Source organism: Bradyrhizobium sp. HKCCYLS2038, assembly GCF_051167655.1.
Taxonomy (GTDB): domain Bacteria; phylum Pseudomonadota; class Alphaproteobacteria; order Rhizobiales; family Xanthobacteraceae; genus Bradyrhizobium.
Window position 1 is genome coordinate 57,672 of record NZ_JBNPTM010000003.1, and the last position, 56,558, is coordinate 114,229.

Sequence of the window (56,558 nt, forward strand, 5' to 3'; positions counted from 1 at the left end):
GAGAGGCCGGCCGGCAGCGCCGGCGCGACGCTATAGCTCAGCGTCGGGGTGCCGTTCGCTCCGGTGACCGGCGTGAACGACGTCGCCGCCACATTCTGCGTCAGCGTCTTCGAGGCCACCGCCTGGGTCGCGGTCACGGCCGCGTTGATGGCGAGGCTGAACGTGTTCGAGGCGGTCGCGCTGTTGGCGTCCGTCACGGTCACCGTATAGGTCGTCGATCCGATGGTGCCGGTCGGCGTGCCGGTGATCGCGCCGGTCGAGGTATTGAGCGAGAGACCGGCGGGCAGGGAGGGCGATACGCCATAAGTATAGGAGGGCGTGCCGCCGCCGCCGGTGACCGGCGTGAAGTTCGCGGACGGCTGGTTCTGCGTCAGCGTCTTCGAGGCGACGGACTGCGTCGCCGTCACGGCGCCGTTGATCGTGAGACTGAAGGTGTTGCTTGCGGTCGCGCTATTGGTGTCGGTGACCGTGACAGTATAGGTCGTCGGGCCGCCCGTCACCGTCGGGGTGCCGGTGATCGCGCCGGTCGAGGTGTTGAAGGAGAGGCCGGTCGGAAGCGACGGTGCAATGCCATAGCTGAGCGTCCCCGTGCCGCCGGATCCGGTGACCGGCGTGAACGAGGTCGCCGCCGTGTTGACGGTGAGCGCTTTCGACGCGACGGACTGCGTCGCGGTCGGGCCAGGCAGGTTGACCGTAATGGGCCATGACGCGTTGGCCGGCGCCGGATTGGACGTGCATGACAAAGTCGCGTCGCTACAGTTGGCCGCGTAGTATAAATTGATCGTATCCTGACCACTGCCCGTCAAGCTGTTCAGCGTGATGGTGATCTGCGCGTTGCCCGCATTTGCGTTCTGGGTACCGTTAGCGCTGCTCGGAACCAGTGTGTAGCTGGCCTTGGAGGTCGTCGGACTATAGTTGCTGAATCCGAGCGTGCTGGAGCCCGCGATGGGAAAGAACGTCAACGCATCCGTGCCGAACGTGCCGTAAAGGCCGTAGATGACTGCATCGTTTCCCCCAGTGCTGCCGGAGACGTTCAGACAGAGGGTAAAGGTTTGGGGCAGCGCCGCGGACGTGATGGTGATCGTGGTGCCATTGGTGGAACTGGTAAGCTGATCGCAGGCCGCCTGCGCCGACGAGATCGACGCGGCCATGGCGCCAACTGCCACGAAGGTCGCGGCAGCCAACACCCTCCAATTGCGAACACGCATCGAGGTGCGCATCGGCACTTGACGTAGTGCCGCAATCAACGCGCAAATGATGACCGAGAAAAGCTGCACCGTGCCCCTGCGCTTCCCTGAGATCACGGCCAATCGGACCGCCACTCCAAATGACCTTGATCGCAATAAAGATTCTTCGAAAACTTATGGTTGATTAAGCTCTGTTTATCGCGTCCCGCAAGCAAGGGATGCATGGAACCGTTGCATCGCAGGACCTTTCTCGAAGCGAGTTGCAACACCGCAACACCTCCGGCTGTTCCGCGCATCTGTGTCGCAGGGAGCCGCGATTTTGAAGAGTCGGTCCCCACATCCTCCGCGCGTTCATGCTTGACTGTTCCCGTTGGATGCATGACACTTTCGAATTGCATACGATGGGCACCAAACGTCCGGTTGTTGGTCGCGCGTCGTGAGAATCTTTGTTATTTCGCATTGCTCAAAGTCATTTGGAGGCAACGCATGCCGTTAACGCCTGTTATCGGGCAGATCATGCCATTTGCTGGCAGCCAACCACCGAGGGGGTGGGCATTCTGCAATGGTGCGCTGCTGGCGATCCAGACGAACCAGGCGTTGTTCTCCCTGCTCGGCACCTATTACGGCGGCAACGGTGTCACGACCTTCGCGCTTCCGGATCTCCGCGGACGTGCGATTCTCGGCTCGACCGGGGGCAGCGGCCAGTATCCGGCGGGGATGGTCAGCGGCGAGACCTCCGTCACGCTCACGACGGCGCAGATGCCGACGCACAATCACCAGATCCAGGCGTCCAGCAACAACGGGGCGGGACGCGGTGCATCGGCGACCAACAATCTGTTCGCGACCAATACGCTGCCGCCGGACAATCCGACGCAGATCTTCACGACCGCGGGGACGAATCAGGTGCCGCTGTCGCTCAGCACCAACATCGTCGACACCGGCGGCGGGCAGCCGCACAACAACATGCAGCCCTATCTCGTGATCAATTACCTGATCGCACTCAATGGGGTGTACCCCTCGCGCAACTGACACCGCCCGGCGAGCCCGGCGCTCTCGCTGCCCCACCATAACTGGAATTTTCTGCGTCGCGCCTGCTGTCGCGGCGCCCCATTGCACCTGAAAGGATGTCGGGATGTCAGACCCTTTTCTCGGCGAGATCAGACTATTTGGCTTCCCGCGCATCCCTGACGGCTGGCTGGCCTGCGACGGAAGCGCGCTGTCGATCTCCAACAATGACGCGCTCTACGCGGTCATCGGAACGACCTTCGGCGGCGATGGCGTGCAGACCTTCAATCTGCCCGATCTGCGCGGCCGCGTTCCGGTCGGGCAGGGCACGCCGCCCGGCGGCGCGAGCTATGTGCTCGGTCAGCTCGCCGGCGAGGACGAGCACACCCTGATCTCGACCGAGATGCCCACGCACAGCCATGCCCTGCTGGCGTCGACCACCGTTGCCAATACGCCGACGCCGGGTCCGTCCGCTCTCCTCGGGACCGCCACGACCGGCAATCTGTACGCGCCGAGCGTCGACGCCGGAACCTACGAGGTGATGGCGCCCTGCCTCATGACGGCGGGGCAGAGCGTGCCGCACAACAACATCATGCCGACCGTGGTCGGCAACTACTGCATCTGCGTCGCCGGAATCTTCCCCTCGCCGGGCTGAAGCTTCGTGGCTCGATCGGCATCATCGCGCATTCTCGAGGAGAGACGATTTGTCAAACCCCTTCGTTGGTGAGATCCAGGCTTTTCCCTTCACGTTCGCGGCGGACGGCTTCAACAATTCCTGGCTGCCGTGCTTCGGCCAATTGCTTTCGATTCAGCGATATTCGCCGCTGTTCGCGCTGATCGGGACCTATTTCGGCGGCAATGGCACGACCAATTTCGCGCTGCCCAATCTGAGCGGGGCGATCACCAACGGGCAGGGCAACGGACCTGGCCTGCAGCCCCGGATCATCGGCGAGGCGATGGGCACCAGCACGGCCTTTCTCACGTCCGCCGAGATGCCTGCGCATACCCACACGCTGCAGCTTGGTAGCAAGGCGGCCACGAATGCCACGCCCGGGCCGGGCACGGGAGTCGGCATCGTGGCGGTCGACCCGATCTTCAACGGTTTCGTGGCGCCGCCGGCCAACGTCACGCTCGCCGTCAATGCCGTGACGCCGAACGGCCAGAGTCTTCCGCATGACAACATGCAGCCGACCCAGGCGCTGATCTGGTGCATCTGCTATGCGGGCGTGTTCCCATCGTTCAACAATTCCTGAAACGGGATGCGGCGGCAGTGACGACGATCGAGACGGAGATCGTCTCACGTGACGTACGCTTGCGGCTGCGGCCGTCCGAGAGCGCGGACGAGCCGTTCCTGAGCGACCTGTTCAAATCCATCAAAGGTGCGCAGCTCGGTCTGGCCGGCCTGCCGCCCGCGATGCTCGACCTCGTGCTTGCGCAGCAATATCGCGCGCAGGTCGCGGGCTATGCGGTGCAGTGCCCGGAGGCGCAGTCGCTAATCATTCTGCGGGATGGCGGGCCCGTGGGGCGACTGCTGCTCGACCGCGCGGCCTCGCGGTGGCACGTGGTCGATCTCGCGCTGCTGCTAGGCGCGCGCAACGCGGGTGTCGGACGCGAGATCATGCAGGCCGTCGCCGGCGCAGCACGGGAGCAGGGGGCCGAGATGCTCTCGCTTGCAGTTGCCACGACGAATGAGGACGCGATGCGCTTCTATGCCCGGCTCGGCTTCCACGACGTTGCCGATGCGGCGACGGCGTCGCATCGCAGGATGGAGCTTCTGCTCGCGCGCTAACGATCTGGGGCGACTTCGCGCAGGAACGCGATCAGCGCCGCGTTCACCTCGTCGGCGCATTCCTGCTGGATCCAGTGGCCGGCACCGTCGATGATGAGCTTGCGCCGGAGATCCGGCAGCACGCGCTCCATGTCCTGGACGCGCTTGGCGCCGATGATACCCTTGATGACGGCGTCGTCACTGCCGGCGATGAACAGCGACGGCTGGCGGATCTGCGCATCCTGCCACGGCGCGGTGAGCTCCCAGTTGCGATCGATGTTGCGGTACCAGTTGAGGCCGCCGCGGAAACCCGAAGCGCGGTAGGCCGTGACGAACTCGGCGAGGTCGGCCTCACTCAGCCAGTCGGGCAGCGAGCGGTCGGGCGCGGCATCCCCAAGAAAGCCACGGCCCATCGTGACGAACAGCGAGGCCGGATCGGAGAAGCCACGCGCCAGCATCGTGCGCATGGTCAGCGCGACGTCGCGCTCGAGCTCCGCTTCAGCGACTCCCGGCGTCTGGAAATACTGCCAATAGAAATTCGCGATGCCGCCGGCGCGGAGCGTGTCGAGCGGCCGCCCGCGGCCGCGGAACGGCGGCGGGACACTCAAGCCCGCGACGGCGGTGAACATGTCGGGCCGGAACATCGCAGCGTGCCAGGCCACCGGCGCGCCCCAATCATGGCCGATGATCACGGCCTTATCCGCGCCGAGTGCGTTTACCAGTCCCACCATGTCGCCAACCGTATCAAAGATCGTGTAGGCGCCGATGTCGGCTGGCGCCTGCGAGCGGCCAAAGCCGCGCATGTCAGGCGCCACGACGTGATAGCCCGCGGCGGCCAGGGCAGGGATCTGGTGCCGCCACGAATAGGACAGCTCGGGCCAGCCATGGCACAGCAGCACGAGCGGGCCTTCGCCCTGTTCACGCAGAAACAGCTCGATCCCGTTGGCTTTCACGATCCGCGTCGATGACACCGCGCCCTCCTCCGTCGATTTTCGTTCTTGGTCCAACGGTATCGCACCACGCGCGGAGCAGCGCAAACCACGGGACAGCGCCACCACCGCACCACTGTCGAGTTGTTTGCGCTGCAGCCAGCTGGTAAAACGATTGCGCGCTCCAGGGCTTGGCCGATGGATTTCATGACTTCACTGTTCCGTCGCTCCGGTTTCATCACCGGACGGACGACGCGCGCGCTCCTTGCATTGACGGCGGTCGTGGCGATCGGCTGGAGCGGGGTGCTCTATGCTGCCAACCAGAGCGTTCAGGGCGCGAAGAAGGAGGACGGCGGCTTCGACGGCGATGCGCCGACGGCCATCCTGGTCGAAGCAAGCAGCGGCAGTGTGCTGTTCGAAAAGAATGCCGACGAGTTGCGCGCACCCTCGAGCATGATGAAGCTGATGACGGCCGAGGTCGTCTTCAATGCTGTCAAAGAAGGCACGATCAAGCTCACCGACGAATACCGCATCAGCGAGAACGCCTGGCGACGGGGCGGGGCGCCCTCGGGCGGCTCGACGATGTTCGCGGCACTCAACAGCAAGGTCTCGGTCAACGACCTTCTGCACGGCGCGATCATCCAGAGCGGCAACGACGCCTGCATCGCGTTGGCCGAAGGCATGGCCGGCAACGAGAAGATCTTTGCCGCCGACTACATGACCAAGCGGGCGCGCGAGCTCGGCCTCAACAAGTCGACCTTCGGCAATTCCAACGGCCTGCCGGACCCCGGCAACAAGATGACGGTGCGCGAGTTGTCGATGCTCGCCCGGCACATCATCCTCGACTTCCCGGAGTTCTATAAGATCTTCGGCGAGAAGGAATTCACCTGGAACAAGATCCGCCAGCAGAACCGTAATCCGCTGCTCAACGCGATGGAAGGCGCCGACGGGCTCAAGACCGGCTTCACCAAGGAGGGCGGCTACGGCATGGTCGGCTCGGCTGTGCAGAACGGCACGCGGCTGATCGTCGTCGTCAACGGCCTGGAGGATCCCGAGGACCGCGCCACCGAAGCCAAGAAGATGCTGGAATGGGGTTTTCGCAATTTCGAGACTCGCACCCTGTTCGCCGCCGACCAGACGCTTGGCTACGCCAAAGTATTCGGCGGCGAGAGCCGTTCGGTGAAGCTGTCGAGCCCGGTCCCGGTCAAGGTGATGGTGCAGAAGAACGGCGGCGAGAAGCTGATCGCGCGCATCGTCTATAGCGGACCGGTCAGGGCTCCGATCGAGCCGGGCCAGAAGGTTGGGGTTGTCAGGGTCTGGCGCGGCCCCAATATCGCCATGGAGGCTCCCGTCTATGCTGCGGAGGCGGTGGGAAGGGGGTCCACGATGCGGCGCGCGATCGACGGGGCCAGCGAGCTGGTGATCGGGATGTTCCGCGCCGGGGCCGAGAAGCTCTAGAGACATGGCGGATGCAGCTTTGAAACGTGGTCCGGGCCGCGGCCGATTCGTCACCTTCGAGGGCGGCGAGGGCGCCGGAAAATCCACGCAGATCAAGATGTTGGCAGACCATCTGGAGAAAGAGGGTGTGCGCGTCGTCCTGACCCGGGAGCCCGGCGGCTCGCCGGGCGCGGAGATCATGCGCCACCTCGTGCTATCGGGCATGGGCAAGCTGCTCGGCCCTGAGGCCGAGACGCTGCTGTTCGCCGCCGCGCGCGACGACCATGTGCGCAACGTGATTCTTCCGGCGCTGAACCAGGGCAGCTGGGTGCTGTGCGACCGCTTCTTCGATTCGACCCGGGCCTATCAGGGCAGCCAGGGCAAGGTCGCGCCCGACGTGCTCAATGCGATGCAGCGGGTGACGATCGGCGACCTCAGGCCGGACCTCACCGTGATCCTGGACGTGCCGGCGGAGGTCGGGATCAAGCGTGCCGCCGAGCGCCGTGGCAGCGGCGCTCCGGACCGCTTCGAGGGCGAGGATGTCAAGTTCCACCAGGGCCTGCGCGAGGCGTTCCGCAAGATCGCGGCCGATGATCCCAAGCGCTGCGTCCTGATCGACGCGACCGCAAGCGCCGACCATGTCTCGCACGTCGTGTGGGACACCGTGCGCGAGCGGCTGCTTGCCGCAACTGTCGCGGCCGTCTCATGAGTGCGCGCAAGGTCGAGCCGGAGATCGCGGTCCGTCATCCGCGCGAGACCTCCGCGCTGTTCGGTCATCGCGAGGCGGAGGCGGCGCTGCTGTCGGCCTACCGCAGCGGCCGGATGGCGCACGCCTGGCTGATCGGCGGGCCGCAGGGCATCGGCAAGGCGACGCTGGCCTATCGCATGGCGCGCTTCGTGCTGACCCATCGCGATCCCCTGGCGCCCGAGGTGCGTGCAGCCGAATCGCTCCATGTCGATGCGGACGACCACGTCGCGCGCCTGATTGCCTCGGAGGCCCATGGCGGGCTGCTGACGCTGGAGCGCTCGGCCAACGACAAGGGCGTGCTGCGCACCGTCATCACCGTTGACGAGACCCGCGAGACGATCTCGTTCTTCGGCTCGACGGCGGCCGTCGAGGGCTGGCGCGTTTGCATCGTCGACACCGTGGACGAGCTCAATCCGAACGCGGCGAACGCGCTGTTGAAGATCCTCGAGGAGCCGCCGCAGCAATCGCTGTTCCTGCTGGTCAGCCACGCGCCGGCCCGCGTGCTCGCGACCATCAAGTCGCGCTGCCGAAGGCTTTCGCTGCGGGCGCTCTCGACCGAGGACGTCATCAGCGCCGCGGCCGAAGCCACCGGCATCGAGGCCGGCGAACCGGCGCTCCGGGAGGCCGCCAGGGCGTCCGAGGGCAGCGTCGCGCGCACCCTGATGCTGATGGGCGGCGACGGGCTGCAGTTGCAGACCCGGACCGCGGCGCTGCTCGCGGGTCTGCCGAAGATCGACCCGGGCGAGTTGCATGCTCTGGGCGACGCGCTCGGCACCAGCGACCGCGTCGCACTGGCGAGCTTTCTCGACAGCATCGAGCGCTGGGTGGCGGAGCGGCTGCGGGCCGCCGATCCGAACGCGGAACTGCCGCGCCTTGCACGGCTGGCGGAGGTATGGGAAAAGATCGTCCGCGCCGCGCGCGACACCGAATCCTATAATCTGGAGCGAAAACCGCTGGTTTTCTCGGTGTTCGGGATGCTCGCCGAAGCCACACGGTAACGCGCCGACCATCATCCCGGGGATCATCAGGATCAATCCGTCGACCGACGTCGTCAAAGAGGAATCTGCCGTGGCCAAGGCCAGCAAGACAACCGCGAAGAAGGGCAAGCCCGTGGCCAAGAGCGCCGCGAAGAAGGCTGCCGCCAAGGCACCGGCCAAGGGCAAGGCCGCCAAGAAGGCAAAGACTGCAAAGGACGACGCTGCGAAGAAGGCCAAGGCGAAGGCTGCCGGGGCTTCTTCTGCAAAAGCATCGGCTGCGAAGGCGAAGAGCAAGGCTCCGAAGTCCAAGGCGGCCAAAAGCGCTCAGAACAAGAGCGCCCCGAAGAAGGCCGCGAAGGCGCCCGCGAAGAAGGTAGCAGCCAAGCCTGCGGCGCCGCCGGCCAAGAAGGCGGCCAGCAAGCCCGCCGCGACGAAGAAACCCGCAGCCGCGAAGCCGTCGGCTGCGCCGAAAAAATCCGCCGCACCTGTTGTTGTCGAACCGGCGAAGCCGCCGCGTGCCGCGAAGCCCAGGACGGCGCGCAAGCCGAAGGTCGAGGCGGCCGCAGCTCCAGAGGTCGAGATTGCCGAGGTCGACATTGCGGAGGTCGACATTGTCGAGATCGAGATTGTCGAAGTCGAAGTGACAGACGACGAGGTGATCGAGAGCGCGGAAGCCGCAGCGCCCGTCGCGGCCGTGCCGGCCGATACCAACACCTTCTACGTGACGACCGCGATCGCCTATCCCAACGGCAACCCGCATATCGGCCACGCCTATGAGGCGATCGCGACCGATGCCATCGCCCGTTTCGCGCGGCTCGACGGCAAGGACGTGTTCTTTCTCACCGGCACCGACGAGCACGGCTTGAAGATGGTGCAGACCGCCCAGAACGAGGGCCTGACGCCGTCGGAACTTGCGACCCGCAACGCCGGCCGTTTCCGCGAGATGGACGAGCGGCTGAACGTGTCGTTCGACCGCTTCATCCGCACCACCGAGCCCGCGCACCACAAGTCGGTGCAGGCGGTGTGGACGCGCATGCTCGCCAATGACGACATCTACGCTGACACCTATGCCGGCTGGTACTCGGTTCGCGACGAAGCCTATTACGCCGAGGACGAGACCGTCGTCGGCGACGACAACGTCCGCCGTGGGCCGCAGGGCACGCCGGTCGAGTGGGTCGAGGAGAAGAGCTACTTCTTCCGGCTGTCGGCCTATCAGGACCGGCTGCTGGCGCTGTACGAGAGCCAGCCCGACTTCATCGGGCCGGATGCGCGGCGCAACGAGATCACGAGCTTCGTCAGGGGTGGACTGAAGGACCTCTCGATCTCGCGCACGACGTTCGACTGGGGCGTTCGCGTGCCGCACGACGACGAGCACGTGATGTATGTCTGGGTCGACGCGCTGACCAACTACATCACCGGCGTCGGCTTCCCCGACGAGCGCGATCCAAACTGGAAGTATTGGCCTGCCGACGTGCACATCATCGGCAAGGACATCATCCGCTTCCACGCGGTGTACTGGCCGGCGTTCCTGATGTCGGCCGGCGTGCCCGTGCCCAAGCGGGTCTACGCGCACGGCTTCCTGTTCAACAGGGGCGAGAAGATGTCGAAGTCGGTCGGCAACGTCGTCGATCCGTTCAATCTCGCCGATCAGTACGGCGTCGACCAGCTGCGCTATTTCTTCCTGCGCGAGGTGCCGTTCGGCCAGGACGGCAACTACAATCACGAGGCGATCGTCGCGCGCATCAACGCCGACCTCGCCAACGACCTCGGCAATCTCGCGCAGCGCTCGCTGTCGATGATCGCGAAACAATTGGGCGGCGTGCTGCCGGAGCCCGGCGAGTTCTCGGCCAACGACCAGGCGATCCTGGCCGAGGCCGACGCGATGATCGGCGCGGCGCGCAAGGCGATGGCGACGCAGCAGATCCACCAATGGCTCAATGCCGTCTGGTCGGTCGTGGCCGAGGCCAATCGCTACTTCGCCGGTGAGGCGCCATGGGCGCTGGCCAAGACCGATCCGAAGCGCCAGCATACCGTGCTCTACGTCACCGCCGAGGTGATCCGGCAGGTTGCGATCCTGACCCAGCCGGTGATGCCCGCGGCATCCGCGAAGCTGCTCGACAGCTTGGGGATCCCCGAGGACGAGCGGACGTTTGCGCGGCTCGGCGGCGAGGTGCGCATCGCGGCCGGGACGCAGCTGCCGCCGCCGCAGGCGGTGTTCCCGCGCTACATCGAGCCGACGGCGGCGTGATGCTGGTCGACAGTCACTGCCATCTGGATTTTCCGGATTTTACTGAGGATCTGGATGGCATCGTCGCACGCGCCGCCGCGGCCGGCGTCGGCCGCATGGTGACGATCTCGACGCGGGTGCGCAGGCTGCCCGAGCTGCTCGCGATCGCCGAGCGGTTCGACAACGTCTACTGCTCGGTCGGCACCCATCCTCACAATGCGGACGAGGAGGATGGCATCCCGGCCGAGGAGCTGATCGCGCTGACGAAGCATCCCAAGGTGGTCGCGCTCGGCGAGGCCGGGCTCGACAACTTCTACGACCACGGCTCCAAGGACGCCCAGGAGCGCGGGTTCCGTGCGCATATCGCGGCCGCCCGCGAGACCGGCCTGCCGCTGGTGATCCACACCCGCGAGGCCGACGCGCAGTGCGGCCGCATCCTCGAGGAGGAGATGGCGCGCGGACCTTTCAAGGCGGTGCTGCATTGCTACACCGGCGGACGCGAGCTGGCGATGAAGGCAATCGATCTCGGACTGCACATCTCGTTCACGGGCATCGTGACGTTCAAGAAGTCGGAGAGCTTGCGCGCGCTCGCTGCCGAGGTGCCGGCCGACCGCATCATGGTCGAGACCGACGCGCCGTATCTGGCGCCCGGCAAGTTCCGCGGCAAGCGCAACGAGCCGGCCTATGTGGTCGAGACCGCGAAGGTGCTGGCGGAGACACGCGGCGTCTCGTTCGAGGAATTCTCGCGCCAGACCACCGCGACCTTCTTCAAGCTGTTCTCGAAGGTGCCGCGACCCGAGGTGCTGGCATGACCCTGACGCTCACCATCCTCGGCTGTGGCTCCTCGGCCGGCGTGCCGCGTCCGGCGCTGGGGTGGGGCGCCTGCGATCCGAACAACCCGAGGAATCGCCGCCGCCGCTGCTCGCTGCTCGTCGAGCGCCGCGGCGTCCACGGCGTCACGCGCGTTGTGATCGACACCTCGCCCGATCTGCGCGAGCAGCTGATCGACACCCAGGTCGACCACATCGACGCGGTTTTTCTCACGCATGAGCATGCCGACCAGACCCACGGCATCGACGACCTCCGCTCGGTGGTGATGCACCAGCGCCGGCGAATTCCGGTCTACCTGAACCAGTCCACCGCCAAGGACATTATGCACCGGTTCTCGTACTGCTTCATCTCGCCACCGGGCAGCGACTATCCGCCGATTCTGACGCAGCATTCCATCGAAGCCGGCGAGACCCAGGCGGTGGAGGGCAAGGGCGGCGAGCTGAAGATGACCGCCTTCCTGGTCCAGCACGGCAACATCCCCGCCCTCGGCTACCGCATCGGGAACGCCGCCTACACGCCGGACCTCAACGACATTCCCGAGGAGAGCTGGGGCGCGCTGGAGGACCTGGACCTCTGGATCGTCGACGGCTTGCGCCCCGCCTCGCATCCGAGCCATTTCTCGGTCAACGACGCACTCGCCTGGATCGAGCGCTTCAAGCCGAGGCGCGCCGTGATCACCAACATGACCGCCGATCTCGACTACGAGGTGCTGCGCCAGAGCCTGCCGGCCGGCGTGGTGCCGGCCTATGACGGCATGCGGCTGGAATTGACTGCGTAGGGTGGGCAAAGGCGCGGTCGTGCTCTCGCAATGCGCGAGATCGCAGTGGCGCCGTGCCCACCATCTTGCCGATGAGTACGCCGCCCGACGGTGGGCACGCTGCCGCCTTCGGCGGCTGCTTTGCCCACCCTACGCAGTAATAGTCATCTGCGCGAACTAACAAGGAGCGGCTTGCCATGCTGTCGCTGTTCTTCGAAGTCGAGGTCAAGCCGGGCCGGCTCGACCAGTATCTGCAGCTCGCCGCCGCGCTGCGGCCCGAGCTCGACGCGGTCGGCGGCTGTCTGTTCCTCGATCGCTTCAAGAGCTTGTCGCGCGACAACCTGATCCTGTCCTACCAGATCTGGCAGGACGAGGGCGCCATGACCGCCTGGCGCGTCCACGCCCATCACCACGACATCCAGACCCTCGGCCGCGACAAGGTGTTCTCGGACTATCGCCTGCGCGTGGCCGAGCTGGTCCACGAGGTGAGACCGGGGCAGGCGGCATGGCAACCAGAGCAGCGCAGCACCTACAATGATCCGAAGCGGCGTGCGCCGACATACGTCCTGGCGCTCGAAAGCGCGGCGCCACAGCTGAGCGTCGCGACCGACCTGCCGGTGGCGAGCTTCTCCAGCGTCTATCGCGAGGGCCGCTTCGCGCATCTGATCCAATTGCCGGACGAAGCGGCAGGCGTGGTGTTGAGCACGCAGCTCCTCGCCGAACCCGGCGCCGACAACATCCGCATCGTCGAGGTCAGCAGAGACTACGGCATGTACGACCGCCGCGAAGCGCCGCAGTATTATGCGGAGAAGAGCAGGGGCGACGCGGCAGGAGATTGATTCCAAAGGTTACGAGCCTTTGGCAGTCCAGGCTGAAGGGTGGGCCAACGCGGTGCTCATGACTGCGCCCTCGCCCCTTGTGGGAGAGGGCCCAAAAGTGGTTGCTACGTACTCACTTGGGTGAGGGGTTCGTGCCTCACATTCCGCTCCGAGCTCGTGGCAACCCCTCACCCGGTTTCGATGCTTTGCATCGAAACCACCCTCTCCCACAAGGGGAGAGGGTGCACCGCCCATGCCGATGCAGTTTACGCCGAGATCGCCTTCGCCGAATTCACTTCGTTACGCAGCAAAAACTTCTGGATCTTCCCCGTCGATGTCTTCGGGATCGGGCCGAACACCACGACTTTGGGCGTCTTGAAGCCGGACATGTGGCTGCGGCAATAGGCGATGATCTCGGCTTCCGTCGCCTGCGCGCCGTCCTTGAGTTCGACAAAGGCGCAGGGCACCTCGCCCCATTTCGGATCGGGCTTGGCGACGACGGCCGCGAACAGCACGGCGGGGTGCTTGTAGAGGATGTCCTCGACCTCGACGGAGGAGATGTTCTCGCCGCCGGAGATGATGATGTCCTTGGAGCGGTCCTTGATGATGACGTAGCCGTGCTCGTCGAGCACGCCGAGATCGCCGGTGTGAAACCAGCCGCCGGCGAACGCCTCGCTCGTCGCCTTCTCGTTCTTGAGATAGCCCTTCATGACGATGTTGCCGCGGAACATGACCTCGCCGATGGTCTCGCCGTCGCGCGGCACCTCCTGCATCGTCTCCGGATCGAGCACGGTGACGGCTTCCTGCAGCGGGTACGGCACGCCCTGACGGCGCTTCAGCCGCGCGCGCTCGGGCGCGGGCAGGTCGTCCCAGCCGGGCTGCTCGGCGCAGACGGAGGCGGGGCCATAGACCTCGGTGAGGCCGTAGACATGGGTCAGCTTGATGCCGATGCTTTCGGCGCCTTCGAGCACGGCGACTGGCGGCGCCGCGCCGGCGATCAGGCCGACGACCGGCTTCTCTCGCTTGCCTTTGGGCGCGTCGGGGGCGTTGATCAGCACGTTGTAGACGATCGGCGCGCCGCACATGTGGGTGACGCCGTGGGTCTTGATCAGCTCGAAGATCCTGCTCGGCTCAACCTTGCGCAGGCAGACATTGACGCCGGCCGCCGCCGCCATGGTCCAGGGGAAGCACCAGCCGTTGCAGTGGAACATCGGCAGCGTCCAGAGGTAGACCGGATGCTGACCGAGTCCGCCCGCGAGAATGTTGCTGACGGCGTTGAGATAGGCGCCGCGGTGATGGGTGACGACGCCCTTGGGATTGCCCGTGGTGCCCGACGTGTAGCTCATCGCGATCGCGTCCCACTCGTCGGCGGGACGGCGCGGCTCGAAGCTCGGATCGCCTGCGGCGACGGCGGCTTCGTACTCGATCTCGCCGATGCGGCTGCCGCCGGTATAGGAAGCATCATCGACGTCGATCACGAACGGCTTGGGACCGCTCATCAGCTTCAGTGCCTCGCTGATCACGCCGGAGAATTCCGGGTCGACCAGGATGATCTTGGCCTGGCCGTGATCGAGCTGGAACGCGATCGACGAGGCATCGAGACGGATGTTGAGCGTGTTGAGGACGGCGCCGCTCATCGGTACGGCGAAATGCGCCTCGTTCATCGCCGGGATGTTCGGCAGCATCGCTGCGACCGTGTCGCCCTCGCCGATGCCGCGGCCGGCGAGATACGACGCGAAGCGGCGGCAGCGCTCTGCGGTCTGGCGCCAGGTGAAGCTGCGGCCTTCATAGACCGTGCTGACATGGTCGGGATAGACCGCGGCGCTGCGCGCCAGGAAGCTGAGCGGGGTCAGAGGCACATAGTTGGCCGGCGTCTTGTCCAGGCCGATCTGATACTGGTTCGTGCTCATCACCACCCTCCCTCGTTGTCTGAAGAGTTTACAGGAACCCGATCGAAATCCACGGAAAAATCGCGACGATGATCAGGCCGATGAGAAGCGCCAGCATGTAGCCCCAGATCGGCCGGATGCCTTCGGCGGGATCGACCCGGCCGATCGCGCAGGCGGCGTAGTATCCAACTCCGAATGGCGGCGCGAACAGGCCAATGCCCATCGACAGGATGACGACCATGGCATAGTGCACCTCGTGCACGCCGACGGCCCGCGCGATCGGAAACAGCAGCGGCCCGAACAGCACGATCGCCGGGATGCCCTCCAGCACGCTGCCGAGGATCGTGAAGGCCACGATCGAGACGGCGATGAAGGTCGCCGGCCCGCCCGGCAGCCCGGTCATGGCGGCCGCCAGCGACCGCGAAAAGCCCGACTGCGTCAGGCCCCAGGCCATGCCGGTCGCGGTGCCGATGATCAGCAGGATGGCGCCGGACAGCGCCGCTGTCTCGATCAGCATCGGCATCAGGCGGCGCCAGTCGAACTTGCGGTAGACCAGAATGCCGGCCAGCACGCCATAGACGATGCCGATGGTCGAGACCTCGGTCGCCGTCGCGACGCCCTCGACGACGGCAGCGCGGATCACGAAGGGCAGGGCCAGGGCAGGGACCGAGACGATGAACGCCTTGCCGATCTCGGCGCCGGTTGCGCGGCGGACGCCGCTCATGTCCTCGCCCCGATAGCGCCACCACACCAGCGTGCACAGCGTGAAGGCGAGCACGACGCCCGGCAGCAGGCCGCCGGTGAACAGCGCCGCGATCGAGACGCCCGTGACCGAGCCGATCGTGATCAGCACCAGGCTCGGCGGAATGGTCTCGGTCTGCGCGCCGGTCGCGGCGAGCAGGGCGACGAGATCGCCGGGCTTGGCGCCGCGCGCCTTCATTTCCGGAAACAGCACCGGCGCGACCGCCGCCATGTCCGCCGCCTTGGCGCCGGAGATGCCCGAGACCAGATACATCGCGCCGACCAGCACGTAGTGCAGCCCGCCGCGGACATGGCCCAGCAGGCTCGCGAGGAATGCGACCATCGCCCGCGCCATGCCGGTCATCTCGATCAGCAGGCCGAGAAAGACGAACAGCGGCACCGACAGCAGGATGAGGTGGCTCATGCCCTCGTCCATGCGCCCGACCAGCACCATCAGCGGCGTGCGTGTCGTCAGCGCCAGATAACCAAAGATCGCGAGCCCAAAGGCAAACGCGATCGGCACGCCGGCGAAGACGCAGAAGCCGACGACGCCGACGAAGAAGATCACGAGGTTCAGATTGCCGAGCGGCTTCAGCACCGGCTGCGCCAGCCAGAACAGCACGACGAAGGCCGCGATGGAAACCACGGCCAGCAGCATCGTCCTGACGTCGGCCGCGCGGGCGAGGCGGATCAGCGCGAACAGCGCCATCAGGCCGATGCCGACCGGCAGCGCTGCGGCGCGCCAGATGTTTTCGATCTGCAGCGCCGGGGTCGTGATGAAGCTTTCCTCGTAGGCATATTCCCAGGACGGCCAGGCGATCATCACCAGGAACGCCAGCGCCGCCGCGGTCGCCACCAGGTCGAGATAGGCGCGCAGGCCAGGGCTTGCCCGCGCCACCATCGCCGTCATCCGCATGTGCTCGCCGCGGCGGAACGCCACCGCCGCGCCGAGCATCGCGAGCCACAGGAACAGGATCGAGGCGAGCTCGTCCGACCAGATCAGCGGCCGGTGTAGGCCATAGCGCGCGACGACGCCCGCGAACAGGATGACGATCTCGGCCACGACGAGCAGCGCGGCCGGGATCTCGACCAGGAGGCCGAGCAGGGCCTCCAGACCATCCAGCCAGGACCGCCGGCGAGGGGTCTCGACGACCACCTCGCTGATCGTAATTTCCGTGAACTCGGCATGCGCCATGACGTCACCCGAACGCGCCCACGATGCCCCTACACCTTACGACAGCTTGCCGACGGCCTTCTCGAGCAGCGCCCAGGCCTCGTCGCCATACTTGCCCTTCCACTCGGCGTAGAAGCCGGCGCTGCGCAGCTTGTCGCGGAACGGCGCGACGTTGGGCTGATTGAAGGTCAGTCCCTTGGTCGCGAGATCCGCCTGCAGGCCTGCGTTCAGCTTGGCAACGTCCTCCCGCTCCTTCACCGCCGCCGCGTTGATGTGCTTGGCGACGATGGCACGCATGTCCGCCGGCACGGCCTCCCAGGCACGACGGTTGGCCAGGAACCAGAAGCCGTCCCACATGTGGTTGGTGAGCGAGCAGTACTTCTGAACCTCGTAGAGCTTGGCCGTCGAGATGATCGCCAGCGGATTTTCCTGGCCCTCGACGACCTTGGTCTGCAGCGCCGAATAGACCTCGCTGAAATTGATCGAGGCGGGCGCCGCTTCGAATGCCTTGAACATCGAGGTCCACAGCGGCGACACCGGCACGCGGATCTTGAAGCCCTTGAGGTCGTCAGGCGAGTTGATCGGCTTGGTCGACGACGTCGTCTGGCGGAAGCCGTTGTCCCAGATCTTGTCCATGACCATCAGGCCGGACTTCGTGATCTGGCCGCGCACATAGGCGCCGAGATCGCCGTCCATTGCCTTCCAGACCGTGTCGTAGTCCGGGAACGCGAAGCCGATGCCATTGATCGACGCCGCCGGAACCAGGGTTGCGAGGATCAGGCCCGACAGCGTGAAGAACTCGACGCCGCCCGAGCGGATCTGGCTCAGCATGTCCGTGTCCGAGCCGAGCTGGTTGTTCGGGAAGATCTGCAGCTCGAACTTGCCGTTCGTCTCGGCCTTGATCGCCGCCGCCATCTCCTTGGCGCGGACGTTCAGCGGATGCGTGTCCGGCAGGTTGTTGGCATATTTGTAGGTAAATTCGGCGCTCTGCGCGCGCGCCACATGCGGCGCTGCCAGTCCACCCAGTACGGCTGACGCTGCAGAGGCCTTCAACAGCGCGCGTCGTGACAGGCTCATTCTCATTCTCCCTGGAGATGCTTCTTCTTGTTGCATTGCTCAGCCGCATGATGATCGCGCGGTCCGAATCCCGCAACATCGTCGGCGTCATCAGCGCTTATTGCAGCGATGGACCGCAGCAGCAATATCGGCGTTCGCTGCAGGCACGACGGGGCGCCGGCAGAACCGCATGGCGGTGCGCTGAAGCAACAATGCCACGAGGTCGCCAAAGGCTGCGCGGCTGGCGTGGTATCCGAGCTTTTGGAGGCAACGCCTTGAATTCCCTGAACATATAAATATTCCATAATATACCTTATGCGAATTGGCTATAGGCGGATCCGGGCCCGCTCCGGGAAATTTCGGCGGTCGCAAGCCGCACATCGGTACTGTTTGAAATCGCCCCTCACTGGTCACCTCACAGTCTTCGTTTGGTCAAAGCCCTTGGCCAAATCGCTGACGGGATTGGGCACGGGCACATTTTGCGTACAGGACCCGAGGACATGCCAGATCAGTCGACGCCGAAGGAAGTTGATCCGGGCGATGTCGCGCTGTCGCCCGAGAAGGATATCTGCGAGGACATTTATCAGCGCGTTCTGGCCGAGGTGCGCGCGCGCATCGATCAGCGGATTGCGGCGATCGAGGCTCAGGCTGCCGCCGATGCCGTCGTCGCTGGCGAATCGGCTGTCGTTGAGTCCGCGGATCCGCCCGCTCGCGCTCGTCGCCGGCCGCTGCTGCGCGCCGCCGTCACCTTGATGGCGACGGCTGGGCTGGTCGGCGCCGTCGTCAGCTTGGCGCGCGACCATACCGAATCGATCACGCCGGTCACCGATCGTATCGATGCGGCCATTCAGTCGGTGCGGGAAAGCCTGCCCAAGACGGCTTGGACCGGCGCGCCGGACAATGCGATGGGTGGATCGAACAGCAGCGATCGTGCGGAGGCCGACTCACCGCCACGTTCGATGCCGTCACTGCCGGACGCGATGCCGTCACCGGACACGACGACGGTCGGGCGCTCGAGCGATCCGACGTCAGCAATGGCGGAGGCCAGGCCGGAGCACGACATGCCGCCCGCTCCGGATCGCGACATCGCACCGCTGCTCGAAAAGATCGCTCATGACATTGCCGAGCTGCAGACCGGGCTGCAGGATCTCAAGGCCAGCCAGGAACAGGCCGGCCGCGATCATGCCAAGGCGATCGAGCAACTGCAGGCCGGCCAGGACCAGCTCGCGCGCACAGTCCGCTCAGCCAAGACCGAGGCCACCACTGTCGGTGCAGCGCCGCGCGCTGCGCCCAGGCCGGCCCAACCACCGCCGCGCCCGCGGTTTCCAGGCTTCTGATGGCCTGACCAGGTCTGGGCCATCAGCGAACTCGCCAAGCCCAGTGTGCGTCGCCTTGGTCGCGCCGCTCGACCATTTCGAGCCGCATGAAGCGGTCGTGCGCGAGCGCCGCGCCGACCCAGAGTTCGTTCCAGGCGTCGAATACGGCTGGCGGGAGATCGTCACGCTCCGACATCAGTCGCCAGGATGTTTGGTGCACAAGGATCGAATCGCCATCCGTCCGCAGCTCTGCGTCATCGCCTTGACCGCGGGCCAGCCGGACGAACGCCTTGGCGAACCCTGTGGCGCCAGGCTCGACGCCGCCGAGAACCGCCGCGACGTCGTCAAAGATCTGCATGCCGATCAATCTCGCCGCGGCGTCGGCCAGATGGCCACCCTCCTCTGGGCCGAGCACCGCCACCGTCTCCGGCAGGATCGAGGTGATGTACTCCATCGCATAGTTGCGTAGCACCTTCCGGAGCCGTGCTTCCGGCCACGCATTGTCTGGGAGCTTGGGAGCGCGGGCTGGATCGAAAGTCGGACAGCGCTCGCCCGGCGAGAAGCGAAGACGTTCGTCCGGCGCGAGATCGTGGTCCCATTCCTTGTAGTAGCCTTCCAGGCCAGGCTGGCCGTCGACGGTCTGGCCGGTGCAGACGAAACCGAGCCTGGGATTGCCGAGCACGACACCGTTGTTGGCGTGCCATCCGCGCAGCATCGCGCGTGACACCTCTGACGGAATGCCGCAGATCGCTGTACCCGACCAGATCCAGCGCGGCGGCGGATACCGCACCCACGCCTTGCGATCGTTCTCGTAGACGTATTCGACCTTTACGCCCCCGACCTGGTTGGACAAATAATGGTACTGCGCGCACGCCACCGCGTGTGGCAGACCGTCCAGACCGAGCTTATTCAGCCCCGGCAGCAAGCGGGCCAATTGCTGCCGCCGAAACGTCCGGAACACGATCTCGGCAGCGCGCTGCGGCCCTGTCCGCGACGACAACATCAGGATGAGGCCGGTGAGGTAGGCGTGATAGATCAACTCGACGGCGCGAAAGGCCGCGACATCAGCCGCTGACTCGTCGTCCCCCTCCTTCACTTGGCTCCCCTTCTCCAAGCTCCCCGCGTAGCCCTCACAGATAGTTCGCTGCCGCCTCGGCCTCGAACCGGTCCGGCGGGCCTTCCCAGACGATCTTGGCATGATCCAGCACGTAGACGCGGTCGGCGTGCGGAAGCGCGAAGGTGACGTTCTGCTCGCCGAGCAGCACGGTGATCTTGGTGGTCTCGCGCAGCCGGTCGAGCGCCTTCGACAGCGTTTCCAGAATGACCGGTGCGAGGCCGAGCGTCGGCTCGTCGAGGATCAAGAGCTTCGGCTTCATCATCAGCGCCCGCGCGATCGCCAGCATCTGCTGCTCGCCGCCCGAGAGCGTGCGCGCCAGCTGCGGCTGCCGCGATTGCAGGATGGGAAACAGCCCGAACAGCCATTCGAGCCGCTCGGTACGCTCGGTATCGGACAGCGCATTGCCGCCGAGCTCGAGATTTTCACGTACGCTCATGTCGCCGAACAATTCGCGCGTCTCGGGGCACTGCACGATGCCGTCGCGCGCGATCTGCGCCGCGGTGCCGCCCGCGAGGTTGCGCCCTGCCCACTTCACCTCGCCCGAATATGGCACCAGGCCCGAGATGGCGTTGAACAGCGTCGTCTTGCCGGCGCCGTTGAGGCCGACGACCGAGACGAACTCGCCCTCGTGGACATGCAGAGAGACGTCCTGCAGCGCCTGCGCCTTGCCATAGAGCACGCCGACCTTGTCGACCTGCAGCGCCGGCGTGACGTCCTTGAAGCTCGCCTCGGGGCGTGCGGTCGAGACCAGCGCGCCGCCGAGATAGACGCGACGCACGGTCTCGTCCTGCATCACCTCGCTAGCTTTGCCCTCGGCGATCTGCTCGCCGAGATACATCGCAAGCACGCGGTCGACCAGCGCTGAGACGCTCTTGACGTTGTGATCGACCAGCAGCACGGCGCGGCCATCGTCGCGGAATTCGCGGATCAGGTTGGAAAAATCGCCGACCTCGGAGGCCGTGAGACCCGCGAACGGCTCGTCGACCAGCACCAGCTTTGGGCTGCGCGCCACGGCCTTTGCGAGCTCCAGCCTTCGCAGATCGGCGAAAGCCAGCGTCGGCGGCCGCCGGTCGATGACGCCGCCGAGGCCGACGCGCTCGGCGATGTCGCGCGCGCGCCGATCCACATCCTTGTCGGCGAACAGCCGCGTCAGCTTGTCCGGAAGCAGCGCGACCTTGATGTTCTCGAGCACCGTCTGGCGCGCCAAGGGCCGCGAGTGCTGAAATACCAGCCCCACGCCCATCCGCGCGATGCGATGCGACGGCAGGCCCGACAGTTCGACGCCGTCGAGCTTGACCGAGCCGGCGGTCGGCCGTTCGACGCCCATCACGCTCTTCATCGCGGTCGACTTGCCGGATCCGTTCGGGCCGATCAGACCGAGAATTTCGCCCGGGCGGATCGAGAAGCTGAGGTTCTTGACCGCGACCAGGCCGCCAAACCGCTTGGTGAGGCCGCTGACCTCCAGCATGGGCGCTTGAGTCATGCCTTGGCCCCTCCCCTGATGATGCCGAGGAAGCCGTCGGGGAAGAACAGGATCACCACCAGCGCGATCACCGAGACGATCAGCGTTGCGAGTTCGCCGAGCGGCCGCAGCAGCTCGCCCATGCCGATCAGGAAGATCGCGCCAATGGCAGCACCGATCACGGTGCGGCGGCCGCCGAGCACGGCGGCAATGATGATCTGCACGCCGACGCCGACATCGACGAAGGTCGAGACCGACGCCGTGCCCATGTAGAACACCATCAGCGCGCCCGCGAGGCCGGAGAAGAACGCGCTGACGATGAAGGCGGCGAGCTTGTGCTTGGTGACGTTGAAGCCGAGCGCGCCGGCCTGGATCTTGTCCTGGCCGCTCGCCTGCAGGATCAGGCCGATGGCACTGCGCGACAGGCCGAACAGGATGGCGCCCGAGACCAGCATGAAGCCGAGCGCGATCCAGTAGTTGGTCTTGGCGTCGATCGAGATGACGTCCGGCACGGCCAGGCCGATCTCGCCGCCGGTCAGCCCCGCAGCGACGACGATGAAGTTCTGCAGCATCAGCACGGCGACCAGGGTCGTCAGGCCGAAATACGGCCCGCTGACGCGGAGCGCCGGCAGCGCCAGCACCACGCCGCCGACGACAGCGGCCAGCGCGCCCGCGGCGATGCACAGCCAGATCGACAGGCCCGGCGAGAAATGCGCATCGAGAATGCCGGCGGTGTAGGCGCCGACACCGATCAGGAAGGTCGGGCCGAAATTGACCTCGCCGGCGAAGCCGAACAGCAGGTCCCAGGACATCGCGAACACGGCCGTGTAGTACGCGACCGTCAGCAGGCCCAGGACGTAGCCGGAGACATAGGTCGGCAGCACCAGCGCGACGATCACGGTGAGGACGCCGATCCAGAACAGGCGGGACGAGACGAATGAGGACATGCTCACCTCCGTCCGAACAGCCCTTGCGGGCGCAGATACATGACGACGACGAGCAGCAGCAGCGCCGGGATTGTCCGGTAGGCCGGCGAGATCAGATAGGCCGTCCCCGTCTCCAGATAGCCGACGACATAGGCCGCGATCAGCGAGCCGGAGACGCTGCCGAGGCCGCCGAGCACGACGATCGAGAACGCGCTCGCCGTCAGCGGCCCGACGCTGTAGGAGCTGACGCCCAGGAACATGCCGAGCAGGATGCCGGCGACGCCGGCCAGCAGGCCGTAGATGGCCCAGACGGTGAGATAGATCGACGACAATTCGATACCGAGCAGTGTGACGCCGCGCGGATTCATCGACGCCGCCATGACTGCCTTGCCGCGCCGCGTGCGGTTGACCAGGAACCACAGCAGCCCGATCGCCACCCAGCAGATCACCGCGGTGAAATATTCATTTCGCGGCGTGCGCACGCCGAACACCGTGGTGACGCCCTCGACGATCGGCAGCACGGTCTTGGCGTTGTTGGTGAAGAAATAGGCGATTGCCTCCTGGATGATGATGCCCCACAGCAGCGTCGCGGTCAGGATGAAGATCTCCTTCTCGGATTCGGCAATGACCTTCGATCGCTGAACCGGCCTGACCGCGATGAAGTAGGTGGCGAACGCCAGGATGAAGCCGGCGAGGATGCCGATCAGCGCGCCCACGTAGGGCCCGACGCCGAGCTCGCTGGCTGCGGCCCAGGCCGCGACCGCGGCACCGACCATGATGGCACCGTGGGAGAGGTTGAGCACGCCCGAGACGCCGAAGATGAGCGTGAAGCCGGTCGCGCCGAGAGCATACAGCGCGCTGATGGCGAAGCCATCGATCAAGATCTGCCAGAAAAGCATTTGAGAATTGACCTGAGCATCGGACTGACGGCACCAAGAAAATGGGCCGCTCTCATAAGGGAGCGGCCCGATGATGCGTCAGTTGCTGGCCGCCTTGAGCTTGATGAAGGACGGCCAGGTGATGGTGCCGGCGGCGAGATCCTTGGGCCAGACATTGACCTGCTTGCCGCTCTGCCACTGCAGCATCAGCCCGGTGATGTAGCCCTTGCCGGTGCGCAGCGCGTGCGGGTTCGAATCGCCCTTCGGCTTGAAGGCGATGCGGCCGATCGTTCCGACATAGTCGGTCGCTTCCATCGCCTCGACCATCTTGTCCGGATCAGTGCCGCCGGCGCGATGAATGGCGTCGGCGATCATGTAGACGTCGTCATAGGAGGTGTAGCCGGCATAGGACGGGAAGTTACCGAACTTCTTCTGATAGGCCTCGACAAAGGGCAGCGTCTTCGGCGTGACGGCGACGCCCGGTCCGGACACGGCGTTGTAGAACACGCCTTCGACCGCCCCATTGGTGTCTTTCCAGAACGTCGAGTTGGTCGCCTGCGAGGAGATGCCGAACATCGGGATCGGCACCTGCTGGCTCTTCCACTGCACCGTCGGCTGGGTGCCGACATGGGAGATTCCGGTGATCATCACATCGGGCTTCAGACCCTCGATCTTGTTGAAGATCGGCGTGAAGTCGGTCGTATCCGGCGACATGCGGATGTGATCGACGACCTTCAGCCCGATCTCCGGCAGGCACTTCTCGTAGCCCGCGTCGAGCGGCGTCGTCCAGGCGGCGTCCTCGCTCATGATCACGGCTGTCTTCATCTTGTAGGGCTCGACGAGCAGGTCCTTGGCGGCGTCGCAGACGAGGCCGGCGAGCGAGGTCGAGGTCAGATAGCCGTGGAAGGTGTATTTCAGCTGATCATAGTTCTTGGCGATGTTCTGGGTGATGACGTCGGAGGCGGCGCCGGGGGTGATCATCAGGGTTTTGAGGCGCCCTGCCCACGGCTCCAGCGCGAGCACGACCTCGGAGATGTAGCTCGCAATGACCGCGTTGACCTTGTCCTCACTGACCGCGCGTTGGAACGCCCGCACGGACTCAGCCGAGGAGGAGTGATTGTCGTAGACCACGATCTCGATCTTGCGGCCGTCGATGCCGCCCTTGGCGTTGATCTCCTCGGCGGCAAGTTGCGCGGCCGGTGCGATCGACGATCCTGCCACCGCTTGCGCTTCTGCGATGACACCGATCTTGATCGGGTCCGCCGCCGACGCGGCCGAGCACATCAGCGCAGTGGCGCAACTCGCGAGCAAGAATGATTTGAACGAAATCATAGGACCTCCCGATTCCTTATGCCTCTAACGGGCAGCGAGACTTTGGTCTGCCACATGCCAGCGAGGCAAGTGCACACGTTGCTTCCTCCTCTGCGTTCAGTGCATTGTGATCAGGCGCTCGGCTCATGGCTCGAGAAGGCGCAGCTCAGCGCGTTCATCCGCGCAAGACTTCGTCGCGGCGCAGCAAGACGCTTGCGAGCGTGCGGAACCGATTTCCGTCGGGCGGACAGAGCGCTGTTCGGCCACCGCGGACGCGTACTCAATAAGACGAGCGCTACTGACCCAGCATCTCGTGGACGTCGAAGGTCATCACGGCGAGCAGCGCCGCGAGCGCCAGGTAAGTGCCGGCATATTCGACTTTGGTCTGCAGCGTCGTGCAGTAATAGGCGACGTTCTCGGGCGCCGTGGGATCATAGCGCCACGCCTTCATCAGTTGCGGCGCAGCCAGGATGGCAATCATGATGAGCATCGGACTCGGCCGGTACAGCATCAATGCCAGCAGCATGGGCACGCCGAGCAGCCAGATCCGCGGACTGAGCACGCTCGTCACCCGGCCGCCGTCGAGCGGCGAAATCGGCAGCAGGTTGAACAGATTGAGAAACAGGCCTGAATAGGCGATCGCGAGCAGCAGGTTGCTGCCCTCCGACCGCGCCAACAGATAGACCGCGAGGGAAGCTGCGGTGCCGACCAGGGGACCTGCGAGCGCCACATAGGCTTCCGTCTCGACGTCGACCGGCTGCTCCTTCAGCGCGATCCACGCACCTACGAACGGGATGAAGGCGGGCGCGCCGACGTTGAGGCCGCGCTGCCGTGCCGCGATGTAGTGCCCCATCTCGTGCGCGAACAGCAGCGCGATGAAGCCGGCTGCATAGCGCCATCCCCAGATGCCGGCATAGACGATCAGCGACAGCAGCATCGTGCCGCCGCTCATGGCGAGCTTGCCCCATTTCAGGCCGGAGAAGAGAATGAGCAGCAGCGCCTTCACGCAGGCCCGCCTGCGTTGTCGGTACGCGGCTTGCGGCGGAAGAACTTCGCGACGGCAGCTCCGAACCCGAGCACTGCGATGATGATGATCTTGGCGAACTTCAGTACGAACGCGCCGGCCAGCGCCAGCAGCCCGAGCTTCTTTGCAGCGACGCCGCCGACCAGCGCCAGCAAGCCATATTCGGCGATCCGATCCGTGCCCGCGCTGAAATCCTCGTAGCGCTTGCCGGAGCGATAGGAGAGATCGGACAGCAGCTCGTGCGCGACGGCCTTGTCACCGGCGATGCGCTCGGAGCCGGACAGCAGGTTGAGGCTGAAATAGCCGTCGCGTCCGAGCGCGAAGGTGTTGTAGTTCACGTTCTTCGGCGCATCGTCGGACTGGTTCTTGTCCTTGGCGAGCAGCGACCAGACCAGACGATGGGTCGCGGCATCATAGGCCGGCGGCTCGATCCATCCGATCACGACCATCTCCGGAAATCCGCGCGCCGCGCGGTCGCGGTTCGCCTCCTCCGCACCGGCGCGCAGATTGCCGAGCAGTTCGTCCGCATTCCAGTTCTTGGCGTCGTCGTCCTTGATGTAGCCGTCCTTGATGTGCTTGATCACCACCATCCAGTCGTCGTTCTGGCGCTTGCCGACGACGAGCCCGACGAAGGTCGCGTCGTTGACGACGTTGCCCAGCGCACGCAGGACCCGCATGCCTTCGCTTTTCGGGATGTAGAAGAAGTCCGCCGGAAGCTTCAACGTGCCCTGGTCGATCAGCGCGATCTCGCTCGGTCCGTCGGTGCCGGCATTGCTCGCGGCCTGCCAGGCCGCCGCCAATTCCGCCTTGAGGGCAGCCTGATCGGCGGCTTGGGCCCGGACCTCTGATGGCATCGGGGCCGCCAGTGCGAACAATGCTGCGCAAAATGCTGCGCGCGCAACGACGATCAAGCTCCGCATTGCCCCTGCCCCCCCAGACTGATTGGTCTGATGGTACCTCGAATGCTCCGAGCCGCGCAAGGAACCCGGCGTCGCGAGCTCCCTGCGAATGAGCTGCAGATGCAGCAGTCAAGGGGCGTTTGTCCGAAAAGACCGCCTCCTCGTCACGACGCTGTCTTGCTTTTGGCCAAAGCGGCGGGTCGAGTCAGGTTTGAGAAATTTGAGAACGGAAAGCAGCGTCGGCGCGGGGCGCAAGGGTTTGGGGATCACCAATGCAGGCCACACACAATGTGCATCAGATCGATCCGAGCGAAGTCGGTCTCGCTCCGGAAAAGCCGGAGAAGGCGAGCTATGACCAGCTGTATCGCAGGGTGCTGCGCGAAGTGTTGACCCGGATTGATACCCGATTGTCGGCCATGGAAAAGCCTTCCGTGGCGGCAGATGCGGCCGCGGCCGCGAGCACGAGCGACATGGCAGCGGGCGCCGGCGGCCGCTGGGCGCGCGTCAAGGCGCCGCTCGGCAAGCTGCGCGGACGCAACGCGGTGGGACTTGCCTTGCTGGTCGTCCTGGTCGGCGGCTCGGTCGCCTGGTCGCAGCGCGAGGCCGGCAGCTCGCTGATGGACCGTTGGATGCCCTCGTCGACCGAGGGGACGCAGGACGAGGCCTCGGCCCAGGGCAATGAGGATGCCATGATGTCCAATGCCTCCTTGAGAGGCACCGAAGACGGCACGGGAGCTCCGGGCACGCTGATGCAGCGGATGGCGCGCGAGATCGCCGAGCTGCAACAGGGCATCGAGCAGATCAAGTCGACGCAGGACCAGGCGACCCGGGATCAGACCCGCGCCATCGAGCAGTTGCAGGCCGGTCAGGACCAGCTGATGCGGCTGGTGTCGCGGATGTCGAACCAGGCCGCGCAGGCCCGTGGCACGGCTGTGCCGCCTCCGCCGCAGCAGTTGCTGGTCACGCCGCAGCCGCGAACCACCACAGGGCTGGCCCGCAATCAGCCGCCGCAGCAGCAGGGATCGAGCATCGGGACCTTCCTGACCCGCAACACATCAGGCATCCAGTCGCCGATGCCGCGCTGATCCCCACCGATCAGCAACGGAAGGATTTGACGCGCCGGGCTCGCCGCCCGGCGCGTTTTGCTTATGAGCAGGTGTGAACGCGCCCGTCATAGCCGCGATAGGTGCCCTTCCCGGCGTCGTAGGTGCGGAAGCTTTTGCAGATGTTGCCTGCCGCAGGCTTGGTCGCGCTCCGACGCGTAACGCGCGGCTTGCGCTTGGCGGTCCTGTCGTCGTCATGAGCATGAGCCGGATGCGCCTGGCCTTGATGGGCGGATTTGCCGGAAGCGCGCGCCGCGTCCTGCTTGACTGCCGGCGTGCCGGGCACGGCGACAGGCTTGGCGATCGCAGCCGGCTGCACAGGTGACTTGATCTCGGCGGGAGCCGTCGTCGGCTTGATCTCCGCAGCGGCTGGCTTGTCAGCAGGAGCGGCGGCGGGCTTGGCGTCGACAGGCTTCTCTTCGATCTTCTCCGGTGCCACCGCGTCCTTTGCAGCAACGGGCGCAGCAACGGCCGGCTCGGCCGGCTTGGTCTCGGTTGCCGTAGGTGTCTCGGCCGCCTGCGCTGCGGGCGCTGCAGCAGGCTTGGTTTCGGGCTTGGTCTCATCAGCCTTGGTTTCAGGCTTGGTCTCAGCCGCGGCCTCGCTCTTGGCTTCCGCTTTCGGCTCTTCCTTCGGTTCGGCCGGTTTGCTGTCTGCTGCGGCTTCCGCCGCCTTCCCTGCGGCTGCCGGCGTCTCCGGAGCCTGCGGCTTGGCTTCGGCGTCGACGGGCTTGGCCTGCTCCGCTGCAGCGGTCGGGAGAGCCGTGGGTTCGGCCGGCTTGTCGGCCGAGGCCTTCTCCGGCTCGGCTGCGGGCTTGTTGGCGCTGTCAGCGGCAGGCTCGGCCGGCTTGGTGTCCGTGGCGGACTGCTCGGAGGCGGGCTTGGCCGGATCGCTCGCGGCGCTCTGCGCCAAGGCGCCAGCGCTCGCGAGGGCGCAGAACAGCATGCCGGCGCACAGCGCGGCGACGGGCGGACGAGCAATGGACATGGGCATGCGGGAGGTCTCGATGGAGGAAGCCTGAAAACGGGTCTACGTCATATCCCGCCGGCTTGCTCCATCAAAACTGTCTGCGGGCAAAAAAGTCGCACGCGATGTGCTTTCTCCATCGTGATTTTGCAATCGCCGCGTGAGAGCCCGCGCTTGAACAATCGACGCGGCCGGCAATTCACGCGCTGGCCGCGTTCCGCGTGATGACGTCGCGATAGTAGGACGCGCTCAGCTTCGGCGTGCGCAGCTGGGTGTCGAAGTCGACGTGATACACGCCGAAGCGCTGCTTGTAGCCGAACACCCACTCGAAATTGTCCAGCAGGCTCCACAGGAAGTAGCCCTTGACCGGCACGCCCTCGGAGGTCGCACGCTGCAGCTGCGCGAGATAGTTGCGCAGATACATCACGCGATCGACGTCGTGCACCTTGCCGTCGGCGGTGACCTTGTCTTCCGCTGATGTGCCGTTCTCGGTGATGTAGATGGTCTTCAGGTTCCAGATCTTGGCTGCGAGCTTCGGCACCCAATAGGCGGTCTCCGGTCCGACCAGCAGCCATGGCGAGCTCATGTGCGGAAACGACGCCGGCATCGGCAGCACGTCGAATCCGGACGGTCGCTCCGACGCCACGACGTAGGCCTGTGGCGCGTAGATGTTGAGGCCAACGAAATCGACCGGCGCCGAGATCGTCTTCAACTCGTCGGCCGTGAATGTCGGCGCATCCTTGCCGGACCAGGCCAGGAAGCCGTCGGTGTAGCGGCCCTCGAGGATGACATTGAGGAAGCCCGCATTCAGCTCGCGCATCGCGATCTCCGCGGCGCGGATGTTTTCCGCGGTGTCGATCGCCGGCAGGCAGGCGGTGATGTTCTCGGCCATGCCGACGCGGGTGCCTGCGCGTCCATTGGCGCGGATCGCCTGCACCGCAAGACCATGCGCGAGCGCCACGTGATGGCGCGCCTGGTTGACCTCCTGCGGCGGCAGCTTCAGTCCGGGCGCATCGATGCCGAGCCCATAGCCGAACGGGATGAAGCGGCCGCATTCGTTGATGGTGAAGATGGTCTTCACCCGGTCGCTCAGGTGCTGGGCGACGTAGCCGGCATAATGCGCAAACGCTCTCGCCGTCTCTGCCGAGCGCCAACCGCCGACGCGGTCCTGCAAGGCCTGCGGCAGGTCCCAATGATAGAGCGTGGCATAGGGCTCGATGCCTTGCGCTAGAAGCTCGTCGACGAGACGATTGTAGAAGTCGAGCCCCTTCGGATTTGGCGTCAGCCCGCCGTCGGGAAACAGCCGCGGCCAGGCGATCGAAAAGCGGTAGGCGCGGCAGCCGAGCTCCTTGATCAGCCGCACGTCCTCCTTGTAGCGGTGGTAGTGATCGCAGGCGACATCGCCGGTGCTGCCGTCTTCGATGCTGCCCTTCAGACGCGTGAACACATCCCAGATCGACGGGCCACGGCCGTCTGCCGTTGCCGCGCCCTCGATCTGGTACGACGAGGTGGCCGTGCCCCAGACGAAATCGGCGGGGAAACGGCGCCCGACATCATCCCTCACTGCGGCCTCCTCCGCTTGCGCAGGCGCGTTGGCGGCCCCCAGGGCAGCCAGTCCAGCCAGCTTCGCAAGATCACGGCGGGAGACGTCGGTCGGCATTGATGAACCTCAAGGTCTGATTGTTTTGCCCCGGCCCGGCAGGCAGCCCGACTAGGAACCACATCCGGGCGTCAATTTGAACCGCCGGAAAACGAGACATTCAAACGGGAGCCATTGCTGCGCTGCCACCGCTCGACAGCGGTGGCGGATTACGCCTATGGTTGAGCTATGAATGATCACCCGCACGACCATCATCACGATCACTCGGAATTGTCCGAGACCGAGCTGCGCGTCCGCGCGCTGGAAAGCATCCTCACCGAAAAGGGGTATATCGATCCCGCGGCGCTCGATGTGCTGATCGAAACCTATGAGACCAAGGTCGGGCCTCGCAACGGCGCCCGTGTCGTGGCGCGGGCCTGGACCGATCCGGCCTTCCGGGCGCGGCTGTTGGCCAATGCGACGCCGGCGATCGGCGAGCTCGGCTATGTCGGCCGCCAGGGCGAGCACATCGTCGCGGTCGAGAATACCCCGGAGCTGCACAACATGGTCGTGTGCACGCTGTGCTCCTGTTATCCGTGGCCCGTGCTCGGCCTGCCGCCGGTTTGGTACAAGTCGGCGCCCTATCGCGCCAAGGCGGTGAAGGACCCGCGCGGCGTGCTGCAGGATTTCGGCTTCGCACTTGCTGACACGACCAAGATCCGGGTCTGGGATTCGACTGCGGAGATCCGCTATTTCGTGCTGCCGATGCGGCCCGAGGGCACCGAGGGCTGGAGCGAGGAGCAGCTCGCCGAGCTGGTGACGCGCGACAGCATGATCGGCACCGGCCTGCCGAAGCGCCCGGGCGAACTCCAAGACACGAAGGCGCAACGCTGATGGATGGCGCGCATGACATGGGTGGCGCGCCCGGCTTCGGCCCGGTGCGCCCCGAAACCGACGAGCCGGTGTTCCACGCGGCGTGGGAGCGCCGCGCGCTGGCGCTCACTCTGGCCATGGCTCTGCCGGGCGGCTGGAACATCGACATGTCGCGCTTTGCGCGCGAGAACCGTCCGCCGGCCGACTATCTCGGCATGAGCTACTATCAGATCTGGATGGCCGGTCTCGAACGGCTGATGCAGGACCGCCACCTGGTCGAAGCCGATGAGCTCGCCGCCGGCAAGACACTGCATCCGCCGCAGCCCGTCGCGAAGATCCTGACAGCCGACGAGGTCGCGGCCGTGCTGCGCCGGGGCGGCCCCACCGAACGCGCGGCAAGCGCGCCGGCACTGTTCGCCGTCGGCGATCGCGTTCGCGCCAAGGCGATGCATCCTCTGACGCATACGCGGCTGCCGCGCTACGTGCGCGGCCATGTCGGCCGCATCGAGGCTATCAGGGGCGCGCATGTGTTTCCGGATAGCAACGCCCATGGCAAGGGCGAGGACCCGCAATGGCTCTACACGGTGTCGTTCAACGGCGCCGAGCTGTGGGCCGATGCGCCGGATCCGCTGCTGGAGGTCACGGTCGACGCCTTCGAGCCGTATCTGGAGCGCGCATGACCACCGTCGATCGCCATGCCGCGCTGGCGGCGACGCGCGCCCTCCCCGGCATTCCCGTCGATGCGGATGGACCGGTGTTTCGCGAGCCGTGGGAGGCTCACGCCTTCGCCATGGCAGTGACGCTGCACGCCCGCGGGCTCTTCACCTGGCCCGAATGGGCGGCCGCGCTCGCCGAGGAGATTTTACGCGCACAGGCGGCGGGCGATGCGGATTGCGGCGACACCTACTATCGGCACTGGCTCGCCACGCTGGAGCGGCTGGTGGCCGAGAAGGGCGTGACCACGTCCGCCACCCTCGCCCGCTACCGCGACGCCTGGGATCATGCCGCCGACCGCACCCCGCACGGCAAGCCGATCGAGCTGTGCCCCGACGATTTCGTCGGCTGAGTGCCCCGCCGTATCGTTAAGCGCCGGTGACCGGCTTGCAGCGCATTTGACGCGCCCGCCTTAACGGTGAGGTATGCATGATGCGAAGAGCCGTGTTTGTTCGAAATTGAACATTCATCAGTGTGTCCGTAGCGTCCCGCATCTTCCGAGATGAAGTTGAAGGGACGTCGAAATGCCCGGGCTTGAATCTTTTGCTTCGATCCTCGACACGCTCGCCGCCGCGCGTCGCGACTATCACGAGAAGCTGAAGTCGATTCCGCAATACGAGGCCTACCTGCTGATCGAGAGCTCGACCGAGAAGGCGGCTGGAGCCCTGCACGGCACCGAAGCCAGCTCGTCGTCGATCGCCGCCGACGTGATCGACTCGCTGCAATATGCGCGCACCCGGTTCGAGCAGCACATGGCCTCGATCCCGGAGTATCGCGTGCTCACCGCGATCGACAAGGTGATCAAGGAGATCTCGCAGCATCTCGGTCTCGCGAAGGACGATGCCACTCCGCAGACCGCCACGGTCGCGCATCATGAGGCATCCGAGCCGGTCGCGGCCGATGATGCTGAACCGGAAGCGGCGGCAGAAACGGCTTCCACAGAGACCGCCGCGGAGCCGGCCGAACCCGAGAGCGACGACGAGCCCGCAGAGCCCGAGGTCGCCGAGGAGACGGACGAGCCGGCGCAAGCCGAGGCGCCGACGCTGCGCATCGTCGAAGCGCCGGCACAATCGCCGTCGATCGTCCCCGCCGGTCACGACGCCGATGCGGCGCACGATGACGACATCGTGGTGCTCAACGCGCCGGCCTGGGACAAGAGCGGCGCCGACGCCAGCCACGACATCACCGCCCGTCTCGCCGCAAAGGCAGCCTCCGCTGCGATCGACGACACCGACGAGGGGCACGACACTGCGGACCACGATCTCGTGGTCGTCAGCCAGCGCGAGCCGTCGGATCACGAGGCCGCCTGAGCTTCGAGCGAGCACGCGACAGACAGCATGCCATCTGGCGGGGCCCTCGGGGCCCCGTTTCGATTCAGGGCTGTCCACCGACCGCGATGTATTCGTGCCACCCCTTGGCACGCAACTCACAGGCGGGACACTGACCGCAGCCATGCCCCCAGTCGTGGCGGGCACCGCGCTCACCCAGATAGCATGTATGCGACTGGTCACGGATGAGATCGACCAGGCCCCGGCCGCCGAGATCATAGGCCAGTTGCCAGGTCGCCGCCTTCGACAGCCACATCAGCGGCGTGTGCAGCTCGAAGCCGCGCGCCATGCCGAGGCTGAGCGCCGTCTGCAGCGCCCTGATGGTCTCGTCGCGACAATCCGGGTAGCCGGAATAATCGGTCTCGCACATTCCGCCGACGATGTGGCGGATGCCGCGGCGATAGGCAAGCGCCGCCGCGAAGGTCAGGAACACCAGGTTGCGGCCAGGCACGAAGGTGTTGGGCAGGCCGTCGGCCCCCATCTCGATGGCGACGTCGCGCGTCAGCGCGGTCTCGGAGATGGCAGCCAGCGTCGGGATCTCGAGCGTATGGCCATCGCCGAGCTTGCCGGCCCAGTCCGGGCGCAGCTGGGTGATGCCGTCGAGCAAACGCGCGCGGCAGTCGAGCTCCACCGCGTGGCGCTGGCCGTAGGCAAAGCCGAGCGTCTCGACGCGCTGGAAGCGGTCGAGCGCCCAGGCCAGGCAGGTCGTCGAGTCCTGCCCGCCGGAGAACAGCACGAGAGCGGTCATATCCTGCGTGTCGGTCATGCCATCCGCTTAGCACCATCGTTCCACATGGCCAACCGGCGGCGTCGCGGCATTCCGTTTTCGCTGGGAGCCGCCGGCCGCTTGAGGCATACAGGAGCCGAAATCAAGCTGCCTCAGGACCTGCAATGACCCCTTCTCGCGACATCTCACGCCTGATCGAGATCATGGCGGCGTTGCGCACGCCGGTGACCGGCTGTCCGTGGGACGTCGAGCAGACGTTTCAGACCATCGCGCCCTACACCATCGAGGAAGCCTATGAGGTTGCGGACGCGATCATGCGCGAGGATCTCGACGATCTGCGCGAGGAGCTCGGTGATCTCCTGCTGCAGGTGGTCTATCACGCCCGCATCGCCGAGGAGCAAGGTGCCTTCGCGTTCGCTGACGTGGTCGAAGGCATCACCAGGAAGATGATCCGCCGTCATCCGCACGTCTTTCCGGACAAGGACGGCAACGTCACCAAACCCACCAAAGGCACCTGGGATCGCATCAAGGCCGAGGAGAAGGCCGAGCGCGCCGCGCGACGGCCGCCCGAGGAGCACGCCAGCCAGCCGTCGCTGCTGTCGGGGATCAAGGCCGGACAGCCGGCCCTGGTGCGCGCCATGGAGCTGCAGAAGAAGGCGGCGACCGTCGGCTTCGACTGGAACGATCCGCGCGCCGTGCTGCAGAAGATCCGCGAGGAGGCCGACGAGATCGAAGCGGCGCTCGACAAGAAGGATGCGACCGAGCTCAGCGCCGAGACCGGCGACCTGCTGTTCGCCCTGGTCAACCTCGCCCGCCACGCGGAGGTCGATCCCGAGACCGCCCTGCGCGGCACCAACGCCAAGTTCGAACGCCGGTTCGCCTATATCGAACGTGCCCTCACCGCGAAGGGCCGTACGCTGGAGGAAGCCTCGCTCGACGAGATGGACGAGCTGTGGAACGAGGCGAAGGGGCTTGAAACTCCAAAGGACCAAGGATGAAGCTGGTTCGCACCTTGGAGGCGGTTGAAGTCGCTACACTTGAAGCGGGGGCGTCGCAGCAGAGACGCGTTGCCATACTCCAGCGCGACGACGGCTATTTTTCCTTCGCGTTGGAGTACGCTTACAAATCGGAATACGAGGGCGAGGTGATCGCCGAAGGTTGGCATCATCGCTATGGCGAAGGCATCTTTGAAAGCGAGGATGCGGCTGAACACGCGGGACGAAGTGCCCTCGCTTCCAGGTATCGCGTCCAGAACAAGCCGTGATCCGCAAGTCTCAACTTGCGGCGGCTACGGGCCGCCCTTGGTTCTCCGCTGCTCCATGCCAGCCCTGACTCAGCGCCGTCCAGGCGACAAGACCGCCTTCGCGATCTCCACGAAGCGCTGCGCGGCCGGCGAGAGGCCGAAGTCGGCGCGGCTCAGCAGCGACACGTGCCGGTAGATCGTCGGCTGCGACAGCGGGACGGCGGCAAGCGTCGGGAATTGCGCCTTCGGCAGCATGTGTCCGGGCAGGATGCTGAGGCCGGCCCCTTCGGCGGTGAGCGACAGCGCGGTCGTGATCAAATTCACCTCGATGGCGGGATTCAACGTGCGCCCCGACTGCGCCAGTGCCTCGTCGATCTGACGCCGAATGCGGGTGCCATGGCGCATCGTGATCAGGTTCGATCTCATGATGCCGTCCCAGGTGAGACGGCGCTGCTTGTCGAACCGGCCATCCTTGATGCCGATGGCCGAGAGCGGACTCTGCATCAGCGTCTCGATCTTGAACTCCGGGATGCCGTCATTCTCCACGCTGCCGAGGCCGAACTCCGCCTCCCCGGTCATCACGACCTCGAGAAGCTCGTCGGGTGCGACGTCGCGCAGATCGATGCGCACGTCGGGATGTTGCGATCGGAACGCCGCGAACACGCGTGGCAACAGTGCCGACGCAAAGCCGGCTGAGACGGCGATGGAAATCCGGCCGGCCTTGATCTCGGCGAGGTCGCGCATCCGCTGCGACAGCCCTTGCGCGCCGGCGAGGATGCGTTCGGCAGCCGCGATCGCCTCCCGGCATGCGGCCGTCGGGTGCAGCGCGCGCGTCGTCCGATCGAACAGCCTGAGCTGAAAGTTCTCCTCGATCTGCCGGATCAGCAGGCTGATCGCCGACTGCGTGACGCGCAGCTCGGCGGCCGCCTTGGTGATGCTGCCGAGCCGATACACCAGCACCAGCGCCTCCAATTGCCGCAAGGTCGGAGACATAAGCTTTCCTCATGAATGAATGAGAATTTTGTGGCTAATCGAAAGAGTTTGATCATGCAACATATTTGCAAGTAGCCGGGGGCGCGGACCGACCGGCCTTGCAACGACAAGCACCGGGGAGGGACATTTGACGCAAAGGATCAATCTCGGCAGTTACGTCGACGAGCGACCGCTGTCGGCATTTCAGATCCGGGTCATCTGCCTGTGTGCGCTGGTGGTCGGCCTGGACGGCTTCGATGCCCAGGCGCTCGGCTTCGTTGCCCCCGCGCTCAGCAAGGATCTGCACCTCGCGCCGGGCGCGCTCGGGCCAGTGTTCGGCGCCTCCCTGTTCGGGGTGATGATCGGATCGCTGGTGTTCGGGGCGCTGGCCGACTATCTCGGCCGCAAATGGCTGGTGGTTGCCGGCGTGCTGGTGTTTGCACTGGGATCGCTGGTGACCACCCAGGCCACCAGCGTCTCCGACCTCGTCATCATCCGCTTCGCGACTGGTCTCGGCCTCGGCGGCGTGCTGCCCAACACTATCGCCCTCACCGGCGAATACGCGCCGCAGCGTCGCCGGACGCTGCTCATCATGCTGATGTTCATGACCGTGTCGCTTGGCTCCGCGATCGGCGGAGCGGTCGCGGCCAAGCTCATCACCGCCTATGGCTGGCAGGTCATCTTCCTGATCGGCGGCGTTCTGCCGCTCATCCTGTGTCCGGTCCTCGTCATCTGGCTGCCGGAATCGCTTTCGCTGCTGGCGCTCGATCCGCGCAAGAGCGACCGCGTTCGCGCGCTGCTGACGCGGATCGATCCTTCGGCCCAGCTCGCCGCCGATGCGCGCTTCACGGTCGTCGAGGAGAGCGGCAAGGGCTTCCTGCTGCCGCAGCTGTTCACCAACCGGCGCCTGCTGCCGACCTTGCTGCTGTGGGTGATGTTCTTCATGAACATGATGGACATCTACTTCCTCAACAGCTGGCTGCCGACGCTCACCCACGGAGTCGGCCTCGACGTCCAGGCGGCGATCGCGGTCGGCATCGCGTTCCAGATCGGCGGCATGCTCGGCACGATCGGGCTCGGCCTGCTGATCGAACGGTTCGGCTTCGATCGCGTCCTGTTCACGACCTACGTCGCCGGCTTCCTCTCGATCATCACCATCGGCATGGCCGGCGCATCGCTGCCGATCCTGGTGCCGGCGGTGTTCATCGCGGGCGTTGCCGTGATCGGCGGCCAGATCGGATGCAACGCCTATGCGGCGCGGATCTATCCGACCTACATCCGCGGCACCGGCATCGGCTGGGCGCTCGGCATCGGCCGTTTCGGCTCGATCCTCGGCGTCACGCTCGGCGGCTTGATGCTCGCGGCGCAATGGAACGTCGCCTCGCTGTTCCAGGCGAGCGCGGTGCCGCAGCTGTTTTCCGCCCTGGTGATCCTGGGCCTCGCTTTGCTCGCCATGCGCGGCAACCTTCCGACCTCGGACGATCAGCGCACAACTGCCCTCTCAGCGCCTGAGCGCGCATAACCTTCGATCGACAAGAGAACTGACATGAAGACGATTCAAACGCAGGTGCTGATCGTCGGCGCCGGCCCGGTCGGATTGACGGCCGCCATGGATCTCGCCTCGCGCGGCATCGACGTCGTCGTCGCCGAGATCCGGCGCGCTGGCGAGCCGCCCAACGTGAAATGCAACCACGTCTCGGCGCGCTCCATGGAGGTGTTTCGCCGCCTCGGCATCGTCGGCGACGTGCGTGAGGGCGGCCTGCCCGCGGATTTTCCCAACGACTGCGCCTACCGGACCACGGTTGTCGGCCGCGAGTTGACGCGCATTCCGATCCCATCCCGCCGCGACCGCTACACGGCCACTGGAGGTCCGGACACCGATTGGCCGACGCCGGAGCCGCCGCATCGCATCAACCAGATCTATCTGGAGCCGATCCTGTTCGACTGCGCCGAGTCACAGCAGCGCGTGACGATCCTCAACCGCATCCAGGTCGAGGCGTTCGAGCAGGACGACAACGGCGTGATCGCGCGGGCGCGCGACCTCGACGCCGATCAGGAGATCACCATCGCAACCGACTATCTGATCGGCTGCGATGGCGGCCGTTCCACCGTGCGGCGGCTGATCGGATCGCGGCTCAGCGGAACCGACGTGGTGCAGCGGGTGCAGTCCACCTACATCCACGCGCCTGCGCTAAAGGACCTGATCCAGCAGAAGCCGGCATGGATGACGATGTCGCTCAATCCGCGCCGCTGCGGCACGACAGTCGCGATCGATGGCCGCGACAATTGGCTGATCCACAATCATCTCGCCGCTGCCGAGGTCGAGTTCGACAGCGTCGATCGCGATTGGGCGCTGCGCACCATCCTCGGCGTCGACGATCGCTTCACCTACGAGATCCTCAGCAAGGAGGATTGGATCGGCCGCCGGCTGGTGGCCGATCGCTTCCGGGATCGCCGCGCCTTCATCTGCGGCGACGCCGCGCATCTGTGGATCCCCTATGCGGGCTACGGCATGAACGCCGGGATCGCCGATGCGGTCGACCTGTGCTGGATGCTGGCGGGTGTCATCGCGGGATGGGCCGCCCCTGCCCTGCTCGACGCCTACGAGGCCGAGCGACAGCCGATCACCGAGCAGGTCTCGCACTTCGCGATGAACCACGCGCTCGCCGTGATGAGCCAGCGGCGCTCCGTACCTGCCGAGGTGGAGATCGATGGTCCCGAAGGCGATGCGGCTCGCAGCAGGGTCGGCCAGGCCGCCTATGACCTCAACGTGCAACAATATTGCTGCGCCGGCCTGAACTTCGGCTACTACTACGACAAGTCCCCGGTGATCTCCTACGATGGCGAGACGCCGCCGCCCTACGGCATGGGCCATTTCACCGCGTCGACCGTGCCCGGCGCCCGGGCGCCGCATGTCTGGCTGTCCGACGGACGCTCGCTGCTGGACGCGCTCGGCCCGGCCTATACGCTGCTCCGGTTCGATCCGGCCGTCCACGTCGCGCCCCTGATTGAGACCGCCGCCCGGCAGGGCGTTCCCTTGACGCTGGTGGACGTCGAACCGGGGACGGCCGGCTATGGCTTTGCGGAAAACCTGCTCGTGGTGCGGCCCGACACGCACATCGCATGGCGCGGCATGGTTGCACCGCGCGACCCGGGCAAACTGTTCGAGCGGCTGCGTGGCATGGCCATGCACTCGGAGGCCGTGCGCCGCGCCGCCTCCGTCGTCGCCTGATCGCGTTGCCGCCCATGGCCAGCCACAGCACCGCGCACTACTTTCTCGAGGCGCTTGTCGACCTCGATGTCGAATATATCTTCGCCAATCTGGGCACGGATCATGTGTCGCTGATCGAGGAGATTGCGCGCTGGGACAGCGAGGGCCGCGCACACCCCGAGGTGATCCTGTGCCCTCACGAGGTGGTGGCCGTGCACATGGCCGCTGGCTATGCCAGCGCGACCGGCCGTGGCCAGGCCGTACTCGTCCATGTCGATGCCGGCACGGCGAACGCGGCGATGGCCATTCAGAACGCGTTCCGCTACCGGCTGCCGGTGCTGCTGATCGCGGGCCGGGCTCCGTTCGCGCTGCATGGCGAACTGCCGGGCGGACGCGACACCTACGTGCACTTCGTGCAGGACAGCTTCGATCAGGCCAGCGTGGTGCGCCCCTACGTGAAATGGGACTACACGCTGCCGTCGGGCGTGGTCGTCAAGGAAGCGCTGGCCCGCGCGGCCGCGTTCATGCACAGCGATCCGCCCGGTCCCGTCTACATGATGCTGCCGCGCGAAACCCTCGCCGAGACCTGGGACGAGACCGCGATGCCGGCCTACCTGCCCGCGCACTATGGCAGCGTGAAAGCAGGCGGCATCGACCCGCAGCGAGCGCAGGCGGTGGCAGATGCGCTGATGGCAGCGGACAATCCTATCGCACTGACGGCCTATCTCGGACGCAACCCCGAAGCGGTGTCGCTGCTGGAACGATTGGCGGTCGTCTGCGGCATCCGTGTCGCCGAGTTCAATCCCGTCACGATGAACATCTGCCACGACTCGCCCTGTTTCGCCGGGTCAGATCCGGCGGCAGTCATCGCGAATGCCGACCTCGGACTGCTGGTCGACATCGACGTTCCCTTCATTCCACAGATGCTGAAAGACGCCGATCGGCTGCGCTGGATCCAGATCGACGTCGATGCGCTGAAAGCCGACATCCCGATGTGGGGATTCGCGACCGACCTGCGCATCCAGGGCGATTCAGCCGTCATTCTTCGCCAGGTGCTGGAGGTCGTCGTTGCCCGGGCCGATGTGTCCTACCAAAGAAAGGTGCTTGGCCGGATCGCGGGCTGGCAGCCCGCGCGCGAGGCTGCGGCGGCGAAGCGGGCGGCTGCGGCCGCACACAAGGGCGGCATCGGCGCGATCAACCCGGCGTTCCTGTTCGCACGGCTGCAGGCGCAGTTGTCGGAGGACGACATCGTGCTCAACGAAGCCGTCCGCAATGCGCCGGTCCTGCAACAGCAGCTGCGCCGGACCCGGCCGGGGACCTATGTGGGCCTGGCCGGCGGCGGCCTCGGCTTCAGCGGCGGCATGGCGCTCGGGCTCAAGCTGGCCAAGCCCTCGCATCGCGTGGTGCAGATTGTCGGCGACGGCGCCTACCATTTCGCGGCCCCGGATTCCGTCTACGCGGTGGCGCAGCAGTATCGACTACCGATCTTCACCGTGATCCTCGACAATCACGGCTGGCAGGCGGTGAAGGCCTCGGTGCAGCGCGTCTATCCGGACGGAGCTGCGCAGCGCTCGGACGCGTTCCTGTCCAGGCTCCGCACCGGCCGTCAAGGCGAGCAGCGCCGCCTCGCCGACATCGCCTGCGCGTTCGGCGCCCATGGCGAGCGGGTCGACGATCCCGACGCGCTCGATGCGGCGATCGAACGCTGCCTCGCGACGGTCGATGCCGGCCGGTCGGCCGTGCTGCACGTCGACATTACGCCGCTGTAGCGCTTTGCATCAGTGGAAACGTCGCTGATCGATGGCCAGGGATGCGACGCTTACGCCACCCTTGGAACGCCGTGATAGCGCTCGACCACGATGTCGCGCTTCGTCGCATCGACGCGCACCGTCATGTCGTAATGGCCCTCATGCAGCTCCTTGCTGAGCACCTCGGCGTTGCGGTGCAGCCAGGAGATGCCGGCGCCGTCGGCGGCATCAATGGTGAGGTCGAGCGTCGTGCGCGCGGCGGCGAGCCGGTCCTCGATCGCCTGCAGCAGCGCTTCGATCCCCTCGCCGGTCTCGGCGGAGACCAGCAGGCAAGGCCGCTCCGGCGGCCGACGCGCTGCGATGTTGACGAGGTTTTCGCGCGCCGCTTCGTCCAGCCGATCGATCTTGTTCCAGATCTCGATGATGCTGTCGGTGGCTTCGGGATCGATGCCGAGCTGGCTGAGCACCAGCTCGACGTCGTGCTGTTGCGCCTCGGCGTCCTCGTGCGACATGTCGCGGACGTGCAGGATCACGTCGGCTTCCAGCACCTCCTCGAGCGTGGCGCGGAACGCCGCGACAAGTTGCGTCGGCAGGTTGGAGATGAAGCCCACGGTGTCCGACAGCATCGCCTTGCCGCCATGCGGCAGGCTGATCGCCCGCAACGTCGGATCGAGCGTCGCAAACAGCATGTCGGCCGCCTGGACGTCGGCGCGGGTCAGCCGATTGAACAGCGTCGACTTGCCGGCATTGGTGTAGCCGACCAGCGCCACCACGCGGTACGGCACGCGCTGGCGCCCGGCGCGATGCAGCCGCCGCGTCGCCTGGACCTTCTTCAGTTCAGTCTCGAGCCGGGTGATGCGGTCGCCGATCAGCCGGCGGTCAGCCTCGATCTGGGTCTCGCCGGGGCCGCCCATGAAGCCGAAGCCGCCGCGCTGGCGCTCCAGATGCGTCCAGGACCGTACCAGGCGGCTGCGTTGATAGTTGAGATGGGCGAGCTCGACCTGCAGCGCGCCTTCCTTGGTCTTGGCGCGCCGGCCGAAGATCTCCAGGATCAGCCCGGTGCGGTCGAGCACCTTTGTGCTCCACGCCTTCTCCAGGTTGCGCTGCTGGATCGGCGACAGCGCACAATCCATCACCACGAGCTCGGCGCCTTGTGCGGCGATCACGCCCGCGATCTCGTCGACCTTGCCCTTGCCGAGATAGGTCGCGGGACGGATCTGCGCGATCGGCGCAAGAATCGCATCCGTCACGGTGAGATCGATGGCGCGCGCGAGGCCGGCGGCCTCGTCGATCCGCGCCTCGAAATCACGCATGTCGGATTGGCCGGGCTGCGCGTCGTCACCGCGGCGCGCCCGCAGATACGGGCCGATCACGATGACCAGGCCCGTTGTCTTGACGTCATCCGGCCTCGGAAGGCCGGATGCCCCTTCGCGATTGCGGGGTTCCAATCAGGTCACTCTCTCGTCAGGTCACTCTCACGCAGACGCGTCCTCGCCGCCCTCGAACAGCTGGATCGGGGCGCCCGGCATGATGGTGGAGATCGCATGCTTGTAGACGAGCTGCGAGTGACCGTCGCGCCGGAGCAGCAGGCAGAAATTGTCGAACCAGGTGACAATCCCCTGCAGCTTCACGCCATTGACCAGAAAAATCGTGAGCGGCGTCTTGGTTTTGCGAACGTGGTTGAGAAAGGTGTCTTGGAGGTTTTGTGCGCGGTCTGCCGCCATCGTTGTTATCTCGCAGTCTTGTGCTTTTTCTTATTGGACCCACGGCCATCCGATTCCAGCTCTCGGAACCGCCGCGGTGGCCCATGATCCATTGAGATCCCCCTCGAGGGATCATGGGACGCCGGATTAGAAGACAGGCGAGCATATTAGGCAAGCCGATTACGGGGAAGCCGGTTCCAAAACAGCCGGATTCGTCCGTAAAACTTCGGGGCGAGACGAATTTTCCAATGTAAATTCGTCCAGGTCGGCAAAGTTGGCCGAGTTGTGGCGCTCAGCCGACCCCGAGCGCCTTCAGCTTGCGATGCAGGGCCGACCGTTCCATGCCCACGAACTCGGCCGTGCGCGAGATGTTGCCGGAAAAGCGGCTGATCTGGGCGATCAGGTAGTCACGCTCGAACACCTCGCGTGCCTCGCGCAGCGGCAGGCCCATGATGTGCTCGCCATTGTTGCTCGTCGGCATCGCCGGCACCATCGATCCGACGTCCGGCGGCAGCATATCGGCGGTGATGATCACCTCCGGGCCGCCGGCCGCGAGAATCATCACGCGCTCGACGTTGTTGCGCAGCTGGCGGACGTTGCCGGGCCAGACATGCGACTGCAACACCGCCATCGCGTCCTGGCCGATCTGCCGCTTCGGCAGGCCGGTGGTGATCGAAATCTGATCCATGAAATAGTCGATCAGCTCGGGAATGTCCTCGCGCCGTTCCGACAGCGGCGGAACCCGAATCGGAACCACCGACAGGCGGTGATAGAGATCCTCGCGGAAGCGGCCCGCGGCAATCTCCTCCTCGAGGTTTCGCGCGGTCGACGAGATGATGCGCACGTCGACGTGCACCTTGGTGGTGCCACCCGAGCGCTGGAACGTCTGGTCGACCAGAACGCGCAGGATCTTGTTCTGCGTTTCGCGCGGCATGTCGGCGATCTCGTCGACGAACAGCGTGCCGCCATGGGCTTCTTCGAGCGCGCCGGTCTTGCGCGACTGCTCGCCATTGGACTGCTCGATGCCGAACAGCTCCTCTTCCATCCGCTCCGGCGTGATCGCCGCGGCGTTGATGACGACGAACGGTCCCTCGGCGCGCGGCGACTGGGTGTGCAGCGTCCGCGCCGCGAGCTCCTTGCCCGAGCCCGGAGGTCCGACGATCAGGATGCGGCTGTTGGCCTTGGCGGCGCGCTCGATGGTCTGGCGCAACTGGTTCATCGACGGCGATCGGCCGGTCATGTTGCTAGCGGTCGGCGCCAGCTGCTTCAGCTCGCGCACCTCGCGCTTGAGGCGCGAATTCTCCAGCGCGCGCGTCGCCACCAGGATGAGGCGGTCGGACTTGAACGGCTTCTCGATGAAGTCGTAGGCGCCGCGCTTGATCGCGGCGACGGCGGTTTCGATGTTGCCGTGGCCGGAGATCATCACGACCGGCAGGTCCGGATGATCCTTCTTGATCTGCTCCAGCAGCTGCAGGCCGTCGAGCTTGGAACCCTGCAGCCAGATGTCGAGGAACACGAGGTTGGGGCGGCGATTCGTAATCTCCGCAAGCGCCGAATCGCTGTCGCGAGCGGTTCGCGTCGTGAAGCCCTCGTCATCCAGGATGCCGGCTACCAGCTCCCGGATATCGGCTTCATCGTCGACAATCAGAATATCACTCGCCATGGGTCACGCCTGTCTCGTCAGCTGCCTGTTGCGGCTTGAATTTTTGGTTCGTCATTGGTCGTTTCAACCGGGCCCGCGGTTTCCCCCGCGGACTCATTTGTTGCAGCGGACGCGTTGGCGCCCGGCTGTGGCTGGTCCTTGCTCTTGGCGGCCTGTCCCGACACGGCGAAGCGCAGCCGCATCCAGGCGCCGCGCTGGCCGGCGCGGAAGTCGGATGCGTCCTTCAGCTCCAGCTTGCCGCCATGATCCTCGAGCACGCGGCCGACGATCGCGAGGCCGAGCCCGGTGCCCTTCGCGCGCGTCGTGACGTAGGGCTCGAGCAGCCGCTGCCGTGCGACCTTGGGCAGGCCGATGCCGTTATCGATCACGTCAATCAGCACGTCGTCACCCTCACGCGAAGCGACAACATCGATGCGGCCCTTGCCGAGCTCCTCCTCCGGCACCACCTCGATCGCCTCGGTCGCGTTCTTGATGATGTTGGTCAGTGCCTGCGAGATCAGCCGGCGGTCGAACTGCGCCCGCAAAGGGTCCTGCTTGATGTCGGTCTCGATGTCGATCTCGGGATGCGCGACCTTCATCAGGAACACGGCCTGGCGCACCGCGTCGGCAACATCCTCGCCTTCCATCACGGGCTTCGGCATCCGCGCGAAACGCGAGAACTCGTCGACCATTCGCCTGATGTCGTCAACCTGCCGCACGATCGTGTCGGTACACTGCTCAAATACAGCCTTGTCCTCGGTGATGACCTTGCCGAATTTGCGGCGAATTCGCTCAGCGGACAGCTGAATTGGTGTCAGCGGATTCTTGATCTCATGTGCGATGCGGCGCGCAACGTCGCCCCACGCCGAGGTGCGCTGCGCTGATACCAGCTCGGTGATGTCGTCGAGCGTGATGATGTAGCTGTCGCGTGCCTGATTGGTCTGCTCGGCGGTGACGCGCACAGAGAGATTGCGCTCGTGACCGTCGCGCTGGATGGTGATCTGCCCTTGCACCAGCCGCTGCTTGCCTTCGCGCGCCGTCTTCATCATGTCGTCGAGCTCGGGCAGCACATCGGTCAGCGGATGATCGAGCACCTCCTGCTCCGAATGTCCGATCAGCTTCTCTGCCGAACGGTTGAGGATGCCGACGCTGCCCGAGGCATCGACGCCGATGATGCCGGCGGAGGCCGACGACAGCACCGCCTCGATGAAGCGCCGCCGGCTGTCGATCAGATCGCTGGCGCTGACCAGCTCGTCGCGCTGGGTGCGCAGCTCCTGCGTCATCTTGTTGAAGGTCTGGCCGAGCTGGGCGAGATCGCCTTCCGAGCGGTGCACGGGAACCTGGACGTTGAGGTCGCCGGTCGAGATCACGTTGGCGGCGTTCATGAGCTGGCGGATCGGAGCCACCAGCCAGTTGGCGAAGTTCAACCCGATCAGCACCGACGCCATCAGGATGGTCAGCGCGATCACCGCGAACATCAGCGCGAAGGCGACCTGGATGCCGAAGCGCCGCGCCTCGACCTGGGCATATTCGGCGACCGACAGCTCGGTCTGCTTGAGCTGGTCGACGACCTGCGGATCGAGCGGACGCGCGACGTAGAGGAAGGTGTCGTTGAAGGCGCGTAGCCGGATCACGGCGGCAACGTAGTTCGACTCCGGCAGGACCGCGATCTCCGGCTCCTGCTCGCCGACATTGTTGAGGAAATCCGGCGCCGGCGGCGAATAGGCCAGCTGGACGCCGCCGGTCTCGGCCCACACGATCGGATTGGTGTTCTTGTCGATGATCATCGCGCCCGGCAGGTTGCGCGAGGCGGCGCTGGCGGTCAGCAGTTCGCGGAAGCTGGCGCGATCCTGATCGAACAGCGGCCGGGTCCGCGCGATGTCGTTGGCCATGCCGAGAATGTCGCCGCGGATGAACTGCGCATGCTCCTGCATGTAGGCGCGCGCGATGGTCAGCGAATTCTGTATCGCGACCTTGGCGGGCCCCGAGAACAGCCGGTCGAGGCCGCGGTCGATGGTGACGTTGGCGACCACCGCGACCAGCACCGCCGGCAGCACCGCGATCACCGAGAACAGGCTGACGATCTGCACGTGCAGCCGCGCCGCCGCCCGGCCGCGGCGCCGGGCCTGCACGACCTGCCAGACCTCGCGGATGATGATGCCGACCAGGATCAGGATCGTGCCGGCGTCGATCAGGTAGAAGGTCTTGACGACCTCGGTGGTCGGCTCGATCGGGCTCAGGCCGACCAGCACGATGAAGGTCAGGAAGCCCGACGACAGCGCGACGGCCACCGCCACCGGCGCAAGCCAGGTACGCCAAGTCCAGCGCCGCCGGTCAGGGGGCGGGGCATCCAAAGGGGTGGCCGAGGTGGTCTCTGCGCTGGTCATTCCGGCAAGCTGTGATGATGAACGCGGCACGTCCGGAAGAATCGGACTGATGCATTCCTACCACGCTGTTGCCGAATTGCGACAATTCAACGGCGCAGAAGCGCGTCACTGATTTGTCTACAATAATTCTCATCTGGGGCAGCGGTTTGCTGCCGAAAAACGGCATTCTGGGCTGCGAATCCGGTCTTTCGGGCTCAACCCAGCGATGCCGCGCGTGCCCGGCGGTGTCTATCCACCGCACGCCGTGGTCAGGTCCACGCCAGCCGCCCTCAGTTCCAGACGGATTTCCTCGGCGCGCGCCGGGGTCAATCGGGTGACCGGACCGGACAGAGCGAGAGCGCCGAGCAGCGCACCACCTGGCCCGAACACCGGCGTGGCCAGCGCCGCAGAATGAGGGTCCGTGACGCCGCTGGTGAAGAGCGGCGTATCGATCGCCGCCGTGGCGCGCCCCCGATCGAAGTGCCGCAGCACCTGGGCGATAGCCGACTTGTCCATCGGACGCAGGTCACCGGGCTGGACATGCATCCGGATCTGATTGGCGCTTTCGACGCGAAACAGGCAAAGGCGCTGCTCGCCCCGGCGCGTGTAGAAGGACGCGGTTTCACCGGTCGAACGCGCCAGCTTTTCCAGCACCGGCGTGACATGATCGGCGAGACCGAAAGCATGCTGGTAGCAGGCCGCCAGCCGCATCACCTCGGCATCGAGCCGGTAGCCGCCGCCATCGACCCGGCGGATCAGGCCGTAGCTTTCCAAGGACAGCGCGACGCGCATCACGGTCGTCTTGATCAGCCCGGTCCGCCTGGTCAGTTCGGCAAGGCTCACCTCTCCGTCGCCGCGTCGAAAGGCCGTCAGGACGCTCAGCGCGCGGTCGACGGCGGAGACGCCTTTCAGGCCCGACGACGCGGCGGGCTTCACGGTCTTCTTGGGTCTGCTCGATGTCTTCGCCACGTCCTGCTTCCCGAACCGGCCGCAGATCGGGCGGCCGCTGTCAGCACGGGTATACACAGCCCCGCAGCGAAGTTCACGCCGGCCGAGGCGAAGCTCAGCCGATATATTCGACGCCGCGCTTCCTCAGCTCCTCGTCGACCCACGAACGGTCGTTGCGCCCGGCCGCGATGGCCTCGAGCTGCGCCGTCTCGGCATCATGCTTCTTCTTCGCCGCGGCGAAGACGGCTTCGGCATCGGCGAACGGGACGCAGACGAGCCCGTCCTCGTCCCCGAGCACGAGATCGCCGGGCTGGATCACCATGCCGTCGATCGCGATCGCGACGTTGATCTCGCCGGGGCCGTCCTTGTAGGGGCCGCGATGGGTGACGCCGGCGGCGAAGATCGGAAACCGGCCCGCGCGGATCGCCGCGGCGTCACGCACGGAGCCGTTGATCACGATGCCGCCGAGGCCACGGCGCTCCGCATGCGCGATCATCATCTCCCCGATCAGGGCGTTGGACAGATCCCTGCCGGCATCCACCACGACGATGTCTCCTGGCTCGGCCATGTCGAGCGCCTTGTGCAGCATGAGATTGTCGCCCGGGCGCGATTTCACGGTGATCGCGGGCCCCGCCAGCACGCCGCCGCCGTGCATCGGGCGCAGGCGCGGACCTGCCGCGTTCATTCGCGACATGCTGTCGCTGACATTGGCGACCGGTAGCACCCGATATCGCTGGACGAGGTCTTTGGCGACCTTTTGCTTCGGATTCGGATAAATGCGGAAACCTGCGGTCATGGTGTGCTCCTGGTGCGATCGTCCCTGCGGCTCTGCCGATCGGCAGTTGACAAAACGAGCCGTCGCGGCGATACCTACAGAAAATGCAACGCTGTTTCAATTTTGGAATGGCGACAGGGGAAACGGTCAGCGTCTCGTCGGGGAACGGGTCGGGCGGAGCCAATGCCGCAGGATCAACCGTGCGCCATGCGGCGCACGTCACGGGCGTTGCCGCCGGCAAGAAGGCTGCGACATGCGCTACAAGCTACTCATCACCGGACCGGCTCTCACGGCGGAAGCAGCCGCCATCGCGGCCCGGCGCGGCGCGGCACTGATCGACAATCCGCATTATGCGAGCCCGCAGGAACTGGCCGAGATCGCGGCCCGCGAGCAGCCCGACGGCCTCATCGTGCGGCAAGGCAAGATCGACGATCAGGTGATCGGCGCCTCGGCGAAGCTCAAGGTGATCGCCAAGCACGGGGTCGGCACCGACAACATCGACGTCGACGCCGCAGACCGGCGCGGCATTCCCGTGTTCGTCGCGCGCGGCGCCAATTCGCAATCGGTCGCCGAGCTCGCCTTCGCCCTGATGTTCGCGGTGGCGCGGGAGATCCCGCACCTCGACGCGCGCATCAAGGCCGGACACTGGGACAAGGCCACGACCAGGGGCGCGCAGCTGTTCGGCCGCAGTCTGGGTGTCGTCGGTTTCGGCGAGATCGGTCGCATCCTGGTCGGTCTTGTCCAGCCGCTGCAGATGAAGGTGCGCGTCTTCGATCCCTATATGCCTGAGAATTCCGAGATCGCCGGCGCCGCGCGCGTCGGCAGCCTCGACGAGATCCTGACGGCGAGCGATTTCATCAGCCTGCACTGCCCGCTGACGCCGCAGACCCGCAACATGATCGGCCGCGACCAGTTCGCCCGCATGCGCCGCAATGCGATCCTGATCAACACCGCGCGCGGCGGGCTCATCGACGAGACGGCCCTGTTCGATGCGTTGCGCGACGGGGTCATCGCGGGGGCCGGCCTCGACTCGTTTGCCGAGGAGCCGGCGAGGCCAGACCTGCCGCTGCTCGCTCTGCCCAACGTCGTGGTCACGCCTCACGCGGGAGCCAGCACGCAGGCCGCGCGTGACGCGATGGGCGTCCTTGCGGTCAACCACATCATGGACGTTCTGGAAGGCAAGACGCTCGACCGGCGTGCGATGGTCAACAAGAAGCAGCTCGACGTCGCCTGAGCGACGCACATAACAACTTGGGAGGATACGATGGTTATAGCCGCGACGGCGCCGAACGCGCTCGAACGGTCGACCATGCGCCGGGTTTCTTGGCGCATCATGCCGTTCGTGATGATCTGCTATCTGTTCGCCATCCTGGATCGCAGCAATGTCGGCATGGCATCGCTGCAGATGGTGCAGGATCTCGGGATGTCGAAGTCAATGTTCGGCTTCGGCGCCAGCCTGTTCTTCTTCTCCTACTTCCTGATGGAAGTGCCGAGCAACCTGGCCATGCAGCGTTTCGGCGCGCGGCGCTGGATCGCCCGGATCATGATCACCTGGGGCATCATCTCGGCCGGCATGGCGTTCGTGCAGGGCCAGACCTCGTTCTATGCGATGCGATTCATCCTGGGCGCGGCCGAGGCCGGTTTCTTTCCAGGCGTGTTGCTCTACCTGACGTATTGGCTGCCTGCGAACTATCGAGGGCGCCTGATCGCATTGTTCGCCATCTCCATCCCGGCAGCCACCTTCATCGGCTCTCCGCTTGGCGGGTTGCTGCTGGGTCTCGACGGCCTGCTTGGTCTGCGAGGCTGGCAATGGCTGTTCATCGTCGAAGGCCTCCCGACCGTGCTGCTCGGCCTGATCTGCCTGTCGGTGCTGACCGACAGGCCGGACCAGGCGCGCTGGTTGCGCGATGAGGAACGGGCGTGGCTATGCGCTGAGCTCCAACGCGAGACGGCGAGCCGCCCGGCGACGGTTCAACAAACCGGGTGGGGCTCCTTCGTGCAACTGCTGCGAAATCCCCATGTCTGGGCGATGGCGCTCGCCTGTTCCGGCGCGTCGGCAGCCGGGTCCGTGCTGAGCGTTTGGCAACCCCAATTCCTGAAATCCTTCGGGCTCACGAACCTTGAGACCGGACTGATCAACTCGATCCCCTATGGTCTCGCCTGCATCCTGATGGTGCTGTGGGGCCGTCACTCCGACAAATCTGGAGAAAGGCGCTGGCACACCGCGGTGACCCTGCTCTTGATTGCGCTTGGGCTTCTCGGGGTCTTCGTCATTCATTCGTTGGTCGGGACGGTCTTTCTGCTCAGCCTCGTGCTCGTCGGCGCCTATGCGTTCAAAGGGCCGTTCTGGGCGCTGACGTCGGGCTGGCTCGACACTGGATCGGCGGCAGCCGGTCTCGCGATGATCGGCGCCATATCCAACCTGATCGGCGGCGGCCTGATGGTGAACATCTATGGCAGCGTGCTGGATGCCACCGGCAATTACGGCCTGGCGCTGCTGCCGATCGCAATCGTGACCATGATCGGCGCCGGGCTGGTGCTGTTCATCAGCCGCTCGCGCAGCGCCGAGACGGCGATACCCGCCGTCGCGAAGGAGGCCTGATATCGCGCGATCCGCCGCTAGACTGTAACGGTTTGAGACCAGACTCCCCCGGCCTGCGCCGGGGGAACGATCGGAACAGCTAGCCGCCGCTGCGGTAGACCTGGATGTCCAGGTCGCGGATCTTCTTGCGCAGCGTATTGCGGTTGAGCCCGAGCAGATCGGCCGCGCGGATCTGATTGCCGCGCGTCGCAGCCAATGCAGCGGTCAGCAGCGGGATCTCGATCTCCTTGAGGATGCGGTGATACAGGCCCGGCGGCGGCACGCCGTTCGGGAAGCCCTGGAAGTGCGAGGACAGGTACGCTTCCACGGCGCCGCCGAGATTGTCGATCGAGCTCGGCGCGTTGGAGCCGGTGGTCACCGCTGGCGGCGCCAGCTCGCCGTCGATCACTGAGGCCGTGATGACGTCCTGCGGATACAGCGCGGCGAGGCGGCGGGCGAGGTTTTCCAGCTCGCGGACATTGCCCGGCCAGCGGTGCTGCTTGAGCCGCTCGAGTGCTGCAACATCGAGCTTCTTCGGCGGCAGCCCGTCCTTCTCGGCCAGCGCGAAGAAGTGACGGATGAGATCGGGCAGGTCCTCGATGCGCTCGCGCAGCGGCGGCAGCCGCAGCGGCACGACGTTGAGGCGGAAGAACAGGTCCTCGCGGAACAGCCCCTGCTGGATCAGGATGCGCAGGTCCTTGTTCGACGCCGCGACGATGCGGACGTCGGTCTTGATCGGGGTGCGGCCGCCGACGGTGGTGTACTCGCCCTGCTGCAGCACGCGCAGCAAGCGCGTCTGCGCCTCCATCGGCATGTCGCCGATCTCGTCGAGGAACAAGGTGCCACCCTCGGCCTGCTCGAAGCGGCCGGAGGCGCGGGTGTTGGCGCCGGTGAAGGCGCCGCGCTCATGGCCGAACAATTCCGATTCGATCAGGTCGCGCGGGATCGCCGCCATGTTGACGGCGACGAACGGGCCGTTGCGGCGCTTGCCGTAGTCGTGCAGCGCGCGCGCCACCAGCTCCTTGCCGGTGCCGCTCTCGCCGGAGATCATCACGGTGAGATCGGTCTGCATCAGCCGCGCCAGCACGCGATAGATGTCCTGCATCGCCGGCGAGCGGCCGACCAGCGGGATCGATTCGAACTCGCCGTCGTCGGGCTGGCTCGCCGCCCGCTCCTTCGGCTCGGCCAAGGCGCGGCCGACGATCGCGATCAGCTCCTTCAGGTCGAACGGTTTTGGCAGGTACTCGTAGGCGCCGCGCTCGGAGGCCTTGATCGCGGTCATGAAGGTATTCTGCGCGCTCATCACGATGACCGGCAGGTTCGGCCGCATCTTCTTGATCCGCGGCAGCAGGTCGAACGCGTTCTCGTCGGGCATCACCACATCGGTGATGACGAGATCGCCCTCCCCCTGGCTCACCCATCGCCACAAGGTGGCGGCGTTGCCGGTCAGCCGCACCTCGTAGCCGGCGCGTGACAGCGCCTGGTTCAGGACCGTGCGGATGGCCGTATCGTCGTCGGCAACGAGAATGCTACCTGCAGGCATAGGTGGTCCTCAATTTGATCCCTGAGAGGCATGCAGCGACGTCCCCGAAACGTCATCGCGATGGCCCTGGTCGTGTTGTTTGCTGGCGCTGTACATCGGCATCAGCACCCGGAAGGTCGTCTTGCGCGGCTGCGACTCGCACTCGATGATCCCGCCATGGTCGCCGATGATCTTCGCGACCAATGCAAGACCGAGGCCGCTTCCGGTCGGCTTGGTGGTCACGAACGGATCGAACAGGTTCGGCATCAGGTCTTCCGGCACGCCGGGGCCGTTGTCCTTGACGCAGAACTCCAGCGGCAGCGACACCCGCGACTTCTTGCCCGGCACCGACAGCCGCACGCCCGGGCGGAAGGCAGTGGTGAGCTGGATCTCGGCATCGGCGCCGAGGTCGACGACGGCTTCCGCGGCATTCTTGACCAGGTTCAGGAACACCTGGATCAGCTGGTCCTGGTTGGCGAGCACCGGCGGCAGCGACGGATCGTAATCCTCGATGAAGCGGATGTTGCGCGCGAAGCCCGATTGCGCCAGCCGCTTCACGTGGTCGAGCACAGAGTGGATGTTGACCGGGCCGCGCGCCACCGGACGGTCGTCGCCGAACACCTCCATGCGGTCGACCAGGGTGACGATGCGGTCGGCTTCGTCGCAGATCAGCCGGGTCAGCATGCGGTCCTCCGAGGAGGCCTGCTGCTCCAGGAGCTGCGCGGCGCCGCGGATGCCCGACAGCGGGTTCTTGATCTCGTGCGCCAGCATCGCGGCCAGCGCGATCACCGAGCGCGCGGCGCTGCGATGGGTGAGCTGGCGGTCCATCTTGTCGGCGATGGTGCGCTCCTGCAGCATCACCACGATATGGCCGGGCCGCTCCGGCAGCGGCGCGACGTGCAGGTCGACCAGCCGGTCGGCGCCGGTGCGCGGCGTGCCCAGATCGACCTTGTACTCGTTGACCGGCGCGCTGGTGGTGCGCACCTGATCGATCAGCGCCAGCAGCGGTGAGCCGAACGGCACCAGCTTCTTCAGCGACTGTCGCTGCAAAAACTGCGTCGAGGAATCGAAGAACGATTCCGCCGCCATGTTGGCGTCCATGATCATGCCGTCCGGGCCGATCACCAGGACCGGATTCGGCAGGGCGTTGAGGATGGCATCGCCATCCGAGGGAAGTCGCTTGCGCTGTTCTGCGGCTGAGCTCATGCGGCTGCACTCCAGGCAAAATCGTCGAAGGCGTCACGCAGCGCCCGATGCACCAGGGACGGCTGCTCGGATGTCAGGATACGCTCGCGCCACGCCTTCAGTTTTTCGGCCGGCGCATTCGCGTGCTCGGCGGCGACGTCGAGCCCCCAGCTGAGATGCTTGCGGGCGTGGCGCAGCCCGAACCGCGCGCCATAGTGGCGGCAGATCTCGTCGTAGAGCGCGGCGAGATACAGGAGCTGCTGCGCCAGCTCCGGCGCGGCCTCCTCCGCCGCGCCATCGAGACGACGTCCGATCTGGCCGGGCAGCCAGGGCTGCCCCTGCGCGCCGCGGCCGATCATGACGGCATCGGCGCCGGACGCATCGAGCGCCTCGCGCGCCTCCGCGTAGCTCGTGATGTCGCCGTTGACGACGACGGGCAGGTCGACGGCCTGCTTGACGGCGCGCACCGCGCTCCAGTCGGCCTCGCCCTTGTAGAACTGCTGCCGCGTCCGGCCATGCACGGTGATCAGCTGCACGCCGGCCGCTTCGGCGCGGCGCGCCAGCTCCGGTGCATTCAGGCTGCGCTCGTCCCAGCCGAGCCGCATCTTCAGGGTCACCGGCACGTCGACGGCCTCGACCGTCGCCTCGATCAAGGTCAGCGCATGATCGAGATCGCGCATCAAGGCCGAGCCGGACTGCCCGCCGGTGACGTGGCGCGCCGGGCAACCCATGTTGATGTCGATGATGTCAGCGCCGCCGTCCTCGGCGACCTTGGCGCCCTCGGCCATCCAGTGCGCCTCGCAGCCGGCCAGCTGGACGACATGCGGGCCGATGCCGCTGGCCTCGCAACGCAGCCGGGATATCCAGCGACCTCTGACCAGATCGTCGCTCGCGGTCATCTCGGACACCACCAGACCCGCGCCGAGCTCGGCCGCGAGTCGGCGAAACGGCGCGTCGGTGATGCCCGACATCGGCGCGAGGATGGCCCGGTTGGCGAGCGAAACGTCGCCTATCTTCAAGGCATTGGGGGGTGTATTGGCCGGGCCGGTCACAAACGACTCTTCAAGCTCATGCGACGCATCATTGCGTCCGCGCAGCACTCTCAAGCACAATTCTTGGGCAGTCAAGCGTCATGCCTACACTTTAGCCAAGACAATCAGCATTTCAAGTGCAGTGCAGCAAAATATGCTTGTTCGGCAGTCATGGTAAACCCTTGAGCTGCCTTGATTTTGCATGGCTCCTCGGGCGCGCATGAAGGTCGACCCGACGGTGCTTCAAGGCTTTCCCTAGCGGCTGCTTGCACATGCGTCGGGGTCGCAGGGCAGCTCATGCGATGTGTGATCCTGCTCGCTTAACATGATCTGCAGATGTAAGAAGCCGGCAAACCTCCTCATCCTCCCATCAGCATCGATACCCTGTTCCCATGACGACTTCTCAGCGGACTGCAGCCATTCTCGTCGCGGCCGGACGCGGACTGCGCGCCGGCGCCGGCGGTCCGAAGCAATATCGCAGCATTGGCGGCCGCACCGTCATCCACCGCGCGCTCGCGGCATTCGCCGAGCATCCCGAGGTGACCGTGGTGCAGCCGGTCGTGAACCCGGATGACATCGACGTCTTCAAGGCCGCGGTCGCAGGCCTGCGCCACGAAGCACCGGCCCATGGCGGCGCGACGCGTCAGGCCTCGGTGCTTGCGGGCCTCGAAGCATTGGTGCCGCACAAGCCGGACATCGTGCTGATCCACGATGCGGCGCGCGCCTTCGTGACGCCGGCGGTGATCTCGCGCGCGATTGTCGCGGCCAACAAGACCGGCGCCGCGATTCCCGTGGTGCCCGTCACCGACACCATCAAGGAAGTCGGCGCCGGCGGCGACATCACTGCTACGCCGGAGCGCGCGCGCCTGCGCATCGCGCAGACGCCGCAGACCTTCAAGTTCGACACCATCCTCGAGGCGCATCGCCGCGCGGCGCGCGACGGCCTCACCGAGTTCACCGACGATGCGGCGATCGCCGAATGGGCGGGATTGACGGTTGCGACCTTTGAGGGCGATGTTGCCAACATGAAGCTCACCACACCGGAAGATTTCGTGCGCGAGGAAGCGCGCCTGGCCGCTCAGCTCGGCGACATCAGGACGGGCACCGGCTACGACGTGCACGCCTTCGGCGAAGGCGACCATGTCTGGCTGTGCGGCCTGCGCGTGCCGCATAGCAAGGGCTTCCTGGCCCACTCCGATGGCGACGTCGGCCTGCACGCTCTGGTTGACGCAATTTTAGGCGCCCTCGCTGACGGCGACATCGGTTCGCACTTCCCGCCGTCCGACATAAAGTGGAAGGGCGCCTCCTCCGACCAGTTCCTGAAATACGCCATCGAACGCGTCGCCGCGCGCGGCGGCCGCGTCGCCAATCTCGAGGTCACGATGATCTGCGAGCGCCCGAAGATCGGTCCCTTGCGCGACCAGATGCGCGCCCGCATCGCCGAAATCTCCGGCGTCGACATCTCGCGCATCGCCGTGAAAGCGACCACCAGCGAGCGCCTCGGCTTCACCGGCCGCGAAGAAGGCATCGCCGCGACCGCCAGCGCGACGATCCGGCTGCCGTGGGGGGCGTAGTGGAGCTCCATCTTTTCGACGGGGATGTCATCCGTTTGCGTCGAACTAACAGAGCTCGGTGACTTGGCCCCAGGCTCTGGCCGCCGAGTGTGAGTTGAAAGTCGAGTTCTTCACCGCGATCGCGGTGCGCCCCCTCGCCCCGTCAGGGCGAAGCGAAGCTTCGCTAGGACGGGGAGAGGGTTGGGGTGAGGGGCAGACGCACGAGAAGTGCGTGCGGACAGACCTTTCCCCCTCACCCGGATTGCATCCATCGATGCAATCCGACCTCTCCCCGCCCTAGCGAAGCTTCGCT

General features: G+C 65.8%; 50 protein-coding genes (1 of these 50 only partly in view). 25 read left to right on the top strand and 25 right to left on the bottom strand.

The features are described 5' to 3' along the window. Positions 1-1,151: the 5' portion of a putative Ig domain-containing protein gene (locus ACQR1I_RS13850; protein WP_434867377.1), read on the bottom strand. 2,950 nt of this gene lie to the left of the window's left edge; only the first 1,151 of its 4,101 coding nucleotides appear in the window; it begins with the start codon at positions 1,149-1,151; the stop codon falls past the left edge of the window. A 522-nt stretch (positions 1,152-1,673) separates the two neighbouring features. Here ACQR1I_RS13850 and ACQR1I_RS13855 point away from each other — a divergent pair. From ACQR1I_RS13855 to ACQR1I_RS13870, 4 genes are all read left to right on the top strand, one after another. After that, positions 1,674-2,216: a phage tail protein gene (locus ACQR1I_RS13855; protein ID WP_434867376.1), complete on the top strand. Its 543-nt coding sequence runs from the start codon at positions 1,674-1,676 to the stop codon at positions 2,214-2,216. A 103-nt stretch (positions 2,217-2,319) separates the two neighbouring features. Next, entirely contained in the window at positions 2,320-2,847 is a 528-nt protein-coding gene (locus ACQR1I_RS13860; protein WP_434867375.1) for a phage tail protein, read from the top strand. Positions 2,848-2,896: 49 nt separating this feature from the next. Then, on the top strand, positions 2,897-3,445 hold the full coding sequence (locus tag ACQR1I_RS13865; protein ID WP_434867374.1) for a phage tail protein: 549 nt from the start codon (positions 2,897-2,899) through the stop codon (positions 3,443-3,445). Positions 3,446-3,462: 17 nt separating this feature from the next. Beyond that, positions 3,463-3,981 carry a GNAT family N-acetyltransferase gene (locus tag ACQR1I_RS13870; protein ID WP_434867373.1) on the top strand — a complete coding sequence of 173 codons (519 nt, stop codon included), beginning with the start codon at positions 3,463-3,465 and terminating at the stop codon, positions 3,979-3,981. On the opposite strand, the gene ACQR1I_RS13875 is transcribed toward ACQR1I_RS13870, so the two are convergent. Then, on the bottom strand, positions 3,978-4,931 hold the full coding sequence (locus tag ACQR1I_RS13875; protein WP_434867372.1) for an alpha/beta fold hydrolase: 954 nt from the start codon (positions 4,929-4,931) through the stop codon (positions 3,978-3,980). The two genes, ACQR1I_RS13870 and ACQR1I_RS13875, sit on opposite strands and share 4 nt — an antisense overlap. A 156-nt stretch (positions 4,932-5,087) precedes the next feature. Between ACQR1I_RS13875 and ACQR1I_RS13880 the strand changes: the two genes are divergently transcribed. The 7 genes from ACQR1I_RS13880 (at position 5,088) to ACQR1I_RS13910 (ending at position 12,705) form a co-directional block, all read left to right on the top strand. Continuing rightward, a complete protein-coding gene (locus ACQR1I_RS13880; protein WP_434867371.1) occupies positions 5,088-6,347 on the top strand; it encodes a D-alanyl-D-alanine carboxypeptidase family protein in 1,260 nt (419 codons plus the stop codon). A 4-nt stretch (positions 6,348-6,351) separates the two neighbouring features. Beyond that, positions 6,352-7,035 (top strand): dTMP kinase, encoded by a 684-nt coding sequence (tmk, locus tag ACQR1I_RS13885; protein ID WP_434867370.1) that lies wholly within the window; start codon positions 6,352-6,354, stop codon positions 7,033-7,035. After that, positions 7,032-8,072, top strand: coding sequence for a DNA polymerase III subunit delta' (locus ACQR1I_RS13890; RefSeq protein ID WP_434867369.1), 1,041 nt, complete (start codon positions 7,032-7,034; stop codon positions 8,070-8,072). Before tmk ends, ACQR1I_RS13890 begins: the two co-directional genes overlap by 4 nt. A gap of 70 nt (positions 8,073-8,142) precedes the next feature. Next, on the top strand, positions 8,143-10,299 hold the full coding sequence (gene metG, locus ACQR1I_RS13895) for a methionine--tRNA ligase (RefSeq protein ID WP_434867368.1): 2,157 nt from the start codon (positions 8,143-8,145) through the stop codon (positions 10,297-10,299). Further along, a complete protein-coding gene (locus tag ACQR1I_RS13900; protein WP_434867367.1) occupies positions 10,299-11,090 on the top strand; it encodes a TatD family hydrolase in 792 nt (263 codons plus the stop codon). Before metG ends, ACQR1I_RS13900 begins: the two co-directional genes overlap by 1 nt. Next, complete coding sequence (locus tag ACQR1I_RS13905; RefSeq protein WP_434867366.1) at positions 11,087-11,887, top strand: MBL fold metallo-hydrolase; 801 nt, start codon at positions 11,087-11,089, stop codon at positions 11,885-11,887. Before ACQR1I_RS13900 ends, ACQR1I_RS13905 begins: the two co-directional genes overlap by 4 nt. Before the next feature lie 176 nt (positions 11,888-12,063). Further along, positions 12,064-12,705 carry an antibiotic biosynthesis monooxygenase family protein gene (locus ACQR1I_RS13910; protein ID WP_434867365.1) on the top strand — a complete coding sequence of 214 codons (642 nt, stop codon included), beginning with the start codon at positions 12,064-12,066 and terminating at the stop codon, positions 12,703-12,705. A 245-nt stretch (positions 12,706-12,950) separates the two neighbouring features. Here ACQR1I_RS13910 and ACQR1I_RS13915 read toward each other — a convergent pair whose 3' ends face one another. From ACQR1I_RS13915 to ACQR1I_RS13925, 3 genes are read right to left on the bottom strand one after another with little or no spacing between them, the layout of a single operon-like run. Further along, a complete protein-coding gene (locus ACQR1I_RS13915; protein WP_434867364.1) occupies positions 12,951-14,594 on the bottom strand; it encodes an acyl-CoA synthetase in 1,644 nt (547 codons plus the stop codon). Between the two features lie 28 nt (positions 14,595-14,622). After that, positions 14,623-16,509: a TRAP transporter large permease gene (locus ACQR1I_RS13920; protein ID WP_434867363.1), complete on the bottom strand. Its 1,887-nt coding sequence runs from the start codon at positions 16,507-16,509 to the stop codon at positions 14,623-14,625. Positions 16,510-16,545: 36 nt separating this feature from the next. Next, on the bottom strand, positions 16,546-17,565 hold the full coding sequence (locus ACQR1I_RS13925) for a TRAP transporter substrate-binding protein (protein WP_434867362.1): 1,020 nt from the start codon (positions 17,563-17,565) through the stop codon (positions 16,546-16,548). Between the two features lie 479 nt (positions 17,566-18,044). On the opposite strand from ACQR1I_RS13925, the gene ACQR1I_RS13930 reads away from it, so the two are divergent. Then, positions 18,045-18,881, top strand: coding sequence for a hypothetical protein (locus ACQR1I_RS13930; RefSeq protein WP_434867361.1), 837 nt, complete (start codon positions 18,045-18,047; stop codon positions 18,879-18,881). Between the two features lie 22 nt (positions 18,882-18,903). Here the strand turns inward: ACQR1I_RS13930 and ACQR1I_RS13935 are convergent, their stop codons facing one another. The 7 genes from ACQR1I_RS13935 to ACQR1I_RS13965 all read right to left on the bottom strand — a co-directional run bounded on the left by ACQR1I_RS13935 (position 18,904) and on the right by ACQR1I_RS13965 (position 26,432). After that, positions 18,904-19,974, bottom strand: a complete 1,071-nt coding sequence (locus ACQR1I_RS13935) for a hypothetical protein (RefSeq protein WP_434867360.1) — start codon at positions 19,972-19,974, stop codon at positions 18,904-18,906. A 16-nt stretch (positions 19,975-19,990) separates the two neighbouring features. Beyond that, entirely contained in the window at positions 19,991-21,460 is a 1,470-nt protein-coding gene (locus ACQR1I_RS13940) for an ATP-binding cassette domain-containing protein (protein WP_434867359.1), read from the bottom strand. Further along, entirely contained in the window at positions 21,457-22,386 is a 930-nt protein-coding gene (locus ACQR1I_RS13945) for a branched-chain amino acid ABC transporter permease (RefSeq protein ID WP_434867358.1), read from the bottom strand. Before ACQR1I_RS13945 ends, ACQR1I_RS13940 begins: the two co-directional genes overlap by 4 nt. A 2-nt stretch (positions 22,387-22,388) precedes the next feature. Further along, positions 22,389-23,264 (bottom strand): branched-chain amino acid ABC transporter permease, encoded by an 876-nt coding sequence (locus ACQR1I_RS13950; protein ID WP_434867357.1) that lies wholly within the window; start codon positions 23,262-23,264, stop codon positions 22,389-22,391. Between the two features lie 78 nt (positions 23,265-23,342). After that, complete coding sequence (locus tag ACQR1I_RS13955) at positions 23,343-24,575, bottom strand: ABC transporter substrate-binding protein (RefSeq protein WP_434867356.1); 1,233 nt, start codon at positions 24,573-24,575, stop codon at positions 23,343-23,345. A gap of 274 nt (positions 24,576-24,849) precedes the next feature. Beyond that, positions 24,850-25,560: a site-2 protease family protein gene (locus tag ACQR1I_RS13960; protein ID WP_434867355.1), complete on the bottom strand. Its 711-nt coding sequence runs from the start codon at positions 25,558-25,560 to the stop codon at positions 24,850-24,852. Then, positions 25,557-26,432, bottom strand: coding sequence for a DUF2167 domain-containing protein (locus tag ACQR1I_RS13965; protein WP_434867354.1), 876 nt, complete (start codon positions 26,430-26,432; stop codon positions 25,557-25,559). Before ACQR1I_RS13965 ends, ACQR1I_RS13960 begins: the two co-directional genes overlap by 4 nt. A gap of 317 nt (positions 26,433-26,749) precedes the next feature. Between ACQR1I_RS13965 and ACQR1I_RS13970 the strand changes: the two genes are divergently transcribed. Continuing rightward, a complete protein-coding gene (locus ACQR1I_RS13970) occupies positions 26,750-27,562 on the top strand; it encodes a hypothetical protein (protein ID WP_434867353.1) in 813 nt (270 codons plus the stop codon). 61 nt (positions 27,563-27,623) lie between these two features. Here the strand turns inward: ACQR1I_RS13970 and ACQR1I_RS13975 are convergent, their stop codons facing one another. Beyond that, on the bottom strand, positions 27,624-28,571 hold the full coding sequence (locus ACQR1I_RS13975) for a hypothetical protein (protein WP_434867352.1): 948 nt from the start codon (positions 28,569-28,571) through the stop codon (positions 27,624-27,626). A 172-nt stretch (positions 28,572-28,743) separates the two neighbouring features. Further along, entirely contained in the window at positions 28,744-30,204 is a 1,461-nt protein-coding gene (locus ACQR1I_RS13980; protein WP_434867351.1) for a GH1 family beta-glucosidase, read from the bottom strand. A gap of 168 nt (positions 30,205-30,372) precedes the next feature. Between ACQR1I_RS13980 and nthA the strand changes: the two genes are divergently transcribed. From nthA to ACQR1I_RS14000, 4 genes are all read left to right on the top strand, one after another. Next, positions 30,373-31,017: a nitrile hydratase subunit alpha gene (gene nthA, locus ACQR1I_RS13985; protein WP_434867350.1), complete on the top strand. Its 645-nt coding sequence runs from the start codon at positions 30,373-30,375 to the stop codon at positions 31,015-31,017. Next, entirely contained in the window at positions 31,017-31,676 is a 660-nt protein-coding gene (nthB, locus tag ACQR1I_RS13990) for a nitrile hydratase subunit beta (RefSeq protein ID WP_434867349.1), read from the top strand. Before nthA ends, nthB begins: the two co-directional genes overlap by 1 nt. Beyond that, positions 31,673-32,062 (top strand): nitrile hydratase accessory protein, encoded by a 390-nt coding sequence (locus ACQR1I_RS13995; RefSeq protein ID WP_434867348.1) that lies wholly within the window; start codon positions 31,673-31,675, stop codon positions 32,060-32,062. Before nthB ends, ACQR1I_RS13995 begins: the two co-directional genes overlap by 4 nt. A gap of 172 nt (positions 32,063-32,234) precedes the next feature. After that, on the top strand, positions 32,235-33,020 hold the full coding sequence (locus ACQR1I_RS14000; RefSeq protein WP_434867347.1) for a hypothetical protein: 786 nt from the start codon (positions 32,235-32,237) through the stop codon (positions 33,018-33,020). Positions 33,021-33,084: 64 nt separating this feature from the next. Here ACQR1I_RS14000 and queC read toward each other — a convergent pair whose 3' ends face one another. Then, positions 33,085-33,804: a 7-cyano-7-deazaguanine synthase QueC gene (gene queC, locus ACQR1I_RS14005; RefSeq protein WP_434867346.1), complete on the bottom strand. Its 720-nt coding sequence runs from the start codon at positions 33,802-33,804 to the stop codon at positions 33,085-33,087. A gap of 125 nt (positions 33,805-33,929) precedes the next feature. On the opposite strand from queC, the gene mazG reads away from it, so the two are divergent. Both mazG and ACQR1I_RS14015 read left to right on the top strand, forming a co-directional pair. Further along, complete coding sequence (gene mazG / locus ACQR1I_RS14010) at positions 33,930-34,763, top strand: nucleoside triphosphate pyrophosphohydrolase (protein ID WP_434867345.1); 834 nt, start codon at positions 33,930-33,932, stop codon at positions 34,761-34,763. Then, complete coding sequence (locus ACQR1I_RS14015) at positions 34,760-35,029, top strand: hypothetical protein (RefSeq protein WP_434867344.1); 270 nt, start codon at positions 34,760-34,762, stop codon at positions 35,027-35,029. The genes mazG and ACQR1I_RS14015 overlap by 4 nt, the downstream gene beginning before the upstream one ends. 69 nt (positions 35,030-35,098) lie before the next feature. On the opposite strand, the gene ACQR1I_RS14020 is transcribed toward ACQR1I_RS14015, so the two are convergent. After that, the gene (locus ACQR1I_RS14020) at positions 35,099-36,001 is read right to left on the bottom strand and encodes a LysR family transcriptional regulator (RefSeq protein ID WP_434867343.1); all 903 of its coding nucleotides are present in this window, start codon (positions 35,999-36,001) and stop codon (positions 35,099-35,101) included. 127 nt (positions 36,002-36,128) lie between these two features. Here ACQR1I_RS14020 and ACQR1I_RS14025 point away from each other — a divergent pair, with 127 nt between their 5' ends. From ACQR1I_RS14025 to ACQR1I_RS14035, 3 genes are read left to right on the top strand one after another with little or no spacing between them, the layout of a single operon-like run. Beyond that, entirely contained in the window at positions 36,129-37,502 is a 1,374-nt protein-coding gene (locus ACQR1I_RS14025) for an MFS transporter (RefSeq protein ID WP_434867342.1), read from the top strand. 24 nt (positions 37,503-37,526) lie between these two features. Continuing rightward, the gene (locus ACQR1I_RS14030; protein WP_434867341.1) at positions 37,527-39,212 is read left to right on the top strand and encodes an FAD-dependent oxidoreductase; all 1,686 of its coding nucleotides are present in this window, start codon (positions 37,527-37,529) and stop codon (positions 39,210-39,212) included. A 14-nt stretch (positions 39,213-39,226) separates the two neighbouring features. Further along, the gene (locus ACQR1I_RS14035; protein ID WP_434867340.1) at positions 39,227-40,960 is read left to right on the top strand and encodes a thiamine pyrophosphate-requiring protein; all 1,734 of its coding nucleotides are present in this window, start codon (positions 39,227-39,229) and stop codon (positions 40,958-40,960) included. Between the two features lie 50 nt (positions 40,961-41,010). Here ACQR1I_RS14035 and hflX read toward each other — a convergent pair whose 3' ends face one another. The 6 genes from hflX to ACQR1I_RS14065 form a co-directional block, all read right to left on the bottom strand. Beyond that, on the bottom strand, positions 41,011-42,387 hold the full coding sequence (gene hflX, locus ACQR1I_RS14040; protein ID WP_434867339.1) for a GTPase HflX: 1,377 nt from the start codon (positions 42,385-42,387) through the stop codon (positions 41,011-41,013). A 27-nt stretch (positions 42,388-42,414) separates the two neighbouring features. Continuing rightward, complete coding sequence (hfq, locus tag ACQR1I_RS14045; protein WP_006613906.1) at positions 42,415-42,663, bottom strand: RNA chaperone Hfq; 249 nt, start codon at positions 42,661-42,663, stop codon at positions 42,415-42,417. Between the two features lie 271 nt (positions 42,664-42,934). After that, positions 42,935-44,305, bottom strand: a complete 1,371-nt coding sequence (locus ACQR1I_RS14050; RefSeq protein WP_434867338.1) for a sigma-54-dependent transcriptional regulator — start codon at positions 44,303-44,305, stop codon at positions 42,935-42,937. Between the two features lie 17 nt (positions 44,306-44,322). Next, the gene (locus ACQR1I_RS14055) at positions 44,323-46,671 is read right to left on the bottom strand and encodes an ATP-binding protein (protein ID WP_434867337.1); all 2,349 of its coding nucleotides are present in this window, start codon (positions 46,669-46,671) and stop codon (positions 44,323-44,325) included. Positions 46,672-46,899: 228 nt separating this feature from the next. Further along, positions 46,900-47,619 (bottom strand): IclR family transcriptional regulator, encoded by a 720-nt coding sequence (locus ACQR1I_RS14060; RefSeq protein WP_434867336.1) that lies wholly within the window; start codon positions 47,617-47,619, stop codon positions 46,900-46,902. A gap of 94 nt (positions 47,620-47,713) precedes the next feature. Then, positions 47,714-48,394, bottom strand: a complete 681-nt coding sequence (locus tag ACQR1I_RS14065; protein ID WP_434867335.1) for an RraA family protein — start codon at positions 48,392-48,394, stop codon at positions 47,714-47,716. Between the two features lie 232 nt (positions 48,395-48,626). Here ACQR1I_RS14065 and ACQR1I_RS14070 point away from each other — a divergent pair, with 232 nt between their 5' ends. Both ACQR1I_RS14070 and ACQR1I_RS14075 read left to right on the top strand, forming a co-directional pair. Next, complete coding sequence (locus ACQR1I_RS14070) at positions 48,627-49,607, top strand: hydroxyacid dehydrogenase (RefSeq protein WP_434867334.1); 981 nt, start codon at positions 48,627-48,629, stop codon at positions 49,605-49,607. Positions 49,608-49,637: 30 nt separating this feature from the next. Next, positions 49,638-50,975, top strand: a complete 1,338-nt coding sequence (locus tag ACQR1I_RS14075) for an MFS transporter (RefSeq protein WP_434867333.1) — start codon at positions 49,638-49,640, stop codon at positions 50,973-50,975. Positions 50,976-51,054: 79 nt separating this feature from the next. Here ACQR1I_RS14075 and ntrC read toward each other — a convergent pair whose 3' ends face one another. The 3 genes from ntrC to dusB are packed head-to-tail and all read right to left on the bottom strand — an operon-like array spanning position 51,055 to position 54,632. Then, on the bottom strand, positions 51,055-52,497 hold the full coding sequence (ntrC, locus tag ACQR1I_RS14080) for a nitrogen regulation protein NR(I) (RefSeq protein ID WP_434867332.1): 1,443 nt from the start codon (positions 52,495-52,497) through the stop codon (positions 51,055-51,057). Positions 52,498-52,506: 9 nt separating this feature from the next. Further along, entirely contained in the window at positions 52,507-53,682 is a 1,176-nt protein-coding gene (locus ACQR1I_RS14085) for a two-component system sensor histidine kinase NtrB (RefSeq protein ID WP_434867331.1), read from the bottom strand. Beyond that, entirely contained in the window at positions 53,679-54,632 is a 954-nt protein-coding gene (gene dusB / locus ACQR1I_RS14090) for a tRNA dihydrouridine synthase DusB (RefSeq protein WP_434867447.1), read from the bottom strand. Before dusB ends, ACQR1I_RS14085 begins: the two co-directional genes overlap by 4 nt. Before the next feature lie 452 nt (positions 54,633-55,084). On the opposite strand from dusB, the gene ACQR1I_RS14095 reads away from it, so the two are divergent. Then, the gene (locus ACQR1I_RS14095; protein ID WP_434867330.1) at positions 55,085-56,266 is read left to right on the top strand and encodes a bifunctional 2-C-methyl-D-erythritol 4-phosphate cytidylyltransferase/2-C-methyl-D-erythritol 2,4-cyclodiphosphate synthase; all 1,182 of its coding nucleotides are present in this window, start codon (positions 55,085-55,087) and stop codon (positions 56,264-56,266) included. Positions 56,267-56,558: the final 292 nt, after the last annotated feature.

What these genes read in the sequence shown, in the direction of transcription:
- ACQR1I_RS13855 (WP_434867376.1), top strand. Translation starts at nt 1,674, where the DNA reads ATGCCGTTAACGCCTGTTATCGGGCAGATCATGCCATTTGCTGGCAGC.
- ACQR1I_RS13860 (WP_434867375.1), top strand. Translation starts at nt 2,320, where the DNA reads ATGTCAGACCCTTTTCTCGGCGAGATCAGACTATTTGGCTTCCCGCGC.
- ACQR1I_RS13880 (WP_434867371.1), top strand. Translation starts at nt 5,088, where the DNA reads ATGGATTTCATGACTTCACTGTTCCGTCGCTCCGGTTTCATCACCGGA.
- tmk (WP_434867370.1), top strand. Translation starts at nt 6,352, where the DNA reads ATGGCGGATGCAGCTTTGAAACGTGGTCCGGGCCGCGGCCGATTCGTC.
- ACQR1I_RS13890 (WP_434867369.1), top strand. Translation starts at nt 7,032, where the DNA reads ATGAGTGCGCGCAAGGTCGAGCCGGAGATCGCGGTCCGTCATCCGCGC.
- ACQR1I_RS13900 (WP_434867367.1), top strand. Translation starts at nt 10,299, where the DNA reads ATGCTGGTCGACAGTCACTGCCATCTGGATTTTCCGGATTTTACTGAG.
- ACQR1I_RS13905 (WP_434867366.1), top strand. Translation starts at nt 11,087, where the DNA reads ATGACCCTGACGCTCACCATCCTCGGCTGTGGCTCCTCGGCCGGCGTG.
- ACQR1I_RS13910 (WP_434867365.1), top strand. Translation starts at nt 12,064, where the DNA reads ATGCTGTCGCTGTTCTTCGAAGTCGAGGTCAAGCCGGGCCGGCTCGAC.
- ACQR1I_RS13915 (WP_434867364.1), bottom strand. Translation starts at nt 14,594, where the DNA reads ATGAGCACGAACCAGTATCAGATCGGCCTGGACAAGACGCCGGCCAAC.
- ACQR1I_RS13920 (WP_434867363.1), bottom strand. Translation starts at nt 16,509, where the DNA reads ATGGCGCATGCCGAGTTCACGGAAATTACGATCAGCGAGGTGGTCGTC.
- ACQR1I_RS13925 (WP_434867362.1), bottom strand. Translation starts at nt 17,565, where the DNA reads ATGAGCCTGTCACGACGCGCGCTGTTGAAGGCCTCTGCAGCGTCAGCC.
- ACQR1I_RS13930 (WP_434867361.1), top strand. Translation starts at nt 18,045, where the DNA reads ATGCCAGATCAGTCGACGCCGAAGGAAGTTGATCCGGGCGATGTCGCG.
- ACQR1I_RS13940 (WP_434867359.1), bottom strand. Translation starts at nt 21,460, where the DNA reads ATGACTCAAGCGCCCATGCTGGAGGTCAGCGGCCTCACCAAGCGGTTT.
- ACQR1I_RS13945 (WP_434867358.1), bottom strand. Translation starts at nt 22,386, where the DNA reads ATGTCCTCATTCGTCTCGTCCCGCCTGTTCTGGATCGGCGTCCTCACC.
- ACQR1I_RS13950 (WP_434867357.1), bottom strand. Translation starts at nt 23,264, where the DNA reads ATGCTTTTCTGGCAGATCTTGATCGATGGCTTCGCCATCAGCGCGCTG.
- ACQR1I_RS13955 (WP_434867356.1), bottom strand. Translation starts at nt 24,575, where the DNA reads ATGATTTCGTTCAAATCATTCTTGCTCGCGAGTTGCGCCACTGCGCTG.
- ACQR1I_RS13965 (WP_434867354.1), bottom strand. Translation starts at nt 26,432, where the DNA reads ATGCCATCAGAGGTCCGGGCCCAAGCCGCCGATCAGGCTGCCCTCAAG.
- ACQR1I_RS13970 (WP_434867353.1), top strand. Translation starts at nt 26,750, where the DNA reads ATGCAGGCCACACACAATGTGCATCAGATCGATCCGAGCGAAGTCGGT.
- ACQR1I_RS13975 (WP_434867352.1), bottom strand. Translation starts at nt 28,571, where the DNA reads ATGCCCATGTCCATTGCTCGTCCGCCCGTCGCCGCGCTGTGCGCCGGC.
- ACQR1I_RS13980 (WP_434867351.1), bottom strand. Translation starts at nt 30,204, where the DNA reads ATGCCGACCGACGTCTCCCGCCGTGATCTTGCGAAGCTGGCTGGACTG.
- nthA (WP_434867350.1), top strand. Translation starts at nt 30,373, where the DNA reads ATGAATGATCACCCGCACGACCATCATCACGATCACTCGGAATTGTCC.
- nthB (WP_434867349.1), top strand. Translation starts at nt 31,017, where the DNA reads ATGGATGGCGCGCATGACATGGGTGGCGCGCCCGGCTTCGGCCCGGTG.
- ACQR1I_RS13995 (WP_434867348.1), top strand. Translation starts at nt 31,673, where the DNA reads ATGACCACCGTCGATCGCCATGCCGCGCTGGCGGCGACGCGCGCCCTC.
- ACQR1I_RS14000 (WP_434867347.1), top strand. Translation starts at nt 32,235, where the DNA reads ATGCCCGGGCTTGAATCTTTTGCTTCGATCCTCGACACGCTCGCCGCC.
- queC (WP_434867346.1), bottom strand. Translation starts at nt 33,804, where the DNA reads ATGACCGACACGCAGGATATGACCGCTCTCGTGCTGTTCTCCGGCGGG.
- mazG (WP_434867345.1), top strand. Translation starts at nt 33,930, where the DNA reads ATGACCCCTTCTCGCGACATCTCACGCCTGATCGAGATCATGGCGGCG.
- ACQR1I_RS14015 (WP_434867344.1), top strand. Translation starts at nt 34,760, where the DNA reads ATGAAGCTGGTTCGCACCTTGGAGGCGGTTGAAGTCGCTACACTTGAA.
- ACQR1I_RS14020 (WP_434867343.1), bottom strand. Translation starts at nt 36,001, where the DNA reads ATGTCTCCGACCTTGCGGCAATTGGAGGCGCTGGTGCTGGTGTATCGG.
- ACQR1I_RS14030 (WP_434867341.1), top strand. Translation starts at nt 37,527, where the DNA reads ATGAAGACGATTCAAACGCAGGTGCTGATCGTCGGCGCCGGCCCGGTC.
- ACQR1I_RS14035 (WP_434867340.1), top strand. Translation starts at nt 39,227, where the DNA reads ATGGCCAGCCACAGCACCGCGCACTACTTTCTCGAGGCGCTTGTCGAC.
- hfq (WP_006613906.1), bottom strand. Translation starts at nt 42,663, where the DNA reads ATGGCGGCAGACCGCGCACAAAACCTCCAAGACACCTTTCTCAACCAC.
- ACQR1I_RS14050 (WP_434867338.1), bottom strand. Translation starts at nt 44,305, where the DNA reads ATGGCGAGTGATATTCTGATTGTCGACGATGAAGCCGATATCCGGGAG.
- ACQR1I_RS14055 (WP_434867337.1), bottom strand. Translation starts at nt 46,671, where the DNA reads ATGACCAGCGCAGAGACCACCTCGGCCACCCCTTTGGATGCCCCGCCC.
- ACQR1I_RS14065 (WP_434867335.1), bottom strand. Translation starts at nt 48,394, where the DNA reads ATGACCGCAGGTTTCCGCATTTATCCGAATCCGAAGCAAAAGGTCGCC.
- ACQR1I_RS14070 (WP_434867334.1), top strand. Translation starts at nt 48,627, where the DNA reads ATGCGCTACAAGCTACTCATCACCGGACCGGCTCTCACGGCGGAAGCA.
- ACQR1I_RS14075 (WP_434867333.1), top strand. Translation starts at nt 49,638, where the DNA reads ATGGTTATAGCCGCGACGGCGCCGAACGCGCTCGAACGGTCGACCATG.
- ntrC (WP_434867332.1), bottom strand. Translation starts at nt 52,497, where the DNA reads ATGCCTGCAGGTAGCATTCTCGTTGCCGACGACGATACGGCCATCCGC.
- ACQR1I_RS14085 (WP_434867331.1), bottom strand. Translation starts at nt 53,682, where the DNA reads ATGAGCTCAGCCGCAGAACAGCGCAAGCGACTTCCCTCGGATGGCGAT.
- dusB (WP_434867447.1), bottom strand. Translation starts at nt 54,632, where the DNA reads ATGTCGGGCATCACCGACGCGCCGTTTCGCCGACTCGCGGCCGAGCTC.
- ACQR1I_RS14095 (WP_434867330.1), top strand. Translation starts at nt 55,085, where the DNA reads ATGACGACTTCTCAGCGGACTGCAGCCATTCTCGTCGCGGCCGGACGC.